General features: G+C 72.4%; 58 protein-coding genes. 18 read left to right on the top strand and 40 right to left on the bottom strand.

The window, feature by feature from the left end:
• Window positions 1–516: CdaR family transcriptional regulator (locus Q7L73_RS23745; RefSeq protein WP_304715684.1), on the top strand; the 516-nt coding region annotated here is incomplete at its 5' end.
• A 7-nt stretch (window positions 517–523) separates the two neighbouring features.
• On the opposite strand, the gene Q7L73_RS23740 is transcribed toward Q7L73_RS23745, so the two are convergent.
• Window positions 524–928: a PaaI family thioesterase gene (locus tag Q7L73_RS23740; RefSeq protein ID WP_304696370.1), complete on the bottom strand. Its 405-nt coding sequence runs from the start codon at window positions 926–928 to the stop codon at window positions 524–526.
• A gap of 29 nt (window positions 929–957) precedes the next feature.
• Here Q7L73_RS23740 and Q7L73_RS23735 point away from each other — a divergent pair, with 29 nt between their 5' ends.
• Together Q7L73_RS23735 and Q7L73_RS23730 are read left to right on the top strand one after the other, a co-directional pair.
• Complete coding sequence (locus Q7L73_RS23735; protein WP_304715683.1) at window positions 958–2,100, top strand: hypothetical protein; 1,143 nt, start codon at window positions 958–960, stop codon at window positions 2,098–2,100.
• Window positions 2,101–2,142: 42 nt separating this feature from the next.
• Window positions 2,143–2,568 carry an OsmC family protein gene (locus Q7L73_RS23730; RefSeq protein WP_304694925.1) on the top strand — a complete coding sequence of 142 codons (426 nt, stop codon included), beginning with the start codon at window positions 2,143–2,145 and terminating at the stop codon, window positions 2,566–2,568.
• A 20-nt stretch (window positions 2,569–2,588) separates the two neighbouring features.
• Here Q7L73_RS23730 and Q7L73_RS23725 read toward each other — a convergent pair whose 3' ends face one another.
• The 10 genes from Q7L73_RS23725 to ispG form a co-directional block, all read right to left on the bottom strand.
• Window positions 2,589–3,032 (bottom strand): SRPBCC domain-containing protein, encoded by a 444-nt coding sequence (locus Q7L73_RS23725; RefSeq protein ID WP_304694924.1) that lies wholly within the window; start codon window positions 3,030–3,032, stop codon window positions 2,589–2,591.
• Window positions 3,033–3,034: 2 nt separating this feature from the next.
• A complete protein-coding gene (locus Q7L73_RS23720; RefSeq protein ID WP_304694923.1) occupies window positions 3,035–3,571 on the bottom strand; it encodes an adenine phosphoribosyltransferase in 537 nt (178 codons plus the stop codon).
• A 65-nt stretch (window positions 3,572–3,636) separates the two neighbouring features.
• Window positions 3,637–4,494, bottom strand: a complete 858-nt coding sequence (locus tag Q7L73_RS23715; protein WP_304694922.1) for a MerR family transcriptional regulator — start codon at window positions 4,492–4,494, stop codon at window positions 3,637–3,639.
• 5 nt (window positions 4,495–4,499) lie between these two features.
• Window positions 4,500–4,970: an FHA domain-containing protein gene (locus Q7L73_RS23710; RefSeq protein ID WP_304694920.1), complete on the bottom strand. Its 471-nt coding sequence runs from the start codon at window positions 4,968–4,970 to the stop codon at window positions 4,500–4,502.
• Between the two features lie 24 nt (window positions 4,971–4,994).
• On the bottom strand, window positions 4,995–5,249 hold the full coding sequence (locus Q7L73_RS23705) for a hypothetical protein (RefSeq protein WP_304694918.1): 255 nt from the start codon (window positions 5,247–5,249) through the stop codon (window positions 4,995–4,997).
• A 77-nt stretch (window positions 5,250–5,326) separates the two neighbouring features.
• A complete protein-coding gene (locus Q7L73_RS23700) occupies window positions 5,327–5,974 on the bottom strand; it encodes a CDP-alcohol phosphatidyltransferase family protein (RefSeq protein WP_304694916.1) in 648 nt (215 codons plus the stop codon).
• A 17-nt stretch (window positions 5,975–5,991) separates the two neighbouring features.
• Window positions 5,992–7,674 (bottom strand): proline--tRNA ligase, encoded by a 1,683-nt coding sequence (locus Q7L73_RS23695; RefSeq protein ID WP_304694914.1) that lies wholly within the window; start codon window positions 7,672–7,674, stop codon window positions 5,992–5,994.
• 49 nt (window positions 7,675–7,723) lie between these two features.
• A complete protein-coding gene (locus tag Q7L73_RS23690) occupies window positions 7,724–8,686 on the bottom strand; it encodes a toprim domain-containing protein (protein WP_304694913.1) in 963 nt (320 codons plus the stop codon).
• Between the two features lie 93 nt (window positions 8,687–8,779).
• Entirely contained in the window at window positions 8,780–9,580 is an 801-nt protein-coding gene (locus tag Q7L73_RS23685; RefSeq protein ID WP_304694912.1) for an alpha/beta fold hydrolase, read from the bottom strand.
• Window positions 9,581–9,647: 67 nt separating this feature from the next.
• Window positions 9,648–10,949 (bottom strand): flavodoxin-dependent (E)-4-hydroxy-3-methylbut-2-enyl-diphosphate synthase, encoded by a 1,302-nt coding sequence (ispG, locus tag Q7L73_RS23680; protein ID WP_304694911.1) that lies wholly within the window; start codon window positions 10,947–10,949, stop codon window positions 9,648–9,650.
• A gap of 208 nt (window positions 10,950–11,157) precedes the next feature.
• On the opposite strand from ispG, the gene urtA reads away from it, so the two are divergent.
• The 10 genes from urtA to Q7L73_RS23630 are packed head-to-tail and all read left to right on the top strand — an operon-like array spanning window position 11,158 to window position 20,666.
• Window positions 11,158–12,417, top strand: coding sequence for an urea ABC transporter substrate-binding protein (gene urtA / locus Q7L73_RS23675; protein ID WP_370552458.1), 1,260 nt, complete (start codon window positions 11,158–11,160; stop codon window positions 12,415–12,417).
• Window positions 12,418–12,432: 15 nt separating this feature from the next.
• Window positions 12,433–13,326, top strand: coding sequence for an urea ABC transporter permease subunit UrtB (urtB, locus tag Q7L73_RS23670; RefSeq protein WP_304694907.1), 894 nt, complete (start codon window positions 12,433–12,435; stop codon window positions 13,324–13,326).
• Window positions 13,326–14,456, top strand: a complete 1,131-nt coding sequence (gene urtC, locus Q7L73_RS23665; protein ID WP_370552457.1) for an urea ABC transporter permease subunit UrtC — start codon at window positions 13,326–13,328, stop codon at window positions 14,454–14,456. Before urtB ends, urtC begins: the two co-directional genes overlap by 1 nt.
• Window positions 14,453–15,265: an urea ABC transporter ATP-binding protein UrtD gene (gene urtD / locus Q7L73_RS23660; RefSeq protein ID WP_304694903.1), complete on the top strand. Its 813-nt coding sequence runs from the start codon at window positions 14,453–14,455 to the stop codon at window positions 15,263–15,265. Before urtC ends, urtD begins: the two co-directional genes overlap by 4 nt.
• Window positions 15,262–16,008, top strand: coding sequence for an urea ABC transporter ATP-binding subunit UrtE (urtE, locus tag Q7L73_RS23655; protein WP_304694901.1), 747 nt, complete (start codon window positions 15,262–15,264; stop codon window positions 16,006–16,008). Before urtD ends, urtE begins: the two co-directional genes overlap by 4 nt.
• Complete coding sequence (locus Q7L73_RS23650; RefSeq protein WP_370552456.1) at window positions 16,005–16,616, top strand: urease subunit gamma; 612 nt, start codon at window positions 16,005–16,007, stop codon at window positions 16,614–16,616. Before urtE ends, Q7L73_RS23650 begins: the two co-directional genes overlap by 4 nt.
• Window positions 16,613–18,322 carry an urease subunit alpha gene (locus Q7L73_RS23645; protein WP_304694899.1) on the top strand — a complete coding sequence of 570 codons (1,710 nt, stop codon included), beginning with the start codon at window positions 16,613–16,615 and terminating at the stop codon, window positions 18,320–18,322. The genes Q7L73_RS23650 and Q7L73_RS23645 overlap by 4 nt, the downstream gene beginning before the upstream one ends.
• On the top strand, window positions 18,322–19,029 hold the full coding sequence (locus Q7L73_RS23640; RefSeq protein WP_304694897.1) for an urease accessory protein UreF: 708 nt from the start codon (window positions 18,322–18,324) through the stop codon (window positions 19,027–19,029). Before Q7L73_RS23645 ends, Q7L73_RS23640 begins: the two co-directional genes overlap by 1 nt.
• Window positions 19,019–19,741, top strand: coding sequence for an urease accessory protein UreG (gene ureG / locus Q7L73_RS23635; protein WP_304715681.1), 723 nt, complete (start codon window positions 19,019–19,021; stop codon window positions 19,739–19,741). The genes Q7L73_RS23640 and ureG overlap by 11 nt, the downstream gene beginning before the upstream one ends.
• Window positions 19,707–20,666, top strand: coding sequence for an urease accessory protein UreD (locus Q7L73_RS23630; protein ID WP_304694893.1), 960 nt, complete (start codon window positions 19,707–19,709; stop codon window positions 20,664–20,666). Before ureG ends, Q7L73_RS23630 begins: the two co-directional genes overlap by 35 nt.
• Here Q7L73_RS23630 and Q7L73_RS23625 read toward each other — a convergent pair.
• The 18 genes from Q7L73_RS23625 to Q7L73_RS23540 form a co-directional block, all read right to left on the bottom strand.
• Window positions 20,663–22,486 carry a long-chain fatty acid--CoA ligase gene (locus Q7L73_RS23625; RefSeq protein WP_304694891.1) on the bottom strand — a complete coding sequence of 608 codons (1,824 nt, stop codon included), beginning with the start codon at window positions 22,484–22,486 and terminating at the stop codon, window positions 20,663–20,665. The genes Q7L73_RS23630 and Q7L73_RS23625 overlap by 4 nt on opposite strands.
• 99 nt (window positions 22,487–22,585) lie before the next feature.
• Window positions 22,586–23,674, bottom strand: a complete 1,089-nt coding sequence (locus Q7L73_RS23620) for an RIP metalloprotease (RefSeq protein ID WP_304694889.1) — start codon at window positions 23,672–23,674, stop codon at window positions 22,586–22,588.
• Window positions 23,671–24,828, bottom strand: a complete 1,158-nt coding sequence (gene dxr, locus Q7L73_RS23615) for a 1-deoxy-D-xylulose-5-phosphate reductoisomerase (RefSeq protein WP_304694887.1) — start codon at window positions 24,826–24,828, stop codon at window positions 23,671–23,673. Before dxr ends, Q7L73_RS23620 begins: the two co-directional genes overlap by 4 nt.
• Window positions 24,829–24,873: 45 nt before the next feature.
• Window positions 24,874–25,083, bottom strand: a complete 210-nt coding sequence (locus Q7L73_RS23610) for a hypothetical protein (protein WP_304694885.1) — start codon at window positions 25,081–25,083, stop codon at window positions 24,874–24,876.
• Between the two features lie 111 nt (window positions 25,084–25,194).
• Window positions 25,195–26,163, bottom strand: coding sequence for a phosphatidate cytidylyltransferase (locus tag Q7L73_RS23605; RefSeq protein ID WP_304694883.1), 969 nt, complete (start codon window positions 26,161–26,163; stop codon window positions 25,195–25,197).
• Window positions 26,160–26,876 (bottom strand): polyprenyl diphosphate synthase, encoded by a 717-nt coding sequence (gene uppS / locus Q7L73_RS23600; RefSeq protein ID WP_304694881.1) that lies wholly within the window; start codon window positions 26,874–26,876, stop codon window positions 26,160–26,162. Before uppS ends, Q7L73_RS23605 begins: the two co-directional genes overlap by 4 nt.
• A gap of 6 nt (window positions 26,877–26,882) precedes the next feature.
• On the bottom strand, window positions 26,883–27,440 hold the full coding sequence (gene frr, locus Q7L73_RS23595) for a ribosome recycling factor (RefSeq protein ID WP_304694879.1): 558 nt from the start codon (window positions 27,438–27,440) through the stop codon (window positions 26,883–26,885).
• On the bottom strand, window positions 27,437–28,177 hold the full coding sequence (pyrH, locus tag Q7L73_RS23590; RefSeq protein ID WP_370552654.1) for a UMP kinase: 741 nt from the start codon (window positions 28,175–28,177) through the stop codon (window positions 27,437–27,439). Before pyrH ends, frr begins: the two co-directional genes overlap by 4 nt.
• Window positions 28,167–28,763, bottom strand: coding sequence for a translation elongation factor Ts (tsf, locus tag Q7L73_RS23585; protein WP_304694875.1), 597 nt, complete (start codon window positions 28,761–28,763; stop codon window positions 28,167–28,169). The genes pyrH and tsf overlap by 11 nt, the downstream gene beginning before the upstream one ends.
• Window positions 28,760–29,941 carry a 30S ribosomal protein S2 gene (gene rpsB / locus Q7L73_RS23580; protein WP_304715680.1) on the bottom strand — a complete coding sequence of 394 codons (1,182 nt, stop codon included), beginning with the start codon at window positions 29,939–29,941 and terminating at the stop codon, window positions 28,760–28,762. The genes tsf and rpsB overlap by 4 nt, the downstream gene beginning before the upstream one ends.
• Window positions 29,942–30,104: 163 nt before the next feature.
• Window positions 30,105–31,007: an RluA family pseudouridine synthase gene (locus Q7L73_RS23575; protein ID WP_304696281.1), complete on the bottom strand. Its 903-nt coding sequence runs from the start codon at window positions 31,005–31,007 to the stop codon at window positions 30,105–30,107.
• A complete protein-coding gene (gene lspA, locus Q7L73_RS23570) occupies window positions 30,976–31,452 on the bottom strand; it encodes a signal peptidase II (RefSeq protein WP_304696279.1) in 477 nt (158 codons plus the stop codon). Before lspA ends, Q7L73_RS23575 begins: the two co-directional genes overlap by 32 nt.
• Window positions 31,449–31,757, bottom strand: a complete 309-nt coding sequence (locus tag Q7L73_RS23565) for a YggT family protein (protein WP_304696277.1) — start codon at window positions 31,755–31,757, stop codon at window positions 31,449–31,451. Before Q7L73_RS23565 ends, lspA begins: the two co-directional genes overlap by 4 nt.
• On the bottom strand, window positions 31,754–32,515 hold the full coding sequence (locus Q7L73_RS23560; RefSeq protein ID WP_304696275.1) for a pyrroline-5-carboxylate reductase: 762 nt from the start codon (window positions 32,513–32,515) through the stop codon (window positions 31,754–31,756). Before Q7L73_RS23560 ends, Q7L73_RS23565 begins: the two co-directional genes overlap by 4 nt.
• Before the next feature lie 44 nt (window positions 32,516–32,559).
• Window positions 32,560–33,189 (bottom strand): cell division protein SepF, encoded by a 630-nt coding sequence (locus Q7L73_RS23555; RefSeq protein ID WP_304696274.1) that lies wholly within the window; start codon window positions 33,187–33,189, stop codon window positions 32,560–32,562.
• A 114-nt stretch (window positions 33,190–33,303) separates the two neighbouring features.
• Window positions 33,304–33,969, bottom strand: coding sequence for a YggS family pyridoxal phosphate enzyme (locus tag Q7L73_RS23550; protein WP_304696272.1), 666 nt, complete (start codon window positions 33,967–33,969; stop codon window positions 33,304–33,306).
• Window positions 33,957–34,700, bottom strand: coding sequence for a polyphenol oxidase family protein (locus Q7L73_RS23545; RefSeq protein ID WP_304696270.1), 744 nt, complete (start codon window positions 34,698–34,700; stop codon window positions 33,957–33,959). Before Q7L73_RS23545 ends, Q7L73_RS23550 begins: the two co-directional genes overlap by 13 nt.
• Window positions 34,701–34,778: 78 nt before the next feature.
• Window positions 34,779–36,053, bottom strand: coding sequence for a hypothetical protein (locus tag Q7L73_RS23540; protein ID WP_304715679.1), 1,275 nt, complete (start codon window positions 36,051–36,053; stop codon window positions 34,779–34,781).
• 25 nt (window positions 36,054–36,078) lie between these two features.
• Here Q7L73_RS23540 and Q7L73_RS23535 point away from each other — a divergent pair, with 25 nt between their 5' ends.
• On the top strand, window positions 36,079–37,551 hold the full coding sequence (locus Q7L73_RS23535; protein WP_304695649.1) for a PQQ-binding-like beta-propeller repeat protein: 1,473 nt from the start codon (window positions 36,079–36,081) through the stop codon (window positions 37,549–37,551).
• On the opposite strand, the gene Q7L73_RS23530 is transcribed toward Q7L73_RS23535, so the two are convergent.
• The 10 genes from Q7L73_RS23530 to murA form a co-directional block, all read right to left on the bottom strand.
• Window positions 37,548–38,069: a hypothetical protein gene (locus Q7L73_RS23530; protein WP_304695648.1), complete on the bottom strand. Its 522-nt coding sequence runs from the start codon at window positions 38,067–38,069 to the stop codon at window positions 37,548–37,550. The two genes, Q7L73_RS23535 and Q7L73_RS23530, sit on opposite strands and share 4 nt — an antisense overlap.
• 7 nt (window positions 38,070–38,076) lie before the next feature.
• Complete coding sequence (locus Q7L73_RS23525; RefSeq protein ID WP_304695646.1) at window positions 38,077–41,028, bottom strand: FAD-dependent oxidoreductase; 2,952 nt, start codon at window positions 41,026–41,028, stop codon at window positions 38,077–38,079.
• Window positions 41,029–41,144: 116 nt separating this feature from the next.
• Complete coding sequence (gene hisF, locus Q7L73_RS23520) at window positions 41,145–41,912, bottom strand: imidazole glycerol phosphate synthase subunit HisF (protein WP_304695644.1); 768 nt, start codon at window positions 41,910–41,912, stop codon at window positions 41,145–41,147.
• 14 nt (window positions 41,913–41,926) lie between these two features.
• Window positions 41,927–42,664 (bottom strand): 1-(5-phosphoribosyl)-5-[(5-phosphoribosylamino)methylideneamino]imidazole-4-carboxamide isomerase, encoded by a 738-nt coding sequence (gene hisA, locus Q7L73_RS23515; RefSeq protein ID WP_304695642.1) that lies wholly within the window; start codon window positions 42,662–42,664, stop codon window positions 41,927–41,929.
• A complete protein-coding gene (gene hisH / locus Q7L73_RS23510) occupies window positions 42,661–43,332 on the bottom strand; it encodes an imidazole glycerol phosphate synthase subunit HisH (protein ID WP_304695640.1) in 672 nt (223 codons plus the stop codon). The genes hisA and hisH overlap by 4 nt, the downstream gene beginning before the upstream one ends.
• Window positions 43,329–43,925, bottom strand: coding sequence for an imidazoleglycerol-phosphate dehydratase HisB (gene hisB, locus Q7L73_RS23505; protein WP_304695638.1), 597 nt, complete (start codon window positions 43,923–43,925; stop codon window positions 43,329–43,331). Before hisB ends, hisH begins: the two co-directional genes overlap by 4 nt.
• Window positions 43,922–45,202, bottom strand: coding sequence for a histidinol dehydrogenase (gene hisD / locus Q7L73_RS23500; protein ID WP_304695636.1), 1,281 nt, complete (start codon window positions 45,200–45,202; stop codon window positions 43,922–43,924). The genes hisB and hisD overlap by 4 nt, the downstream gene beginning before the upstream one ends.
• Window positions 45,192–45,830 (bottom strand): ATP phosphoribosyltransferase, encoded by a 639-nt coding sequence (gene hisG / locus Q7L73_RS23495; RefSeq protein ID WP_304695634.1) that lies wholly within the window; start codon window positions 45,828–45,830, stop codon window positions 45,192–45,194. The genes hisD and hisG overlap by 11 nt, the downstream gene beginning before the upstream one ends.
• Window positions 45,827–46,792 carry an ATP phosphoribosyltransferase regulatory subunit gene (gene hisZ / locus Q7L73_RS23490; protein ID WP_304695632.1) on the bottom strand — a complete coding sequence of 322 codons (966 nt, stop codon included), beginning with the start codon at window positions 46,790–46,792 and terminating at the stop codon, window positions 45,827–45,829. The genes hisG and hisZ overlap by 4 nt, the downstream gene beginning before the upstream one ends.
• 13 nt (window positions 46,793–46,805) lie before the next feature.
• Window positions 46,806–48,110: a UDP-N-acetylglucosamine 1-carboxyvinyltransferase gene (gene murA, locus Q7L73_RS23485; protein WP_304695630.1), complete on the bottom strand. Its 1,305-nt coding sequence runs from the start codon at window positions 48,108–48,110 to the stop codon at window positions 46,806–46,808.
• A 157-nt stretch (window positions 48,111–48,267) separates the two neighbouring features.
• On the opposite strand from murA, the gene Q7L73_RS23480 reads away from it, so the two are divergent.
• Complete coding sequence (locus Q7L73_RS23480) at window positions 48,268–48,909, top strand: HD domain-containing protein (protein ID WP_370552468.1); 642 nt, start codon at window positions 48,268–48,270, stop codon at window positions 48,907–48,909.
• Entirely contained in the window at window positions 48,909–50,171 is a 1,263-nt protein-coding gene (locus Q7L73_RS23475; RefSeq protein WP_304695626.1) for an MFS transporter, read from the top strand. Before Q7L73_RS23480 ends, Q7L73_RS23475 begins: the two co-directional genes overlap by 1 nt.
• A 50-nt stretch (window positions 50,172–50,221) precedes the next feature.
• Here Q7L73_RS23475 and Q7L73_RS23470 read toward each other — a convergent pair whose 3' ends face one another.
• Complete coding sequence (locus tag Q7L73_RS23470; protein ID WP_304695624.1) at window positions 50,222–50,554, bottom strand: hypothetical protein; 333 nt, start codon at window positions 50,552–50,554, stop codon at window positions 50,222–50,224.
• A gap of 88 nt (window positions 50,555–50,642) precedes the next feature.
• Here Q7L73_RS23470 and Q7L73_RS23465 point away from each other — a divergent pair, with 88 nt between their 5' ends.
• Both Q7L73_RS23465 and Q7L73_RS23460 read left to right on the top strand, forming a co-directional pair.
• The gene (locus tag Q7L73_RS23465) at window positions 50,643–51,740 is read left to right on the top strand and encodes an isocitrate/isopropylmalate family dehydrogenase (RefSeq protein WP_304695622.1); all 1,098 of its coding nucleotides are present in this window, start codon (window positions 50,643–50,645) and stop codon (window positions 51,738–51,740) included.
• Between the two features lie 336 nt (window positions 51,741–52,076).
• Window positions 52,077–52,421, top strand: a complete 345-nt coding sequence (locus tag Q7L73_RS23460) for a hypothetical protein (RefSeq protein ID WP_304695620.1) — start codon at window positions 52,077–52,079, stop codon at window positions 52,419–52,421.
• Window positions 52,422–52,745: the final 324 nt, after the last annotated feature.

Below are 52,745 nucleotides of genomic sequence, written 5' to 3'. Positions count from 1 at the left end.
ACGGGCGCCGCGGCCGAACGCGAGCGGGTCGCGACGCGCGTCGCGCAGGCGCTGCGGACGGCGGTCGCGCGGCGGCTCGGCGAGGCCGAGCTGGCGGTCGCGGTCGGCCGCGCGGCCGGCTGGGAGGAGGCCGGCCCCGAGCTGCGGCTGGCCGCCGACGGCGCCGCCAGCGCCGCGCCGCTCCCCGCCGCCCCCTGGCACGACGCGCGCGCGCTGGAGCTCCAGCGGCTGCTGTGGCACTGGCGCGACGACCGCGAGCTGGCGGCGCTCGTGACGCGCCGGCTCGGCCCGCTGATCGAGCACGACCGCAGACGCAGACACGCGCTGCTGCCGACGCTGGAGGCGCTCTGCGCCAACGCCGGCCGCAAGGCCGAGACCGCCCGCGCGCTGCACCTCAACCGCCAGGCGCTCTACCACCGGATCGAGCGGATCGAGCGCTTGCTCGGCGTCGACCTGTCCGACGCGACCGAGCTGCTGACGCTCCACCTCGCCGTCGAGGCGCGCCGCTACGTGTAGCGGCGCGCTACGAGCGCGGCGGGCGGACGGCGATCGTCATCCGCGTGACCGCGCACAGCTTGTCGTCGTCGTCGCGGATCTCGACGTCCCACAGCCAGGTGCTCGCGCCGCGGTGGAAGACTCTCGCGTGCGCGTTGACGTGGCCGTGCAGGATCGGGCGCAGGAAGCTGGTGCTGTTCGACAGGCCCATCGCCTGCATGCCGCGCTCGTGCACGCCCATGTAGGTGCCGATCGACGCGAGCGTCTCCGCGACCGCCGCGTAGAGGCCGCCGTGGACGAGGCCGAAGGGCTGCAGCAGGTCCGGTCTGACGGGTATGCGCGCGCGCATCTCGCCGTCGCCGTGGAGCAGCTCCGAGTAGCCGAAGAGGCTGTCGAGGCCGCGATCGGGAAGGGGCAGCGGTCTGAGACTCACGCGGCGGGACGATAGTAGGCTTGGGCGGAATGAGCGGCATCGAGGAGCTTCCCCCCGACCAGCGCGCCGTCCTCCAGCTGATCCTCAAGCAGGGCCGCGGCTACGCCGATCTCTCTGGTCTGCTGAGAATCGACGAGGCGGCCGTGCGCTACCGAGCCCACTCCGGTCTGGAGACGCTCGTCGGCCCCGGCGCCGGCAGCGCGCTCTCGCTCGAGCGGCGCGGTCAGATCAGCGACTGGCTGCTGGGGCAGCAGGACGACGCGCAGAGCGCGGTGACGCTGCAGCACCTCGAGGACTCGCGCGCCGCCCGCCGCTTCGCGCGCCAGCTGCGCGAGCTGCTCGCGCCCTACGCGGCGACGGAGCTGCCCGTGCTGCCCGGTGCCGACGGCAACGGCGCGACCGCGGCCTTCGCGCCGGTCGAGCCGGCCGCGGCGCCCGCCGACGCGCCGCCCGCCGACGCGGCGCCCGCCGAGCCCGACGCCGAGCCGCTCGCCGGCGACGAGCCGCCCGCCGACGACGCCCACGACGCGCCGCACGACGCCGACGCCGACCACGAGCCGGCCGCCGAGACGGGCGCGCTCGACTCCTTCGGCTGGAACGACGAGCGCGCGCCGCGCCGCTCCTCCAAGCTCGGCGGCGCGCTCCTGATCGCGGGGATCGCGGCGCTCGTCGTCGTCGCGCTGATCGTCGTGATCAACCGCGACGGCGGCGGCGACGACACCTCGACGATGTCGACCACGCCCTCGGCCCCGGCGGCCGCGACGAGAACGACCGCCGGCAGAGGAGCGAGCGCGCAGGACACCGTCGTCCTGCAGCAGGTCAACCTGACGCCGCCCGCCGGCGGCGACAGACCGCTCGGGATCGCCTTCCTCGCGATCAGAGACGGCAGACCGACCGTCGCCGTGCAGGTGCAGGACATGCCCGTCAACGGTCAGGACGACGTCTACGCGCTGTGGCTGCAGGCGACCGACGGCAGCGCCAAGTTCCTCGGCTACTTCCCCGGGCAGGTGCCGGCGACCGGCAAGACGAGCGTCAGCGCCCCGCTGCCGGCCAACACCGGCAGATTCGCCAAGGTCGTGCTCTCGCGCGAGTCGATCAGCGCCGGCAGAACGGCCTCGACGCCGAGAGAGATCGTGCTCGAGGGCACGATCAGAGTGAACAGAACGGGGTAGGGTTCGCCCCGCCGACCCCCTTTCGAATCCAAGGAGCAGGACATGCCCGCAAGAGGAACCGCAGAGTGGAAGGGCGACCTCAGAGCCGGTGCCGGCACCTTCACCGCCGGTGACGGCATCAGCGGCGACTACTCGTTCAAGTCGCGCTTCGAGGACGGTCCGGGCGCGAACCCCGAGCAGCTGATCGCGGCCGCCCACGCCTCCTGCTTCTCGATGGCGCTGTCGAACGCGCTCGCGACGGCCGGCACGCCGGTCGACTCGGTCCAGACGAGCGCGGTCGTGACGCTGCGCCCGGTCGACGGCGCGCCGACGATCACGAAGATCGAGCTGACCGTCGTCGGCGTCGTGCCGGGCCTCGACGAGGCCGGCTTCAAGGAAGCGGCCGAGGGCGCCAAGAGAGGCTGCCCGGTCAGCCGCGCGCTCGCCGGCGTGCCTGAGATCACGCTCGACGCGTCGCTCGCCTCCTAGCGCGAGCCCCGCAGCCGCCGCTACCGCGGCGGCGTGACCAGCTCGGCGAGCGCGTCCAGCGCCTCGCCGAGCTGCCGTCTGGCGGCGCGCTTGTAGAGCCACGGCGCCAGCCGCGACCAGCCGAGCGTGCGCTGCTGCAGCTCGACCGCGACGACGGTGCCGTCGTCGGCCGGCGCGAGCGTGAAGGTCGTCACCGCCTCCTCCAGCAGCCGCTCGAACGGCGAGCCCTCCAGCAGCTGCTCCCACTGCAGCAGCTCCTCCTCCTCGCGCGCGAGGATCGCGAAGTCCGCGCGCACGCCCTTGCCTCTCTGCGTCGCCAGCACCTGCGTGAAGCGGTCGAGGTCGACGTCCTCGACGCGCCGCACGCGCGGCCACCAGCGCTCCTGGTGATACGGGTCGTTGAGGATCCGCCAGACGTCGGCCGGCGGCGCCGGCAGCGTCCGCTGCATGCGCGTCGTCGGCATCGCTACGCGGCCTCGCTCGCGTAGTCGACGAGCGTCAGCACGTCGAACGGCGCCAGCCGCTCGCGCCCGCCGAGGAAGCTCAGCTCGGCGAGGAAGGCGCAGCCCGCGACGTGGCCGCCGAGCTGCTCGACGAGGTCGCAGAGCGCGCGGGCGGTGCCGCCGGTCGCGAGCAGGTCGTCGTGCACGAGCACGTTGGCGCCGTGCGCGAGCGCGTCGGCGTGCATCTCCAGCGCGTCGACGCCGTATTCGAGGATGTACTCGGCGCTGACCGTCCTCGCCGGCAGCTTGCCGGGCTTGCGCGCGGGCACGAAGCCGGCCCCGAGCGCCCGTGCGATCGCGCCGCCGAGGATGAAGCCGCGCGCCTCCGCGGCGACGACGAGGTCGACGTCGCGCGCGGCGCCGAAGGCGGCCAGGCGCGCGACGGCCGCGTCGAGCGCGAGCGGGTCGAGCAGCAGCGGCGTGATGTCGCGGAAGACGATCCCCGGCTTCGGATAGTCGGGGATGTCGCGGATGTGCGCGCGCAGATCAGCGGTCGTCATGGAGGAAGGAGCTTCCGGCGAGCTCTTCCGGCCGAATCCAAGGCCTCAGGCCGCAGGATCTGGCGTCATCCGCTGATTCTGCGCAGGTCGCGGATCAGCAGCAGGTGCTTGAGGTAGGTCGCGACCGCGGCGAGGTTCTCCAGCGTCTCGACCGCCTCTCTGCGCCGCTCCGGGTTGCGCGAGCGCAGCGCCGGGGCGAGGATCTGCTGCAGCAGCGCCGACTCGCGGTCGGCCGAGGTGCGGAAGACGCGCAGGTTGCGGCCGGCGACGCCGTATCTCGCCAGCTCGGTGACGGCGCGCACGATCTCGCGATCGGTCTCGTCGTAGAAGCGCTGGCCGGCGCGCTGCTCGGCGCGGATGACGCCGAACTCCTCCAGCTCGTAGACCAGTCTCGGCTCGGCGCCGGTCTCCTCGACGACCTCGTCGAGCGAGTAGGCGGCGCCGGGGCCTCTGACCTGCACGGCCGGCCGCCGCAGGCTGCCGACGTCCGCTCTGGCGCCGCCGGCGCTGCTGCCGCCGGGCTGCTGCGCGTCACGCTCGGCGCGGCCGCCGGCCAGCTCCTGGCGGATCACTCTCAGCGGCAGGAACTCGTCGCGCTGCAGCCGCAGGATCGTCCGCAGCCGCTGCAGGTCGTTCTGGCTGTAGACGCGGTAGCCGCCCTGCGTGCGGCGCGGCGTCAGCAGCTTCTGATCCTCCAGGTAGCGGATCTTGGAGATCGAGATGTCGGGGAACTCCTGCTTCAGCGCCTTGCAGACGGCGCCGATCGTCAGCGACTTCTGGCGCGCCGGTCTCGGCGCGGCCGTCGGCGGCGTCAGCGGCGGCGCGGCAGCGGGCTCCGTCGACGCCGCGGGCGCGACCGCCGCGGGCGACTCCGCGGGGGTCGCGTCGGGCGTGAGGGCGGAGTCGGGAATCTGAGAGGCCATGATGCTCACCGGGACAGATACGCCAGCTTGTACTTGCCCACCTGCAATTCGTCGCCGTCCTCCAGACGATGCGACTCGATCCGCTCGCGGTTGACGTAGGTGCCGTTGAGCGAGCCGCAGTCGTCGAGGTACCACTCGCGGCCGCGCCGCACCAGCAGCGCGTGATCGCGCGAGACGGTCACGTCGTCGAGGAAGATGTCGCTGTCGGGCCGGCGGCCGATCGTCAGCTTCTCGCCGTCGACGACGAACGACTCGCCGGTGCGGCCGCCGCCGGAGCGGATCACGAGCGCGGCGCCGCGCGCGACGACGTCCTCCAGCTCGATCGGCTCGATCTCGCCGGTCTCGCCGATCCGGTACGTCGCGGTCTGGTCAGAGCCGCCGGTCTGCTCGGAGGTCGCCAGGAAGGCGCCGCAGCGCTGGCAGTAGTTGGCTCCGACCGCGTTGGCGAAGCCGCATTCAGGGCAGTGGAGCGCCACGGGCCTCTCCTTCGCCGACCGTCGTCAGCTTTCCTCTTGGCCAGACGCGCGACCGGACAGGATGTCGGTCAGCTTCTCGACGTCGGCGCCGGAGATCACGTCCTCGCCCGAGTCGTGTCTCTTGCGCAGACGGTTGACCAGCTCGGCCCGGAGGATGTCGATCTTGCCATGCAGGATGCGACGCTTGTAGGAGACCTCGATCTCCTCCTCGGTCATCTGCTGGATGAGATCCTTCAGCTCCTGATCCGTCAGGGAGCCGAGGTCCGGGAAGGTGTCCATCACTGAGGTTGCTCCGATCCAAGGCACGCGGGTGCGAGACGGCGCAGTATAGACGGTGCGCGCCTATTGCCTCAAGCTCAGCTTGAGGGTCTGACAGCGGTCTTGCGCGCGCGCAGCTGCGCCATGCCGCTGCGGAGGTAGAGCGCGGTCGCCGTGAGGGCGAGGATCAACCCGAGGTAGAGGCACACCTCGCCGAGCGTCTGGAGGCCGCACATCGGGAAGAAGAGGCCGCCCATGACCGGCGCGACGGCCAGCCGGCCGGGCCAGTTGATCGCCAGGTCGACGCCGTGGCGCAGCCCCCACTGGGCGATGATCAGCATCGCGACCTCGCGCACGACGAGGACTGCGATCGCCCAGTGCGGCAGCAGCTCGAAGTGCCACGTCACGATCACGCCCGAGATCACCAGCAGGCGGTCGGTGACCGGGTCCATCAGCGCGCCGAGGCGCGAGTACTGGCGCGTGACGCGGGCGGCGATCCCGTCGGCGTAGTCGCCCCAGCCGATCACCGCGAACAGGAACGCCGGCCAGAAGCCGACCCCGTCGCCGCTCGACAGCGCGACGACGAGGAAGACCGGGATCAGCGCGATCCGGAAGAAGCCGATCGCGTTCGGGATCGTCCACGGGTTCAGCGGCGCGCCGGCGACCGTGGCAGGCTGCGGCGGGCCGGAGCGGTCGAGCCCCGACAGCCGCTTGAACGTCAGTCTCTGCCGCCTCGGCTCGGCCACGCCCGAACCCTCAGCCTCTAGGGGAGGGTTCTCCACAGCTCCGCCACCGCGACGGCCGCGCCGTCGAGCGGGAGGCTGCGTCTCTCGCGGCCGCGGCGCAGCTGGATCTCCAGCTCGCCGCCGGCGAGCGTGCGCTTGCCGACGGTCACGCGCAACGGCGCGCCGAGCAGCTCGGCGTCGGCGAACTTCTCGCCCGGACCGGCGTCGCGGTCGTCGTAGAGCACGTCGAGGCCCTGCTCGCGCAGCTCCTCGTAGAGGCGGTCGGCGAACGTGCGCTCCTCCGTCTCCCCTCTCGCGATCACGACCAGCTCGACGTCGAACGGCGCGATCGCGCGCGGCCAGGCGATGCCGGCCTCGTCGTGGTGCTGCTCGACGGCGGCGGCGACGATCCGCGCCGGGCCGATGCCGTAGCAGCCCATCACGATCGCCCGCTGTCTGCCGGACTCGTCCAGGTAGTGGGCGCCGAGCGCCTCCGAGTATCTGGTGCCGAGCTTGAAGATGTTGCCGATCTCGATCGCGCTCTCGATCCGCAGCGGCTGGCCGCCGACGCTGTCGCCGGGCTCGACGAAGCGGACGTCGGCGCGCTCGAACGGGAAGTCGCGGCCCGGCTCGACGCCGCGCAGGTGGAAGTCGGCGCGGTTGGCGCCGGTCACGTAGCCGCCGTCGCCGACCGCCTCGTCGAGCAGGATCGGGGCGTTGGCGCCGACCGGGCCGATGAAGCCGGCGGGGCCGATCTTCGTCGCGAACTCGTCCGCGGTCGCCGGGCGCACGTTCGCTCTCAGCACGTTGCGCAGCTTGACCTCGTTGACGCGGTGGTCGCCGCGCACGAGCACGAGCACGAGCCCGCGGCCCTCGGCGATCACCGGGAAGGCCTTCAGGACCGCGCCGGGCGCGACGCCGAGGCGGCGCGAGACATCCTCGACGGTCGTGCAGCCGGGGGTGTGCTCCTCGACCGGCTGCGGCAGCGGCGCCGGCAGCTCGACCGCCTGCGCGTCCGCGCTGGCGACCTCGAGGTTGGCGGCGTAGCCGGGCGCGAGCGCGACCTCGTCCTCGCCGGCGGCGCACGGCGCCATGTACTCGTGCGCGTCGGTGCCGCCCATCATGCCGACGTCCGACTGGACGCGGTACCACTCGACGCCGGAGCGGTCGAAGATGCGGTCGTAGGCGACGATGTGCTTCGCGTAGGACTCGTCCAGCCCGGCCTCGTCGCGGTCGAACGAGTAGGCGTCCTTCATGCGGAACTCGCGCGTGCGCAGCACGCCGGCGCGCGGGCGCGGCTCGTCCCGCTCCTTGACCTGGATCTGGTAGAGGATCTGCGGCAGGTCGCGGTAGGAGCGCACGACCTGCGCCACGTGCGTCGTGACGATCTCCTCGTGCGTCATCGCGAGCACCATCTCGGTGCCCTTGCGGTCCTCCAGCTTGAAGATCTCGTCGATCTCGATGCGGCCGGTGCGGCGCCACGGCTCGGCCGGGTTCAGCAGCGGCATCAGCAGCTCCTGGCCGCCGATCGCGTCCATCTCCTCGCGGATGATCTGCTCGACCTTGCGGTGGATCTTCCAACCCGCCGGCAGGTAGGTCCAGAGCCCGGCGCCGAGCTGACGGATCAGCCCCGCGCGGACCATCAGCTTGTGCGAGATCGCCTCGGCGTCGGCCGGGGCCTGCTTCTCGGTCGGGAGGAGGTAGGAGCTGAGACGGGTCATGGGCGGGGAAGCCTACCGGCCGCCCCGCCCGCGCGAACCGTGGCGCGCGCTAGTTGAAGTACTTCTTGTACTTCAGCAGCACGTCGTAGACGGGCCGCGGCTGGCGCGTCATGTCGAGCACGCCCGAGTCCCAGCGGTTGCCCTCCCAGGCGCCGAACCAGTGGTACAGGTAGACGCGGTCGATCCGGCTGCGGTACTTGATCGCCGTCTTCAGCACGACGTCCATCGCTCTCTTCTGGCGCACGAGGTCGGGGCGGAAGGTCTGACGCGAGTTCTGCGGCTGGAAGCGGTAGAGGCCGCCGGTCTCGGTCAGCCAGACCTTGCCGGGGACGAGCTTCAGCAGCTTGCGCAGGCTGGAGTTGGCGTCCTTCACGAAGCGGTTGGCGTCCGTGTAGTTGTGGAAGCCCCAGACGCGCGGCGTCGGGATCTTGCGCTTTCTGAACTCGGTCAGCAGCGATCTCGTGTACGTGACCATGTTCGGCAGGTCCTGGATGTCCGCGCCGAGGATCGTGCAGCCGCGGCAGTTTCTGCGCACGACGTCGTAGTAGACGGCGACCGCGTCCGGTCTGTAGACGGTCGGCTGGGTGAGGTTGTTGACCTCGTTCCAGGGCTGGATGATGCGGACCTGCGGCCACGCCTTGCGGAACGCCTTGAAGGCCTTCGCGTACTGCGCCGAGCTGACCGGCCTGCAGCCCTTCTTGCCGTTCAGGTTCGGGCACAGCATCCCCGCCGGCGGGTTGAAGGCGACGACGATCTCCTGGTCGGCCGCCTCGGCCGCGTCGATCCACGCCTGCAGGCCGGCCTTGTCCTTCTTGTGCAGCGCCACGTCGTAGGCGACGATCACACGCGCGCGCTCGGAGCCGAGCTTCTGGAAGTGCGGCTCCGTGAACAGCTCGGGGTTCTGGTCGCCCATGCCCACGACCAACGCGCTGGAGGTCGCCGGCGCGAGCATCAGCGCAAGCGCGGTGAACAGGCCGGCCACGACGGCGGCCAGCGTACGACGGGGCTTCACGTCGGTGTGTCCTTTCAGGGGGAACGCCACCCCAGGGCGCCGTCTGGTCTGCGGCGCGAGAGGCGGGCTACGGGGGTCGGTGGACTGTAGCTGCTAACCCAGCGGAGCCTGCGACGTTGCGGTCGCGGTGCGCAGGAGCGCCGCGACCCCCTCCGGGTCGTCCCACATCGGCAGGTGGCCGCAGCCGGGCAGCGGCACGTGGCGCGCGTGCGGCAGCGCCGCCTTCGCGCGCGCGGACTGCGTGCGGTAGAGCAGCAGCCGGTCGCGCGTCCCCCAGCCGACGGTGACCGGCACGCCGTCCAGCTCCTCCCCGTGCGCGAAGCGGTAGGCGCCGAGCAGCGGCAGCGTCGCGTCCCAGCCGCTCGCGCCCGCCAGCTTGTCGACGTCGAGCCGCGCGGCGGCCGCGTCGAGCTTGGCCGGATGGCCGTACATCTGCGCGAGCAGCAGCTGGCGGCCGAGCGGGCTGGAGACGCCCTGCTTCAGCAGCCCGCCGGCACGCGTCGAGAGCGTCCGGACAGCCTTCAGCGAGATCTGCCCGTAGGTCGACTCGGGGCCGTTCCAGAAGCCGATCGGCGACAGCGCGGTCGCGCTCGCGACCGAGCCGCGGCGGGCCAGCTCCAGCGCGATCCCGCCGCCCATCGAGTTGCCGGCGACGTGCGGGCGCTCGAGCCCGAGGTCGGCGAAGAACTGCTCGAAGAGGCCGACGTATGTCTCCATCGTCGCCTCGCTGCCGGGCGGCAGCGGCGGCGCGTCGCCGAAGCCGGGGGTGTCGACGGCGAACGTCTCGCGGTCGGTCAGCCGCTGCACGACGGGATCCCAGGCGCCGCGGCGGGCGCCGATCCCGTGGATCAGGACGAGCGGCGGCCCGTCGCCGCGGCGGTCATGGACGAGCATGCGCGCGACCCTACCGCGCCCGCCTCGCCCGCGCGCCAGTTTGGCTGGCTAGCCAGCCGGGCCGGCGTCAGGAGCGCGTGAAGCGGCGGCCCGCGGTGGGCGACGCCTCTTCGTCCAGGCGCGCCTTCGCGGCGACGACGTCGAGCAGTCTGCCCGACATCTCGTCGAGGTCGTTGCCCTCGACGGCGTCGCTGGCGGCCTTCTCCAGCGCGGCGAGGCGCTCCGGGGTCATCTCGCCGGCGTTCTCGTCCTCGATCGCCTGCAGCCAGGCCGCGCCCTCGGCGGCCTCGCGCGCGTCGACGTCGACCTGCTTGCCGCCCGAGACGTACTTGTCGATCTCGGCGAAGAGCGTGTCGACGAGCTGCTCCTGCGGCACCTTCCGCAGCGCTCTGCCGCGCGAGAAGATCAGGCCCTCGTTCTTGGCGCCGGTGATGCCGAAGTCGGCGTGCGAGGCCTCGCCGATGCCGTTGACGGCGCAGCCGAGCACGGCGACCTCGATCGGGTCCTCGTACTGCTCCAGCCGCTTCTCGATGTCGGCGACGACGGTGTCCATGTCGAACTGCAGGCGGCCGCAGGTCGGGCAGGCGATCAGCACCGGGCCGCGCTCGCGCAGTTGCAGCGCCTTGAGGATCTCCCAGGCGACCTTGACCTCCTCCTCGGCGTGGAAGGTCGAGAGCGAGATGCGGATCGTGTCGCCGATGCCGTCGGCGAGCAGCGTGCCGAGGCCGACCGACGACTTCAGCGAGCCCGACCACTTCGTGCCGGCCTCGGTGATGCCGAGGTGCAGCGGGTACGGGATCCGCTGCGACAGCAGGCGGTTGGAGGCGATCGTGTTCGGCACGTTGGTCGACTTGATCGAGACCTTGAAGTCCTCGAACTCCAGCGACTCCATCAGCCCGACGAACTCGGTCGCGGCGGTCACGAGCGCCTCGACGCTGTTCTCGCGCTCGAGCGCGTGCAGGTGTCTGGGCAGCGAGCCGGAGTTGACGCCGATGCGGATCGGCACGCCGGCCGCTCTCGCCTTCGCGGCCACCAGCGCGACCTTGTCTGGCCCGCCGATGTTGCCCGGGTTGAGGCGGATGCAGTGAGCGCCCGCGTCGATCGCCTTCAGCGCGAGCGTGTAGTTGAAGTGGATGTCGGCGATGATCGGGATCGGCGACTCTCTGACGATCGTCTTGAGCGCCTCGACGTCGTCGTCGCGCGGGACGGCGCAGCGGACGATGTCCGCGCCAGCCTCCGCCACACGGTGGATCTGGGCCATCGTCGCCTGCAGATCCGCCGTCTCGGTCTTGGTCATCGTCTGCACGGCGACCGGTGCGCCGCCGCCGATCGGAACACCGCCGACGTGGATCTGCCGCTTCGAAGCCATGCGGACCAGTGTAGGAGACGGCCGGCGGCAAGGCCGTCGCCGGGATGTGAAGCGCTGACCTCAGCCAGCTGGCGCTCATCTGAACGCCGATGTCTGTACATCGGGAGGGAGATGGAAACGGTGGCGTCCCCGAGTATCCGGTCCCTCGGCGCGCCGGATCTGGGACCGGTTCGCTGAGAGGTACGTCAGCAACCATCAGAGGGGCTTCATGACAAGACTGGGCGTGACCAGGCTCTTGGCGATCCTCGCTGCCGCAATCCTCGCGGCAGCAGCGATCGCCGGCTGCGGCAGCAGCAGCTCCGAATCGGATGCGGCCGACACCGGCGCCAGCACGAGTGCGAGCGCCGACAGCGGCGGCGACGCGATCAAGGTCGGCATCCTCCACTCGCTCTCGGGCACGATGGCGATCTCGGAGGTGACCGTCAGAGACTCCGAGCTGCTCGCGATCGACGAGATCAACAGATCGGGCGGCGTGCTCGGCAAGCAGATCGAGCCCGTCATAGAGGACGGCGCCTCCGACTGGCCGACGTTCGCCGAGAAGGCGCAGAAGCTGATCTCCGAGGACAGAGTCGCCGCCACCTTCGGCGGCTGGACCTCGGCGAGCCGCAAGGCGATGCTGCCGGTCTTCGAGAGCAACAGAGCGCTGCTCTTCTACCCCGTGCAGTACGAGGGCCTCGAGCAGTCGCCGTACATCTTCTACTCGGGCGCGACCACCAACCAGCAGATCATCCCCGGCCTCGAGTACCTGAAGGAGCAGGGCGCGAGATCGCTCTTCCTGGTCGGCTCCGACTACGTCTTCCCGCGCACGGCGAACAAGGAGATCAAGGCCTGGGCCAGAGCCAACGACGTCGAGATCCTCGGCGAGGAGTACACGCCGCTCGGCCACACCGAGTACGGGACGCTGATCTCCAAGCTGCAGGAGGCGAGACCGGACGCCGTCTTCAACACGCTCAACGGCGACTCCAACGTCGCCTTCTTCAAGCAGCTCAAGGGCGCGGGCGTCTCCGCGAGAGACATGCCCGTGATGTCGGTCTCGGTCGCGGAGGAGGAGGTCGCCGGCATCGGGCCGGAGAACATCGCCGGCCACCCGGTCGCGTGGAACTACTACCAGACGACCGACACGCCGGAGAACAGAAGATTCGTCAGAGCGTTCAAGGACAGATACGGCGCCGACCGCGTCACCTCCGACCCGATGGAGGCCGGCTACGTGCAGGTCCACATCTGGGCGAAGGCGGTCGAGAAGGCCGGCTCGACCGACCCCGAGAAGGTCAAGGAGGCGGCCAGAGGCCTGACGTTCGACGCGCCTGAGGGCAGAGTCAGAGTCGACGACGTCAACCAGCACCTCTACAAGACCGCCCGCATCGGCGTGATCGAGCCCGACGGCCAGATCAGAGAGGTGTGGAGCTCGGGCAGACCGATCGCGCCCGACCCGTACCTCAGAACCTACGACTGGGCCTCCGGGCTCTAGGACGGAGGACTCGCCGTGGAGGTGTTCCTGTCACAGCTGTTCATCGGGCTGAGCGTGGCGTCGATGCTGTTGCTCGTCGCGCTCGGGCTGACGTTCACGTTCGGTCAGATGAACGTCATCAACATGGCCCACGGCGAGTTCGTGATGGCCGGCGCGTACACGACCTACGTGCTGCAGACGTCGGTCTTCGGGACGGGGGCGGTGACGCTGGCCTTCGGGCTGTCGCTGCCGCTCGCGTTCCTCGTCGGCGGCGTGCTCGGGCTGATCCTCGAGTTCACCCTGATCAGACGGCTGCACGGGCGGCCGCTCGACACGCTGCTCGTCACCTGGGGCGTCTCGCTGATGCTCCAGCAGCTCGCGCGCGACATCTTCGGCGCGCCCAACGTGCAGGTGAAGGCGCCCTCCTTCCTGGAGGGCGGCATCACCGTCGCGGGCGTCTCGATGCCGTACACGCGGCTCTTCATCATCGGCCTCGTCGTCGTCGCGCTGCTCGCGATCTGGTTCTACCTGAGCAAGCTGCCGGCCGGCCGGCGGATGCGCGCGGTCGTGCAGAACCGCGACCTCGCCGCGGCCTCCGGCGTGCGCACGCCGCACGTCGACCGCCTCACCTTCTTCATCGGCTCGGGTCTCGCCGGCGTCGCCGGGGTGGCGGTCACGCTGCTCGGCTCGATCGGCCCGACGCTCGGCACCAACTACATCATCGACGCGTTCCTCGTCGTGATCGTCGGCGGCCTCGGCCAGCTGCGCGGTGCGATCGTCGCGGCGATCGCGCTCGGGCTCGCGAACGCCTACCTGGAGTACTGGACCGACGCCTCGCTGGCGAAGGCGGCCGTCTTCGCGCTGATCGTCGTCTTCCTGCAGTTCCGCCCGCAGGGGCTCGTCGTCACCCGCCGCCGGGGGCTGGCGTGATGGCGACCATGGCGAAGCTCTTCCCCGCCGGCTCCGGCCGCGGCGCCTTCCTCGTCCGCTTCACGCTGGCCGCGGCGGCGCTGCTGCTGGTCGCCCCCGCGCTGCTGAACGACTTCCGCCTCAACCTGCTGGCGAGATACCTGTGCCTCGCGATCATCGCCGTCGGCATCGGGCTCGCCTGGGGCCAGGGCGGGATGCTCGTGCTCGGCCAGGGGCTGTTCTTCGGCCTCGGCGGCTACGCGATGGGGATGCACATGAAGCTGGAGGAGGCCGCCGCGCTCCCCTCCGGCCCGCAGCTGCCGGACTTCATGACCTGGAGCGGCGTCGAGTCGCTGCCGTGGCTGTGGGTGCCGTTCAGAAGCGCGGCGTTCGCGATCGCGGCGTGCGTGCTGGTGCCGATGATCGTCGCCGCGGTGCTCGGCACGCTGATCTTCCGCCAGCGCGTCCGCGGCGCCTACTTCGCGATCCTCTCGCAGGCGATGGCGGCCGCGTTCGTGATCGTGCTGATCGGCCAGCAGGGGCTGACCGGCGGCACCAACGGCCTGACGAACTTCAGATCGTTCTTCGGGCTGCAGCTGTCCAACCCCGACGACAAGCGGCTCTTGTACCTGTTCGTCGCGGTCGTCTTCCTGGCGGTCTTCCTGATCGCGCGTCAGCTCGTGCGCTCGCGCTACGGCAAGGTGCTGGTCGCCTGCCGCGACGCCGAGGACCGCGTCCGCTTCCTCGGCTACGACCCGACGCGCGTGAAGGTGCTCGCGTACGCCGGCGCGGCCGGGATGGCGGGGCTCGCGGGCGCGCTGTACGTGCCGGTCGTCGGGATCATGTCGCCGGCGCTGCTGGGGATCGTGCCCTCGATCGAGATGGTGATCTGGGTCGCGCTCGGCGGGCGGACCGTGCTGGCATGGGCGGCGGCCGGCGCGATCATCGTCGGCTGGGCGAGAACCGACCTGTCGGAGCGCTTCCCGTCCGGCTGGCTGTACGCGCAGGGCGCGCTCTTCATCATCGTGATCGCGTTCGCGCCGAAGGGCCTGGCGGGTGTCTCCGAGGAGCTGCAGAGACGCGTGCGGTCGCTGCTGAGCCGTCGCCGCTCTGAGACGCCGGCGCCGGAGAGAGTGAAGGTGGCGGCATGAGCGCTCCCACCGCCGGCGCGTCGCCCGCCGCGGGCGGCGCGCTGCTGGAGATCCGCGGGCTGAAGGTCGTCTTCGACGGCTTCCACGCGGTCGACGGCGTCGACCTGACCGTCGAGCAGAACGAGGTGCGCTTCCTGATCGGCCCCAACGGCGCCGGCAAGACCACGCTCGTCGACGCGATCACCGGGCTCGTCAAGCCTGCGGCCGGCTCGATCCGCTTCGAGGGCGGCGAGCTGGTCAAACGGCGCGAGCACCAGATTGTGCGCGCCGGCGTCGGCCGCACCTTCCAGACGCCGACCGTCTTCGAGCAGCTGACGGTGCTGGAGAACGTCGACGTCGCCGCCTCCTTCCGGCTCGGCCTCCCCCAGCTGCTGCGGCGGCCGCGTGGCGCCACGCCGGCGGTGACGGCGGCGCTGGAGGCGGTCGGGCTCGACGCGCTCGGCGACGCGCAGGCCGGCACGCTCTCGCACGGCCAGCGGCAATGGCTGGAGGTCGCGATGGTGCTGTGCCAGGGGCCGCGGCTGCTGCTGCTCGACGAGCCGGTCGCCGGCATGACCGGCGAGGAGCGGCTGCGGACCGGCGAGCTGATCACGCGGATCGCCGGCGAGGGCACGACCGTGCTCGTGATCGAGCACGACATGGACTTCGTGCGCCGCTTCGCGACGCGCGTGACGGTGATGCACGAGGGGCGGATCCTGACCGAGGGGACGGTGAGCGAGGTGCAGCAGGACGAGACGGTGCGCGAGGTCTACCTCGGCCGCCCGCGCGATGCGCGCGGGGCGGGAGCGGCGGCGGAGGTGGCCTCATGACGGCGACCGCAGCAGCGCCCGCCGCCCCCGGCGTGCGCGACGACGACCTGCTGCGCGTCGAGGCGGTCGACGGCGGCCACGGCTCGACCGCGGTCCTCTTCGGCGTCTCGCTCGGCGTCCCCCGCAACGGCCTCTGCTGCCTGATGGGCCGCAACGGCGTCGGCAAGTCGACCGTGCTGCAGACGATCGTCGGCCTGCTGAAGGCCAGACGCGGGCGGATCGTCTTCGACGGCGACGACGTCACGAAGCTGAAGCCGTACGACCGCGCGCGGGCCGGGATCGCGTTCGTGCCGCAGGGGCGCGACTGCTTCCCGCAGCTGACGGTGCGCGAGAACCTGCGCGTCGTCCAGGAGGCGCGGCGCGACCTGCCGAAGTCGGGGATCGACGACGCGCTCGACCTCTTCCCGCGGCTGAAGCCGCTGCTCGACCGGCCGGCCGGCTTCCTCAGCGGCGGCCAGATGCAGCAGCTCGCGATCGCGCGGGCGCTCGTGACCCAGCCGCGGCTGCTGCTGCTCGACGAGCCGACGGAGGGGATCCAGCCGAACATCATCCTCGAGATCGAGGACGCGATCGAGCAGCTGAAGCGGACCGCGGGGCTGTCGATCCTGCTGGTCGAGCAGTACGTCGACTTCGCGCTGCGGCTGGCCGAGCGCTACGCGGTGATGGACGGCGGCCGCGTGATCGACGCGGGCGACACCGCCGGGCTCGCCGACGGCCACGTGCGCAGGCTGCTGGCGGTATGAAGCTGCCGCCGTCAGACGTCGAGAAGCTGCTGCTGTCGGTCGCCGGGATGGTCGCGCGCGACCGCCGCGCGCGCGGCGTCAAGCTCAACCAGCCGGAGGCGGTCGCGCTGCTCTCCTGCTGGGTGATCGAGCGCGCCCGCGACGGCGACGCGACCGTCGAGCAGCTGATGAGCGACGGCCGCGCCGTGCTCGCGCCGGAGGAGCTGATCGACGGCGTCGCCGAGCTGCTCGACGAGGTCCAGGTCGAGGCGACCTTCCCCGACGGGCGCAAGCTCGTGACGCTGCATCAGCCGGTCGCGGCGCCGCCGTCCGCGGTCGTGCCGGGAGCGGTCGTCGTCGGGACGGAGCCGGTGCAGCTCGCAGCGGGGCGCGAACGGCGCACGCTGATGGCGGTCAACGACGGCGACCGCCCGATCCAGGTCGGCTCGCACTTCCACTTCGCCGACGCCAACGCCGCGCTGCGCTTCGACCGCGCGGCGGCGCAGGGCTTCCGCCTCGACGTGCCGGCCGGCACGTCGGTGCGGTTCGAGCCGGGCGTCGCGCGCACGGTCGCGCTGGTCGCGTTCGGCGGCGCCGGGCACGTCGCGGGACTGCAGGTGCGGGCGTGACCGCGGTCGAGCGCGAGCGCTACGCGCAGCTGTACGGGCCGACCGTCGGCGACCGCGTGCGGCTGGCCGACACCGACCTCTGGATCTCGCCCGAGCACGACTGGTGCCGCGGCGGCGACGAGGCCGTCTTCGGCGGCGGCAAGACGATCCGCGAGTCGATGGCGCAGGGCACGACGACGCGTGCCGACGGCGCGCCGGACACCGTCATCACGAACGTGCTCGTGCTCGACCACTGGGGCGTCGTGAAGGCCGACGTCGGCATCCGCGGCGGGCGGATCGCGGCGCTCGGCAAGGCCGGCAACCCCGACGTGATGGACGACGTCCACCCCGCCCTGCGGATCGGCCCGTCGACCGACGTGATCGCCGGCGAGGGCCGCATCCTCACCGCCGGCGGGGTCGACTGCCACGTCCACTTCATCGCGCCGTCGATCGCGCACGAGGCGCTCGCGGCCGGGATCACGACGCTGATCGGCGGCGGCACCGGGCCGAGCGAGGGGACGCGCGCGACGACCTGCACGCCCTCCGCCCCGGCGTTCGCGCTGATGCACCGCGCGCTGGACGAGGTCGCCGTCAACGTGCTGCTGCTGGGCAAGGGCAACACCGTCTCGGCGGCGGCGCTGGAGGAGCAGGTGCTGGCCGGCGCCGGCGGGATGAAGCTGCACGAGGACTGGGGCTCGACGCCGGCCGCGATCGACGCCTGCCTGCGCGCGGCGGACCGCTTCGGGATCCAGGTCGCGATCCACACCGACACGCTCAACGAGGCCGGCTTCCTCGAGTCGACGCTGGCGGCGATCGACGGCCGCACGATCCACAGCTTCCACACCGAGGGCGCCGGCGGCGGCCACGCGCCCGACATCATCGCGATCGCGGCCGAGCCACACGTCCTCCCCTCCTCGACCAACCCGACCCGCCCGCACACGCTCAACACGGTCGCCGAGCACCAGGACATGCTGATCGTCTGCCACCACCTCAACCCGCGCGTGCCGGAGGATCTCGCCTTCGCCGAGTCGCGCATCCGCGCGACGACGATCGCCGCCGAGGACATGCTGCACGACCTCGGCGCGATCTCGATCATCGGCTCCGATGCGCAGGCGATGGGCCGCGTCGGCGAGACGATCGTGCGGACGTGGCAGACCGCGCACGCGGCGAAGGCGCGCTGGGGGTCTGCGGGGTTCGGCGGCGTCGCGGACAACGCGCGCGCCCGCCGCTACGTCGCGAAGTACACGATCTGCCCGGCGGTCGCGCACGGGATCGACCACGAGCTGGGCTCGATCGAGCCGGGCAAGCTGGCCGACCTGGTGCTGTGGGACCCGGCCTACTTCGCGATCCGCCCGCGGCTGGTGATCAAGGGGGGCGCGATCGCCTCGGCCCCGATCGGCGACGCGAACGCCTCGATCCCGACGCCGCAGCCGGTCTTCGCACGGCCGATGTTCGGCGCGTCCGGCGCGGCCGCGGCCGGCTCGTCGCTGACGTTCGTCGCGCCGGCGGCGCTGGAGGACGGGCTGGAGGCGCGCCTCGGCCTGCAGCGGCGGCTGTCGCCGGTCGCGGACACGCGCGGCGTCGGCAAGGCGCAGATGCCGGAGAACGACGCGCTGCCGCCGATCGCGGTCGATCCGGAGACGTTCGTCGTGACCGTCGACGGCGAGCCGGTGACGCCGGCACCGGCGACCGAGCTGCCGCTCACCCAGCGCTACGCGATGTTCTGATGAGCGCCTCCGTGGTGAGCCTGCTGCTGGCCGACGCGCGCACGCCGAGCGGCGGGTACGCGCATTCCGGCTCGCTGGAGCCCGCGGTGGCGGCCGGGCTGCGCACCGCCGAGGTGCGCGCATTCATCTCGGCGCGGCTGGCGTCCGTGGCGTACGTCGATGCGGCCTTCGCAGCGGCGGCGTGCTCCGATCCCCGTGAAGTTGCTGGTCTGTGGGACCAGCGACTTCACGGGGATCTGGCGGCGCTGGACGCCGAGCTGGCGGCGCGGACGCCGTGCGAGCCGCAGCGGCTGGCGCTGCGCGCGCTCGGGCGGGGGCTGCTGCGGATCGGGCGGCGGCTGTGGCCCGCCGACGAGCGGCTCGCCGCCTACGCCGGCGCGAGCGCCTGGACGCCGCGGCCGGTCGCGTTCGGGCTGCTGGCCTCGGCCGGCGGGCTGACGCCGGCCGAGGCGGCGCGGCTGTCGCTGTACGAGGACGCGGCCGGGGTGGCCGCGGCGGCGGTCAAGCTGCTGCCGCTCGACGCCGCCGAGACGACCGCCTGGCTCGCCTCGCTGGCCGGCGAGATCGAGGCGCTCGCCGTCGCCGCCGCCGAGGCCGCCGCGCGCGCCGCCGGCTCGCCCGCCGACCTGCCGGCGACCGCGACCCCGGCGCTCGACCTGCTCGCACTCACGCACCACGAATCGGAAGGGAAGCTCTTTGTCAGCTGAGAGACGCGCGCTGCGGATCGGCGTCGCCGGCCCGGTCGGGACCGGCAAGTCGTCGCTGATCGCGGCGCTGTGCGCGACGCTGGGTGCCGAGCTGCGGCTCGGCGTCGTCACGAACGACATCTACACGACCGAGGACGCCGAGTTCCTGCGCGCCCAGGGCGTGCTCGCGCCGGAGCGGATCGTCGCGGTGCAGACCGGCTGCTGCCCGCACACCGCGATCCGCGACGACGTCTCCGCCAACCTGCAGGCGGTCGAGGACCTGGAGGCAGCGCAGGGGCCGCTGGCGATCGTCTTCGTCGAGTCCGGCGGCGACAACCTCACGACCGCGTTCAGCCCCGCGCTCGCCGACACGCAGATCTTCGTGCTCGACTGCGCCGGCGGCGACGACGTGCCGCGCAAGGGCGGCCCCGGCGTCGCCCGCTCCGACCTGCTCGTGATCAACAAGGTCGACCTCGCGCCGCTGGTCGGCGCGAGCGTCGAGCGGATGGTCAGCGACGCCGGCGCCCGCCGCGACGGCCGCCCGACGCTCGCGATCGACCTGCGCGGCTCCGGCGGGATCGTCGACGTGGCGGCCTGGGTGCTGCGGAAGGAGAGCGCCTGGCGCGCCGGCGCGCTCGTCAGCGAGGACCCCGGCCCGCCCGCCCCGCACCACACTCCCGGCGGCGCCCACCACCCTCATGCGCACGGCGTGGACCACGCCCACGCGCACTGAGCGACCCCGAGCGGCGGCGGGCGACCCAGCGCCCGCCGCCGCCCGCGTCGTCGCCCAGTCCACCCCGCCCCCGCGCGAGGCCACCGCCCCTCGCGACGCCGCGTTCCCGCTCGAGGCCGCCGCCCGCGTCGTCGCCGTCCGCGCGGGCGCGGCGACGGTGCTGCGCGAGCTGCGAGCGGCGAGCCCGTGGGCGCCGCGGCCGCTGCCGCCGGACGCCGCCGGCGGCGCGCGCGTCGCGCTCGTGCAGACGGCCGCGACGCTGCTCAGCGGCGACGACTGCGCGCTCGACCTCGTCGTCAGCGACGGCGCCGTGCTGGAGCTGGTCGAGACCGGCGCGACGATCGCCCACGACGTGCGCGGCGGCGCGCCGGCGCGGATGCGGCTGCGGATCGCGCTCGGCGCCGGCGCCCGGCTGACCTGGCTCGGCCGCCCGCTCGTGCTCGCCCACGGCTGCGACCTCGTCCGCGAGACGACGATCGCCCTCGCCCCCGCCGCCCGCCTGCTGCTGCGCGAGACGGTCGCGCTCGGCCGCAGCGGCGAACAGCCGGGCCGCCTCGACGCGACCCTCCGCGCATTCGCGGCAACTGCGCCCGCATCTGCCCCGACCGCGCCCGCATTCGCGTCAGCCGCGCCCGCATCTGCCGCAACCGCGCCTACATTCGCGACAGCCGCGCCCGCATCTGCGACGACCGCGCCGCTCCTCCACGAGCGCCTCACCACCGCCGACCCCGCCCTCCTGCGCTCGCCGCTCGTCGCCGGCGGGGCCGCCACGCTCGACGCCGTCATCCTGCTCGGCGCACGCGGCGACGACCTGCCCGGCGCGAGCCAACTCGCCGCAGAGGGCACCGTCTGGCGCGCGCTCCACCCCCGCGGCACCGACCCCGACGGGCCGGCGCTCGCGGTCGCGCGCGCCTGGCGCGGCTAGTGCCCGACGTACATCCCGTCGATCGCGCCCGCGTACTTGTCGCCGATCGGCCGGCGCTTCAGCTTCATCGTCGGCGTCAGCTCGTCGCCGCCGGGCAGCCAGTCGCCCTCAACGAGCGTGAAGCGCTTTATCTGCTCGACCCGCGACAGGCGCGCGTTGGCGACGTCGACCGCCTCCTGCACCGCCGCGACGACGCGCTCCTCGCCGGCCAGCGCCGCCAGCGACGGCTCCTCCCCGCCGACGCCCTGCTGCTTCGCCCACGCCGGCGCGAAATCGGCGTCGAGCACGATCAGCGCGGTGTTGAACGGCTTGCCGTCGCCGATCACGCACGCCTGGCCGATCAGCGGCGAGGCCGACTTCAGCGTCGCCTCGATGTTCGCCGGCGACATGTTCTTGCCGGCGGCGTTGATGATCAGCTCCTTCTTGCGGTCGACGATCCGCACGTAGCCGTCGGCGTCGATCTCGGCGACGTCGCCGGTGTGGAGCCAGCCGTCGGCGTCGATCGTCTCGGCCGTCTTCTCCGGTCTGCCGCGGTAGCCGCGCATCACGCAGGCGCCGCGCACGAGCAGCTCGCCGTCCTCCGCCAGTCTCGCCTCGACGCCCGGCGACGGCGGCCCGACGGTGCCGATCCGCACCGCGCCCGGCCGGTTGACGGTGCCGGCGCCGCAGGTCTCCGACATCCCCCACAGCTCCGCCAGCTCGATCCCGAGCGCGTGGAAGAACGCGATCACGTCCGGCGGGGTCGGCGCCGCGCCGACGTTGACGGTGACGACCTCGTCGAGGCCGAGCATCGTGCGCAGATTGGAGAAGATCGCGTCGTCGGCCGCTCTGACCGCCTGCTCCAGCTCCGCCGGCACCTCGGCGCCCTGCTGCAGCAGCTCGACCCGCTGCCGCGCGGCCGCCAGCGCGCCCTCGACTCTCGCGCGCGCCTCCTCCGGCTGCGCCGCCAGCATCGCCTCCAGGCCGGCCTTCAGCTTCTCCCACACGCGCGGCACGGCGAAGAACCAGTTCGGTCTCACCTGCGGCAGCGTCTGCACGATCGCTCTCGGGTCGGGCGAGGTCGTGATCGTGGCGGCGTAGACGACCGGGATGTAATGGTGCGCGGCGCGCTCGGCGATGTGCGCCGCCGGCAGCCACGAGATCACGCGCGAGCCCGGATCGAGGTTGATGATCTCCTGCACCGCGCGGACGGCACCGAGGATGTTGCGGTGGGCCAGCTCGACGCCCTTCGGCGGGCCGGTCGTGCCGGAGGTGTAGATCAGCGTGGCGACGTCGTCGGGCGTGACGGCGGCGAGCGCGGCGTCGACGTCGAACTCGGGGTTGGAGCCCTCGACCTCCTCCAGCGTCAGCAGCCCGTAGTTGGACTCGCCCTCTTCCGGGTCGATCACGATCACGTGCTTGAGCACCGGCAGGTGCTGGCGCGCCTCCAGCAGGCGCGAGAGGAAGGCGTGCTCGACGATCGCCACGCGCGCCTGCGCGTCGCCGACGACGTACTCGATCTGCTCCGGCGAGCTGGTCAGGTAGATCGAGAAGGGCGCCGCGCCGAGCGTGACGACGGCGAGGTCGGCGAGGTGGAACTCGGGCCGGTTGGTCAGCATCAGCGCGACGGTGTCGCCGTGGCCGACGCCGAGCCGGGCGAGTCCGCCGGCGAGCGCGTCGACCCGCGCGCGCAGCTGCGCCCAGGTCAGCTCCAGCGAGCCGTCGAGCGTGCGCACGGCGGTCAGGTCCGGGTGGGCGGCGGCGGTCCGCCGCAGCGCCTCGCCGAGGTTGGCCGCGTCCACCGCCTGCGGCGTCGAGGCCGCGATCGTGCTGCCTTCCATCTCTTGCTCCTCCTCCGCTGACATCGACGGCCGCCGGGGCCATGCAGACGCTACAGGAGCCTTACCCCTCCGCGGGCGGGATCAATGATCAGCGATGAATCAGCGCGGGATGTCGCCGAGCGTGCCGTCGGAGATGCGGCCGATGTCGTTCGTCAGGCCGATGAAGAAGAGCATGATCACGAGCACGAAGCCGACCGCGCCGGCCTTCTCCATCACCGAGAACGGGACCGCGCGGCCGCCGCGCAGCTTCTCGACGATCGCCCAGAAGATGTGGCCGCCGTCGAGCGGCAGGAACGGGAAGAGGTTGATGATCGCCAGCGACAGCGAGATCAGCGCGAGGATCCCGAGCGCGCGCTCGGTCGAGAAGTCGAAGCCCTGCTTGAGCGTCTCGCCGGTGCCGACGACGCCGCTGAGCTGCTCGCGCTCTCTCGCCTGGAACAGCTTCGCGAAGGTTCTGACCGTCGCCGTCGTGACGTCCCACATGCCGGTGAGGCTGAGGCTGGCGGCCTCGCCAGCCGGCACGTCGCGCTGGCCGTACTCGTAGCTGAAGCCGAGCCGCGCGCGGTCGATCCCTCTTCTGCCGTCGTAGCGCGGCGTGATCGCGAACGTCAGCAGTCTGCCGTCGCGCTCGACGACGACGCTGGCGGGCGTCGCCGCGGAGCAGCCGTTGACCTGCGCGCCGGCGCATCTGTGCGTCGCGACCTGTCTGGCGATCGCCGCCGGGTCGCCTCTGACGCCGTCGACGGAGATGACGCGGTCGTTCGGCTGCAGGTACTGCGCGGCCGGCTGGCCGAGGTCCTGCGAGGAGACGACCGGCGTGTTCGTGACGGTGCCGTTGGCGAGCAGCAGCGCCCACAGGATCAGGAAGGCGATCACGACGTTGACGAGCGGGCCGGCCGCGATCACGACGATCCGCTTCCACACCGGCATCCGGTAGTAGGCGCGCGAGGCGATCTCCTCCGGTATCTCCTCGTTCGGGTTCATGCCGGTGATGCGCACGTAGCCGCCGGCGGGTATCCAGCCGACCGCGTACTCGGTCTCGCCCTTCTGGACCTTCGCGAGCGGCTTGCCGAAGAACAGCGAGAACTTCTCGACGCGCATCCCGACGAGCTTCGCGGCCGTGAAGTGGCCCAGCTCGTGGAGGACGATCAGCGCGCAGAAGCCGACGAACGCGAGTGCGTAGTTCATGCGGTCGCGCGCTCCTGCACCAGCGCGCTCGCGGCGTCGCGGGCGGCGCGATCGGCGCGGTAGAGCGTCTCGAAGGCGTGGATCGTGCCGGTCTCGACGACGTTCAGCGCGTGCTCGATCACCTCGGCGATCTCGAGGAAGCGCAGGCGCCCGTTGAGGAAGGCGTGGACGGCGACCTCGTTGGCGGCGTTCAGCACGCACGGCGCGGTGCCGCCGGCGACGCCGACCTCGCGTGCGAGCCGCAGGCAGGCGAAGGTGTCGGTGTCGACGTGCTCGAAGCTGAGCGAGCCGACGTCGGCGAGGTCGAGCGCTCTCAGCGGCACGTCGGCGCGGTCCGGGTAGTGGAGGCCGTAGGAGATCGGCACGCGCATGTCCGGGTAGCCGAGGTGCGCGAGCGTCGCGCCGTCGCACAGCTGGATCATCGAGTGGACGATCGACTGCGGGTGGACGACGACGTCGAGCCGGTCGTACGGCGTGCCGAAGAGGTGGTGAGCCTCGATCAGCTCCAGCCCCTTGTTCATCAGCGTGGCGGAGTCGATCGTGATCTTGCCGCCCATCGCCCAGGTCGGGTGCGCGAGCGCCTGCTGCACGGTCACGTCGCGCAGCTCGGCCGCGGTTCTGCCGCGGAACGGGCCGCCGGAGGCCGTCAGCACGAGCTTGTCGACGGCGGCCGGATCCTCGCCCGCGAGCAGCTGGTGCAGCGCGGAGTGCTCGGAGTCGACCGGGATGATCTGCGCCCCGGTCGCCTCGGCGAGCTGGTTGACCAGCTCGCCGCCGACGACGAGCGACTCCTTGTTGGCGAGCGCGAGGTCGATCCCCTCGCCGAGCGCGGCGACGGTCGGGCCGAGGCCGGCGGAGCCGACGAGCGCGTTGAGCACGAGGTCGGCCTCCGCCTCGACGACCAGCCGCACGAGCCCCTCGGGCCCGCCGAGCACCTGGCCGTCGGTCCACGCCTCGCCGGCGCGGGCGGCGGCGTGCTCGTCGGCGAGCGCGATCCGGTCGACGCCGAAGGCGTCCGCCTGCTCGACCAGCGTCTCCCAGGAGGACTGTGCGGAGAGCCCGACGAGTTCGAGATCCTCAGAGCGCGCGACGATGTCGAGCGCCTGCGTTCCGATCGACCCGGTCGAGCCGAGGATGAGCAGGCGGCGTGGCATTCGCTGGATTGTAGGCAGCCTTGGTTTCGGACAGCTAAGCGGTGCTCAGCGGATCGTCAGCTGCTTCGTGCTGGTCAGCGTCGCGCCGGCGCTGCGCGCGTCCGCGACCGCTTCGGTCAGCGACGGCGAGCCGTCGAACGTGGTGACGCGATCTTCAGCCGTCGCGACCCCTGGCGCCACAAGCGCCAGCAGCGCCAGCCCGATTCCGCCCAGCAGGGATCGGCGGCCCTGTGGCCGCTGTCCGTCCCTCTTCACGAGAAAGCCCCTGCCCTTCCGTCCGTCCCTGGTTCTGCACGTCGAGACGGGCCCTGAGCGGGGAAGTTGCGGAAAAACGGTGGCGCGCCCGGCGTCACGGCCGGCGCGCGGCTACATCAGCGCGTACCAGATGTAGTAGCCGATGACGGCCGCGAACAGCGCGGCGTCGATGCGGTCGAGCGCGCCGCCGTGGGCGCCGAAGGCGCGGCCGGTGTCCTTCGTGCCGACGTCGCGCTTGACGAACGACTCGAACAGGTCGCCGATCGGCGCGGCGATCGCGACGCCCGCGCCGAGGATCAGCGCCTGGGTCGTCGACAGCCAGTCCTGGTAGAGGCCGGCGAGCACGACCGCCGCGACGGCGCACACCATGCCGATCAGCAGCCCCTCGACCGTCTTGTTCGGCGAGATCTTCGGCGCCAGCTTGCGGCGGCCGAACATGCGCCCGCCGAAGTAGGCGCCGGTGTCGCCGATGAAGGTGCCGACGAGCACGTTGATCACGATCGAGTTGCCGTGCGGCAGCTCGCGCAGCAGGACGGCGTGCGCGAGCGCGAAGCCGATCCAGTAGATGCCGAGGATCGTCGTCGACATCGCCAGCGTCGCGTGCTCGCGCTCGGGGCCGAGCGCGGTCAGCACGAACAGCACCGGCACGATCGAGACGGCCGCCAGCAGGATGTGGAACTGCGTCCCGTAGAGCGCCGCCGCGAGCATCCCGGCGAGCGCGATGAAGCCGGCGACCGCGATCGGCTGGACCGGTCTCAGCAGCGTGTACAGCTCGTGCATCGCGAGCACGCCGACGGCGAGCAGCGCGAGCGCCCATATCGGGCCGCCGAAGGCGTTGACGGCGATCACCAGGATCGCGGCCGGGATCGCGACCGCGACGCGGCCGCCGAGGTCCGAGCCGGAGCGCGGCTGCTTCGGCGCCGCTCTCGCTCTCCTGCCGCGGCCTCTCCTGCCGCCTCTGGAGCCTCTCCCCCTGCCGCCGCCGGAGCCGCGGCGGGCGCGCGAGCGCGCGAGGCCGTCGTCGTCCTCGGGGCCCGGCTCGGCGAGCGCGTCGAAGAAGCCGCTGTCGCCGCTGCTCACGTCGCGCTCCGTCCGCCGTAGCGGCGTCTGCGCGTCTCGTACTCGGCCAGCGTCGCCTCGAAGACCGAGCGGTCGAAGTCGGGCCACAGCTCGTCGCGCACGATGAACTCGGAGTAGGCCGTCTGCCAGACGAGGTAGTTCGACAGCCGCAGCTCGCCGCTCGTGCGGATCACGAGGTCGGGATCCTCGAGGTCGGGCGCGTAGAGGTGGGCGCGGAACTCCTGCTCTGTCGTCCCCGTGAAGCTGCGCGCGGCGTCGACGATCTCGGCCCGGCCGCCGTAGTTGAAGGGGATGAAGAAGGTGATTCTGTCGTTGCCGGCGGTGAGCTGCTCGGCCCACTCCATCTGCTCGACGATGTCGGCCGGGACCGGGTCGGCGCGGCGGCCGACGAAGCGCATCCGCACGCCCTCCTCGTGCAGCTCCGGCGTCTCGCGCTCGATGTACTCGCGGAACAGCTCCATCAGCCCCGCCACCTCGGCGTCGGAGCGGGACCAGTTCTCGGTCGAGAAGGCGTAGATCGAGAGCTGCTCGATCCCCAGCTCGACGGCGTCGCGCAGCCGCGCCTTGACGTTCTCCGCCCCGGCGCGGTGCCCCTCGGTCACGTCGAGGCCGTGCTGCTGCGCCCAACGGCCGTTGCCGTCGGTGATGATCGCGACCCGGCGGGCCCTGCCGCCGGAGTCGCCCCCGTCCCCTGCCACGTCGGCGAGTGCCACGAGGTCCTAGACCTCGAGGATCTCTTCTTCCTTGTGCTTCAGGAAGGCGTCGAGCTCAGCGACCTTCTCGTCGGTCAGCTTCTGCAGCTCGCTCTCGGCGCGATGCTCGTCGTCGGCGCCGACCTCGCCCGCGTCGCGCAGCTCACGCAGGTCCTGCATCGTGTCGCGACGGGCGTTGCGGATGCTGATGCGGCCGTCCTCGGCGATGTTGCGGACGACCTTGACGAGCGATCTGCGCCGCTCCTCGGTCAGCTCCGGGATCGACAGGCGGATCAGGTTGCCGTCGTTGTTCGGCGTGAGGCCGACGTCGGACTCCATGATCGCCTTCTCGATCGCCTTGATCGAGCCCTTGTCGAACGGCTGCACCGACAGCAGGCGCGCCTCCGGGGCGGAGATCGTCGCCAGCTGCTTCAGCGGCGTCTGCGCGCCGTAGTACTCGACCATGATGCGGTCGAGCAGCGCCGGCGTGGCGCGTCCCGTGCGGACCGACCCGAACTCGTGGCGGGTGGCCTCGACCGACTTCCCCATGCGCTCGCGCGCGTCCTTCAGCAGATCTTCGATCATGTCCTCACCAGGGTCCCGACTCGATCTCCGGAAACTATCCGATCGATGTTGCGCTCGTCGCCCATGTTGAAGACGACGATCGGGAGTCTGTTCTCCATGCAGAGCGTCAGCGCGGTCGAGTCCATCACGCGCAGGCGCCGTTCGATCGCCTCCATGTGGGTGATCTCCGGGATGAAGACGGCGTCCGGGTCCTTCGCCGGGTCGGCGCTGTAGACGCCCTCGACACCGTTCTTCGCCATCAGGATCACCTCGGCGTGCATCTCGATCGCGCGCAGCGCGGCGGCCGTGTCCGTCGTGAAGAACGGGTTGCCGGTGCCGGCCGCGAAGATGACGATCCTGCCCTTCTCGAGGTGGCGCATCGCGCGGCGGCGGATGTACGGCTCGGCGACCTCGGAGATCGCTATCGCCGACTGCACGCGCGTCTGCACGTCCTGCTTCTCGAGCGCGTCCTGCAGCGCGAGCGCGTTGAGGACGGTCGCGAGCATGCCCATGTAGTCGCCGGTCGCGCGGTCCATGCCGGAGGCCTGCGCGGCCAGCCCACGGAAGATGTTGCCGCCGCCGACGACGACGGCGACCTCGACCCCGCGGCTCTGGATCGACGCCAGCTGCCGCGCGATCGCGGTGATCTTCTCCGGGTCGGTGCCGTAGTCGAGCGAGCCCATGAGGGACTCGCCCGACACCTTCACGAGGACGCGTCTGAACGCCGCGCCCTCTGCGTGAGGGGGCTCAGTCGCCAACGGCGAACCGGGAGAAGCGGCGGATGACGACGTTCTCGCCGGTCTTGGAGCCGAGCGCCGCGCGGATCTCCTCGATCGTGCGGCCGTCGTACTTGTCGCCGTTGACGTGCACCTGACGCAGGAGGACGACCTCCTTGAGCCACGAGTCGATCTTGCCCTGGACGATTCTCGGGCGGATCGCCTCCGGCTTGTCGGCGTACTGCTCCTCGGCGATGCGGCGCTCGCGCTCGATGTCCTCGGCCGGAACGCCGTCGTCGTCGACCGACACGGGGCCGGCGGCGGCGATGTGCAGCGCGAGATCCTTCGCGAAGCCGATGAAGTCGTCGTTGCGAGCGACGAAGTCGGTCTCGCAGTCGACCTCGACGAGCACGCCGATCTTGCCGTTGGCGTGGATGTAGGACTGGACGGTGCCCTCGCTGGTGCCGCGGTCGCCGCGCTTCTCGGCCTTCGCGATGCCCTTGATGCGGAGCGCCTCGATCGCCTTCTCGAGGTCGCCGTCGGCCTCGACGAGGGCCTTCTTGCAGTCCATCATGCCGGCGCCGGTGCGTTCACGCAGCGCCTTCACGTCCTGGGCGGAAATGCTCATGCGGTGGGCTCCCCCTCGGAGCCGGAGTCGGTGTTCGTGGTGGTCGCGGCAGGGGCCTCGGCCGGAGCGGCCTCGGCGGGAGCGGCCTCGGCGGGAGCGGACTCAGCGGGGGCAGCGGGCTCGGCCGGGGCGGCGGGCTCGGCGGGCGCGGCAGCCTCGGCGGGCGCAGCGGCCTCGGCGGGGGCGGCGGCCTCGGCCGGAGCGGCCTCAGCCGGCGCGGCGGCCTCGGCGGCAGCGGCGGCCTGCGCCTGCTTCGCGGCCTCGGCGGCCTGCGCCTCCTGCGCGGCCTGCGCCTGCTGGGCGGCCTGGGCGGCCTGCGCGGCGGCGGCCTCCTGGGCCTCTCTTCTGGCGGCGGCCTCGGCCTCGCGGCGGGCGGCGTCCTCGGCCTCGCGCTTGGCGCGCTCCTCGGCGTCGCGGCGGGCGCGCTCCTCGGCGTCGCGGCGGGCCTTCTCCTCGGCCTCGCGGCGGGCGCGCTCCTCTTCGGCGCGGAAGACCTCGCGGCCCTCGCCGATGACGGTGCCGAGCGCTCTCGTGATCGTCAGGCACGACTTGATCGCGTCGTCGTTGCCGGGGACGACGTAGTCGACCTCGTCCGGGTCGCAGTTGGTGTCGACCAGGCCGATGATCGGGATGCGGAGGCGTCTGGCCTCCTTGACGGCGATCGCCTCGACCTTGAGGTCGACGACGAACATCGCGTCGGGCACGCGGCCCATGTTCTTGACGCCGCCGAGGTTGGCGCGCAGTCTCTCCAGGTCCGCTCTGGCGGCGAGCCGCTCGCGTGTCGGGAGCAGGTCGAGCTGACCCTCTCTCTCGTAGCGCTCGAGGTCGTGCAGCCGCTTGATGCGGTTGGTTATCGTGCCGAAGTTGGTCAGCAGGCCGCCGAGCCAGCGGTGGTTGACGTACGGCATGCCGGCCGCCTCCGCGACCTCCTTGATGCCGTCGCGCGCCTGCTTCTTGGTGCCGACGAAGAGGACCGTGCCGCCGCGATGGGCGATGGCGGAGGCGAACTCCTGGGCCTCGGTCAGCAGCTCCTGCGTCTTGAGCAGGTCGATGATGTAGATCCCGGCGCGCTCGCCGTGGATGAAGCGGCGCATCTTCGGGTTCCAGCGACGCGTCTGGTGACCGAAGTGGACGCCGTTCTCGAGCAGCTCTTTGAGGTCGACCTGACCGGCAGGCATGGTGTGGCTCCTTGGTGGAAGTGCGGGACTGCGTCCGGTCGCCGATCGCGCGGAACTCGATGCGGGCGCACCGAGCAGGGCCGCGGACCGTGAAGCGTCCGGGTTCGTTTGACTGCGTACAGCTCCTAAGTCTACGCGACGAGGACGAGAACGCCCTCGTGCCTCACGTCAGCTGCGACTCCAGCCGCGCGAGCACCGCGGCGAGGTCCGGCGGCAGCGGCGCGGAGACGTCGACCTGCTCGCCGCTGAGCGGGTGCTCGAAGGCGAGCCGGGTCGCGTGCAGGAACTGCCGCTGGAGGCCGAATCTGCCCGCTCTGCCGTACTCCGGGTCGCCCACGACCGGGTAGCCGATCGCCTGCAGGTGGACGCGGATCTGGTGCGTGCGGCCGGTCTCCAGCACGACCCGCAGCAGCGCCGAGTCGGGCAGCGCGCGCTCCAGCGTGAAGTGGGTGCGGGCGTCGCGCGGGTCGTCGGTCTCGGTCGACATGCGCGTGCGCACGCGACGGTCGCGCCCGATCGGCGCGTCGATCGTGCCCGAGCGCGCCGGCGGCGTCCCCTCGACCAGCGCGTAGTACTCGCGCCGCACCTCGCGCGCCTCGATCATCGCCTTCAGCAGCCGGTGCGACTGCTCCGACTTGGCGACGACGAGCAGGCCGGAGGTGTCGCGGTCGAGGCGGTGGACGATGCCGGCGCGGGCCGGGTCCTCGCCGCCCGCGGCGCGACCGGAGAGCGCCTGCGACAGCGTCCCGGTGCGGTGGCCCGGGGCTGGATGGACGACGACGCCGGCCGGCTTGTCGACGATCAGCAGGTGCTCGTCCTCGTAGGCGATCTCGTACGGCGCGTCGCCGGCCGGCTCGAGCTCGACCTGCGGCTCGGGCGCGACCTCGACCCGCTCGCCGACCTGCAGCTTGTGGCGCTTGGGCTGGGCGGCGCCGTCGACGGTCACGAGACCGGCGTCGATCAGGCGCTGCGCCTTCGCGCGGGATCCGAGCGGGGTTGCGAGGAAGCTGTCGAGCCGCTCCCCCGCGTCGCCCTCAGCGGCTTCCAGCCGCAGCGGTTCGGCCATGTCCGAACTCCAGTACGACGACGAGCACGATCACGCCGCAGGTGATCGCGATGTCGGCGACGTTGAACGACGGCCAGTGCGGGAACTCGATGAAGTCCGTCACATAGCCCTGACGTATGCGATCGACGAGGTTGCCGATCGCGCCGCCCAGCAGCATCCCGGTCGGCAGCCACAGCAGCGGCCGCGTCGGGTTGCGGGCGAAGAAGCCGACCAGCAGCGCCAGCGCGGCGAAGGTCACGACCAGCACGATCGCGCCGCCGCCGCCGAGGAAGCCGAAGGCGACGCCGTCGTTGTGGACGTGGCCGATGTCGAGGAACGGCAGCACCTCGTTCTTCTCGCCGACCGCGACGTCGGCGCGCACGAGGCCCTTCGTCAGCTGGTCGAGCACGAGCACGACCAGCGCGACGGCGCCGGCCCGCAGCCACATCGTCCCTGAGCCGCTCACGGCTGGATCGCGCCGACGACGATCCGCCAGACGATGATCAGCGCGAAGGTCGCGACCATCGGGCTGAGGTCGAGCGGGCCGAAGTTCGGCAGGAAGCGGCGGAAGAGGTTGAGGTACGGCTCGACGACCTGTCTGAGGAACTCGAAGATCGCACTGCTCCAGCGCGAGTACGGCACGCGCACGCCGACCGAGAAGACGATCGACACGACTATGTACGCGAAGATCAGGATCAGGTAGACGGTGAAGAGCGCATCGACGTAGTCGGCGATCGTCCCTCGCGTCGAGGCGAGGACGAGGCCGCTCATCTGCGCCCCCCGTGGACGACCGCGTCGGCGGCCGCCTGGAAGCCGGTGCGCAGGTTGTGCGCGTCGAGCGCGGCCAGGCCGCGGGCGGTCGAGCCGCCGGGCGAGGTGACCGAGCGCCGCACCGCGAGCGTGTCGCCGTCTCTGGCGGCGAGCAGCTCGATCGTGCCGGCGACCGTCTCGCTGACGAGCACCGACGCGGTCGGCGCCGGGATCCCCAGCCGCACGATCGAGTCGACCCACGCCTCGACGACGAGCGCGACGTACGCCGGCCCGACGCCCATCGCCGCGGTCGCCGCGTCGATCAGCCTGTCGTCGAGTCTGACGACGGTCGCGCTGCGCTCCAGCAGCGTCACGACCCGCTCGGCGAGATCGTGGTCGACGTCGGCGTCGTGGGCGACGCAGATCACGCCGCGGCCGACCTCGACGGCGACGTTCGGCATCAGCCGGAAGACCGGGCGGCCGGGATAGGCCGCCTGCAGCGCGCTCAGCGGCACGCCGCCGAGGATCGAGACGATCGGCGCGTCGCCGACGGCGGCGATCTCGGCCGCGACCTGGTCGAGCTGGTCGGGCTTGTGGCAGAGGAACAGCAGCTCGGCTCGCTGCGCCAGCTCGATGTTGGAGGCGAGCGCCTCGCCGCCGAGCTCGGCCGCGAGGTCCTCGGCGCGACGCTGGATCGCGTCCGTGCAGAGGACCGGGTCACCCCAGCCGCGCGCGAGCGCGCTGGCCATGTTGCCCGATCCGATCAGTCCCACCTGCATAGAAGCGGAAGCGTAGCGGAGCGACTCGCTCCGCCCGCTTCCCCTCACGACTGGTTGAAGAAGCCCTTCTCGATCAGCCGGGCGCGCTCCTCCGCGGAGACCTCGACGTTGCGCGGCGTCAGCAGGAAGACCTTGTCGGCGATCCGCTGCATGCCGCCGTCGAGCGCGTAGGTGAGGCCCGAGGAGAAGTCGATCAGCCGCTTGGAGAGATCGGTGTCCGACCCCTGCAGGTTGAGGATGACCGGGATCGAGTCCTTGAACTTGTCCGCCACGTCCTGGGCGTCGTTGAACGACTTGGGTACGACGAGATGCACGCGGACCTCCCCGCTGCGACCGTTGCGAACGCCCGCACCGCCACCGCCTCCACCGCCGCCCGTGCCGCCGACCGGTCGCAGGACGCTCGTGCGCCGCTGCAACGGCTCGTCGTCGGCGAAGATGTCGTCGATCTCGTCCCGGCGCCGGCGGCTGCTGCTGAGCCGGCGCACGTTCGGGCGCTCTCGGTACTGGTCCTCGAGGTCGGCCTCGGGCTCGGTGTACTGCTGCTGCCGCTCACGCTCGCGGTCACGACCGCCGCGCTCAGGCGCGCGGTCGTACTCGGGTTCGTCGTCGTAGTCGTGCTCGACGGCGAGGCCGAAGTAGACGAGCGCGCGGTGCCAGGTGTCGCGAAATGCCATGACGGTGAAGTGGTTCGCGCAGGGCGGATGAATCCCTGCAACGCACTCCCCATTATGCGCTTCACCGGTTGTTCACGCGCCCAGGGCGCATCCGCGCTCCGGGCGGAGGCCGGCTCAGACGTACAGCGTCGAGCCGAGCCGGACGATCGTCGCGCCCTCCTCGACGGCGACCTCGTAGTCCTGCGAGGTGCCCATCGACAGCTCGCGCAGGCCGTGACGCTCGGCCAGCTCGCGCAGCGCGGCGAAGTGGCGGCGGTTGCCCTCGGCTCTGCGCGCGAGCGGCGGCATCGTCATCAGCCCGACGACCGGGACCGGGCAGCGCGCGACGAAGGCGGCCAGCTCGTCTGGCGCGACGCCGCTCTTCGACGCCTCGCCGGCGACGTTGACCTCGATCAGCACCTCGACGTCGCTGCCGCTCGCGTGCCTGGCCAGCTGCTCCAGCACGGAGTCGGAGGAGACCGAGTGGATCAGCCGCGTGAACGGCAGGATCTGCTTGACCTTGCGGCTCTGCAGATGGCCGATGAAGTCCCATGTGAAGCGGTTCGGGTAGGCGGCCGCCTTCGCCTCCAGGTCCTGCGCGCGGTTCTCCCCCAGCAGCGTCAGGCCGGCCTCGGCGAGGATCGCGACCGACTCCAGCGGCACGTACTTGACCGCCGCCAGCAGCTGCACGTCGCCGGGCGCGCGGCCCGCCAGCGCGGCGGCGACGTCGATCCGCTCGCGCGCCTCGTCGACGTTCGCTCGCACTTTGTGCACGTCGAGGTCGTAGATCAGCTGCGCCATGCCACACCCGCCTGTCGTCCGGTCACGCCGTCGCGCCGGTAGGAGAAGAACAGCGACGGGTCGGAGCAGATCGTGCAGAGGCCGGCGTCGTGGACCTCGCCGACGCCCGCCGCCTTCAGCTTCTTGCGCGCGATCGCCTTCAGGTCGATCCGGTCGCCGTCGAGCACGCCGTCGCCGTAGCGGGCGAACGCCGCGCGCACGTCGTCGCCGACCTGGTAGCAGCAGCGGCCGGCGCCGGGGCCGATCGCGGCCGCGACGTGGCCGTCGGCGCCCAGCTCGCGCAGCGCTCTGACGCCCTCCTCCAGCACGCCGCCCGCAAGCCCCCGCCAGCCGGCGTGGACCATCGCGACGGCACCGCAGGCGATCAGCGCGACCGGCAGGCAGTCGGCCGTCAGCACGAGCGGCGCGACGTCCGCCAGCGCGGTCGCCTGGCCGTCCGCCGGCGTCGGCTCGGCGTCCGGGTCGGGCTGCAGGCAGACCCGTCTGACGACCGTCTCGTGGACCTGCAGGCCCTGCGCGATCTGCGCCCGGGGGATCCGCAGCGCCTGCGCCAGCAGCTCGCGGTTGCGCTCGACGGCGGCCGGCTCGTCGGCGGTCAGCCGGCCGAGGTTGAGCGAGGCGTAGGGGCCCTGCGAGACGCCGCCGCGGCGGGTCGTGAAGAGCGCGCTGCCGCCCGGCAGCTCGATCGCGACGTGGTCGCCCTGCCAGGCGAAGGGAGCGGGAAGGTCCACGTCGCGGATGGTAGCCACGCCGCCCGCCGCATCTGTAGCCGCCCGGCGCCGCGCCCCCGCGTCAGCCGCCCACCCGCGTCAGCCGCCGGCCGCCGCCAGCGCGACCGTCAGCTCGGCCTCGCGCCCGGCGACCTCGCCGTCGCGCTTGGCGGCGAGCGCGGCGGCGAGGCCGCGGCCGACCGCCGCCCCCTGCGGGACGCCGGCGCGGCGCAGGTCGCCGCCGTCGATCTCCAGCCGCACGTGCCTCAGCTCGTCGCGCCAGCGCGCGACCGCGGCCGCGGCCTCCGCGCCGCCGAGCGCGCCGGCGAGCGCCGCCAGCTCCGGCCCGGCGCCGTCGAGCGCCGCCGCGATCGCCGACGCTCTCCCCTCCGCGGCCCGCAGCCGCTGCGCCACGCGCCCGCTGCGCTGCGCGGCGGCGACGACCGCGTCGCGCTCGCGCGCCGCGAAGCCGAGCGCGTCGAGCCACGCGCCGAGCCGCCTGCCGACGCCGCGCGTCGCGACCGCGAGCAGCAGGAGATCGTCGCGGCCGTCGTCTCGCGACGAGCCGCCGCCAGCGCCCGGTGCGCCGCCCGCCTCCCCCGCGGCGCCGCCCGCCATCAGCGCCCGCGCCGAAGCCGCCAGCTCAGCGTCGAACCCGAGCCCCGGCACGAGCGCGTCGCCGTCGCCCCAGCCGCAGACCCACGCGAGCGCATCCGCGGCGGCCGGCTCGCGCAGCAGCAGCCGCAGCTCTCTGCCGATCCGCGTCGCGGTCACCGTCGCCAGCGCGCCGCCGGCGACCGCCTCGCCGGCCAGCCGCGCCGTCTCGCGCTCGACGCCGAAGCCGAGCCGCGTCGCGTAGCGGACGAGCCGCAGCAGCCGTGTCGGGTCGTCCAGGAACGACTGCGCGTGCAGCACGCGCAGCTCGCCCTCCGCGAGGTCGTCGAGCGCATGCGCGACCGCGTCGAGCCGCCCGGCGAGCGTCAAGGCGATCGCGTTGATCGTGAAGTCGCGCCGCGCGAGGTCCTGCGCGAGCGTCCCCGGCCGCACCTCCGGCAGCGCCCCCGGCCGCGCGTAGGTCTCGGCCCGCGCTCGCACGAGGTCGTAGGACCTGGCGCCGGCCGTCACCGTCGCGGTGCCGAAGCGATCGTGCACGAGCAGCTCGCCGCCGAGCCCCTCGGCCAGCCGCGCCGCCAGCTCCGCCGCGTCCCCTTCGACGACCAGGTCGAGGTCGAGCGGCAGCCCGCCGAGCAGCAGGTCGCGGACCGCGCCGCCGACCACGTGCAGGCGCGAATCGCCCGCCAGCACGTCGAACAGGGGCGCGGCGGCGGGGAGCGCGCGCAGCCGCGCGGGCAGCTCGTCGGGGGAGATCGTCACGGGCCTGTACTACCATGCGCGGCCGATGCCGAGCCCGAAGCCACGCCGTCGGCGCGGTCTGCTCGTCGCCCTCGTGGCCGCCGCCGTCCTGCTGATCGCGGGCGGCGCGGCGGCTTTCCTGCTGCTGCGGGAGCCTGGCGACGTCTCCAATCCGGATGTCGCCTTCACCGCGACGACGGAGCCGACCGACACCACCACGACGGCCCCGCCCAAGCCGAGAGCGAGAGCGAGACCGGTCGACACCTTCTCGTGGCCGACCTACGGCCTGACCGACTCGCGCACGCGCGACTGGTCCTCTGCCCCCGGCTATCTGAGACCGCCGTTCAAGCGCGGCTGGACCTACCGCGACGACGTCCTGATCGAGTTCCCGCCGGTGATCAGAGGCGCGACGCTGTACGTCTTCAACGACGACGCCTGGCTGCGCGCGATCGACAAGGTCAGCGGCGCGATCAAGTGGCGCCAGCACGTCGGCAAGCTGGCCGCCTCCTCGCCGGCGATCGGCGACGGCAACGTCTACGTGACCGTGCTCGCGCGCCAGGACGACGACGGCGCCGGCCGCGTCGCGGCCTTCCGCGAGCTGGACGGCAAGCCGCTGTGGTCGAAGGACCTGCCGAGCCGCGTCGAGTCCTCGCCGCTGCTGCGCAACGGGCTGCTGTTCTTCGGCAGCGAGAACGGCACCGTCTACGCGCTCAACGCCAGAAACGGCAACACGCGCTGGACCTACCAGGCTGCCGGCGCGGTCAAGGGCGCGCCCGCCTACGCCGACGGCAACCTCTACTTCGGCGACTACGGCGGGAAGGTGCAGGCGGTGCGGGCACGCGACGGCAAGCGCGTCTGGCAGGTCGGCACCAACGGGACGAAGTTCGGCTTCGGCTCGGGTCAGTTCTACTCGACGCCGGCGGTCGCCTTCGGCCGCGTCTATCTCGGCAACACCGACAGCCGCGTCTACTCCTTCTCGGCCAAGGACGGCGCGCTCGCGTGGGCGACCGGGACCGGCGGCTATGTCTACGCCGCGCCGGCGGTCGCGAACGTCAGCGGGCTCGGGCCGACCGTCTTCGCCGGCTCCTACGACGGCAACTTCTACGCCTTCGACGCGCAGTCGGGCTCGGTCCGCTGGAAGTACGCCAGCGGCAACCGCATCTCCGGCTCGCCGACGCTGGTCGGCGGGGTCGTCTACTTCGCCAACCTCGGCGCCTACGACACGCACGGGCTGAACGCGCGCACCGGCAAGCAGGTCTTCTTCTTCAGAGAGGGCGCCTACACGCCGGTCGTCGCCGACCGCCGCGCTGTCTACCTGGTCGGCTACAACAACATCTTCGAGATGCTGCCGACGCGCAGACCGAGAGCGTGGAGACGGGCGCAGGCGGCGGCCGTCGAGGCGGTCCGCGTCGAGCGCGGGCAGCTGGCGAGACTGCTGGCGGCCAAGAGCAGACCCGCCACAAGAGCCAGAGCCAGAAGAGCCGCTCGCAGAGCCAGAGCCAGAAGACGCTCCGGCTAGAGCACGACCAGCCCGCGGATCCAGCGCGAGGCGAAGCGCAGCCCGAACAGCGTCAGCAGCGGATAGGTGCCGTCGGCCAGCGACCAGCCGAGCACGTAGGCGCCGTTGTCGCCGATCCCGAAGAAGCTGCCGTGCTCCCAGGTGCCGAACAGCAGCTGCTCGGCGTACTTGACGATCAGGCTGAAGGTCGCGAACAGGACGCACTGCACCAGCAGCGACTCGCGCTCGCGCACGCCGAGGTAGAGCCACGTGAGGATGAAGCCGATCCACAGCAGCGTGTGCAGCGCGTTGTTGACCCACGGCAGGAAGCTCATCGCGCCGGCCTTGTAGAGCAGCCAGTTGGCGAGGAAGACCGACGGCCCCCAGACGAGCCCGATCGCGACGAACGTCCGCCGCTCGCGCGGCTCGATCGTCTTCGTCCCGAGCGCGCGCACCATCACGAACAGCGCGCCGTAGAAGACCAGCAGCGCGGCGACGCGCGGAACCGTCACGGTGACGTGGTCGGGCGGCAGCGGCACGGCGCGCTCACCGCCTCCCGGCGGCGATCAGCGGCGCCGCGTAGTGCGCCAGCCCCATCACCGTCAGCTGCGGGTTGACGGAGATCGAGCTCGGGAAGACGCTCGCGTCGCAGACGTGCAGGTTGTCGAAGCCGTGGACGCGCAGCTGCGGATCGACGACGCCGCGGCGCGGGTCGGCCGAGATCGCGTTGCCGCCCTGCGGGTGTCCGGTCCCGAGCGTGACGTAGTCGGGATCCATCACCAGCTCGGCGATCCGCGGCAGCTCGGCGGCGCTGCGCATCTCGTCCCAGCCCCAGGTGTTCAGCATCACCCGCTCGGCGCCGGCCGCGAACAGCAGCTCGCCGAGCAGCGTCAGCCCGCGCCCGAGCGTTCTGAGGTCCTCCGGCCGCGGCCGGTAGGAGATGTCGGAGCCGCCGGTCAGCGCCCGTCTGACGCGCGCGTTGCCGGCCGTCCCGGCGATCACGCCGACCGCCATCAGGTGGTCGTAGCGGCGCATGTTGTCGAAGTGGCGCTCGAACCAGCCGGGCATGTTCAGCGCCTGCGCGACCGGCGGGTTGAACCAGGTCTCGAAGACGAAGCCGTGCTGCTGCTGCGGGATCCCGTAGTGGGAGATCTGCAGGCCGTCGTAGGCGCGCACCGGCTCGGCGAACTCGGCCGTCAGCGGCGCGCCCATGTTGAAGCACAGCCCGCGCCCGACCGGCAGCCGCGGCCCGGGGCCGAACAGCCCGCCGATCCCGCTGCGCAGCAGCAGGTACGACGACGCGATCGCCCCCGCGGAGACGACCACGTCCTGCGCCCGGATCGTCACCATCCGGCCGCCCTTGCCGCCGCTGCCGCCGAGCCGCGCGCGCACGTCGGCGACGCGCGCCGGTCTGCCGCCGCTCGTGCGCAGCCGCTCGACCTCGCACTCGGCGACGATCCGCACGCGGCCGGGGAAGTCGGCCTGCGCGCGCGGCAGCGTGCGGTCGAGCATCGACAGCTTGCGGCCGTACGCGCAGCCGATGTTGCAGTAGCCGGAGCCGACGCAGTCGCGCACGTTCGCGCGCACGACCTCGCGCTCGAGCACCGCCGCGCCGCCGATCGCCGCCGCGCCTCTGAGGTAGAGCGAGCCGGAGCGGTTGAGCACCGCCTCGGTCTGCGTGTGGACGTCGAGGAAGGCCTCGACCTCGTCCCACGAGGCCGCCAGCCGCGTCAGGTCGAGCGCGGCGCCGCCGTCGTTCCAGCGTCTCAGCACCGGCTCGGGGGTGCGGAAGCAGACGGCGTTGTTGACGGTCGTCGAGCCGCCGACGCAGCTGCCCTGCAGCACGGTGAAGCGGAAGTCGGTCGTCTGCTGCATGATCCCGTCGCCGTACAGCTGGCCGATCATCTCGACCTCGTCCTCGCTGAACTGGTGCGGCTGCACGTACGGGCCCTTCTCCAGCAGCAGCACGTCGCGGCCGGCTCTGGCCAGCTCGTAGGCGAGGATCGCACCGCCGGCGCCGGAGCCGATCACGCAGACGTCGGCCTCGATCGTCTCGCCCTCGACGCTCTCCGGCGTGTCGACGCTGAGTCTCAGCGGCGCCGCCTTCGGCACCGGCCGGCCGCGCTGCGAGAAGGGCGTGTAGCCGATCGACGGCCACGCTCCCGGGTCGTTGTAGTAGCCGGCGAAGGAGAGCTGCTGGCCGACGCGGATCGTCACCTGCGTCAGGTTCTTGGCGAAGCGCGGCCACGGCGGCGGTCTGAGGAAGCGGCGCTGGAGGAAGTCGCGCCGGGCCTGCGGCTCGATCTGCGACAGCGGCGGCCAGCCGGCCAGCAGCGGCCGCAGCTCCAGCACCGCGAGCGCCAGTCTGTAGACCCAGACGCGGCGGGCGCGGATCGAGCCGACGTAGCGCTCGACGTTGGCGGCGATCTGGCGCGGCGGCACGGCCTCCGGCTCGTCGGCCTCGGCGGCGATCAGCACGTCGGCGAGCGCGAGCAGCGCACGCTGCTGGAGCGGGCCGAGGAAGGCGATCCGCTCGCGCGCTCTCCAGGCCGCGGAGGTCGCCGCCCACAGGCCGAGGCCGGCGGCGAGCTGTATCGCCAGCAGGATCCACAGCACGCCGCTGACGGTCGGCTCCCAGCCCCACAGCGGGAAGCGGTCGCCGGCGTCGAGCCGGAAGGCGAGGTAGGCGCCGTCGACGAGCGCGCTCAGCAGCAGCGCGCTGAGGGCAGGACCGGCGAGCGGCAGGTTGCGCCGCACATCGCCCGCGACCGTCCCGCACAGCAGCGCGATCCCGGCGCACAGCACGGTCGAGTTCGTCACGAACGGCAGCTGCGTGAACGCATCGCGCGTCCCGTGCAGCACGAACCCGGCGACGTACGCGAGCCCGAGCACCCCGAACAGCGCCGTCAGCCCGATCGCGACGCCGCGCAGGCGCCGCTCCGCCGCCGTCAGCTCCGCCTCGCCCGAGATCGCTTCGCCCGCCGCTGGCTCGCCCGCGGACGCCTCGCCCACGGACGCCTCGCCCGCGGACGCCTCCCCCGCGGACGCGGCCGGCGCCGAACCCCCCGGCGCGAGCGGATCCGCCAGCTCCGCCTTCAACGTCCACGCCCGCCCGCTGAGCCCGCCGACCCGCGCCGCCGCACGATGTGCACGCACGTACATCAACGCCGTCAGGCCCGTGATCACGCCGTCGAGCACGATCGCGCCCCACAGCACCGTCGCGATCGACGGGGTCGCGAAGCCGAGGTCGGCCGTCCCGCCCGTCGCGCCGAACAGCAGCGCCAGCACCATCGCCCCGACGCTCACCAGGTGCGCGGCGACGAACAGCACCACCACGTGCCCCCGCCGCCGCGGCGAGCCGGCCGCGTACAGCGCCGCGAGCGCCAGCAGCGTCACCTTCGGCACCGAGTTGGCGACGAACGGCGCGCGCCCGTAGAACGACTGCGCCGGCCCGGCCATCGGGCCGAGGAAGTAGATCAGCGCCGCCAGCAGCAGCACGAGGCCGAGCAGGCGCAGCAGCAGTCGCAGCTGCCGCTCCTCGTCGGTCAGGTCCCAGTCGCGATTCGCCCCGATCGCGCGACGCTAACGTCGCACCGGGAACCGGTCAAGCGCGCTCAGGCGCCAATCGGCCGGATCGAGACGCCGGCCCCGGCGAGATGCTGCTTGATCTGCTCGACCGTGAATCTGCCGTAGTGGAGGATCGAGGCGCACAGCACCGCGTCGGCCCCGGCCGCGAGCGCCTCGCTGAGGTGGTCGAGCGTGCCGGCACCGCCGGAGGCGATCACCGGGATCGAGACCGCCTCCGCGACCGCATGCGTCAGCGGCAGGTCGTAGCCGTCGTTGCTGCCGTCCCTGTCCATCGAGGTCAGCAGGATCTCCCCCGCCCCGCGCTCGGCGCCCTCGCGCGCCCACGCGACCGCGTCGCGCCCGGTCGGCGTGCGACCGCCCGCGACGAAGACCTCCCAGCCATCGCCGTCAGCCCGCTGCTTGGCGTCGATCGCGAGCACGACGCACTGCGCGCCGAACTGCTCGGCCATTTCGCCGATCAGCTCCGGCCGCTTGACCGCGGCCGAGTTGACCGCGACCTTGTCGGCGCCGGCGTCGAGGACCGCCTGCGCATCCTCGACCGAGCGGATTCCGCCGCCGATCGTGAACGGGATGAAGACGTTGTCGGCCGTCCGGCGCGCCAGCTCGACGACCGTCTCGCGCTGCGAGGAGGTCGCCGTGATGTCGAGGAAGACCAGCTCGTCGGCGCCGGCGGCGTCGTAGCGCTCAGCCAGCTCGATCGGGTCGCCGGCATCTCTCAGGTCGACGAAGTTCGTGCCCTTGACGACACGGCCGTTGTCGACGTCGAGGCACGGGATGACGCGCTTGGCGTGCACGGAGAGCAGCCCGCCTACGCCTTCGCCGCCGGCTTCAGCGCCTCCAGCGCCTCGCCGACGGTGAACTTGTTCTCGTACAGCGCCTTGCCGACGATCACGCCGTTGAGGTTGACCTGCCGCAGCGACGCGAGCGCCGCGAGGTGGTCGAGCGAGCCGATCCCGCCGGAGTAGATGAAGCTGCCCTTGACGGCGTCGGCGATCCCGCGCACCTCGTCGAGGTCGGGCCCGGTCAGCATCCCGTCGCGCTCGATGTTCGAGTAGACGAACTTCTTCACGCCGCGCCGCTGCAGATGGTCGATGACGGAGACGGCCTCCATCTCGGTCTGCTCGGTCCAGCCGGCGCTGGCGACCTTGCCGCCGCGCACGTCGACGGAGACGACGACGCGCCCGCCGTGGGCGGCGACGACGTCGTCGAGGAAGTCGACGTCCTTGAAGGCGGCCGTGCCGAGGATCACGCGCTCAGCGCCGGCGCTCAGCGCCGCGTCGACCGAGGCGCGCGAGCGCAGCCCGCCGCCGAACTCGACCGGCACGCCCAGCTCGGAGGCGATCCGCTGCAGGTGGTGGAGGTTGGCCGGTCTGCCGTCACGGGCGCCGTCGAGGTCGACGACGTGCAGCCATCTGGCGCCGCCCTCGACCCAGGCGCGCGCGGCGCTGAGCGGGTCGGCGTCGTAGACGGTCTCGTCGGCGAAGTCGCCCTGTCTGAGACGCACGGCGCTGCCGCCGCGGATGTCGATGGCGGGATAGAGGATCATGCGGTCGCTCGCGAGGGTTCGTGGTCGGGAAGGGCGCCGTCCGAGCCGCCGCACGCGGCGCTGAAGCTGGCAAGCAGCCTGAGACCGAACTGCGAGGACTTCTCGGGGTGGAACTGCACGCCGAAGACGTTGTCGCGCGCGACCGCGCTGACGAAGCGCTCGCCGTAGACGGCGGTGCCGAGCGCGTCGGAGGGATCGGTCGGGCGCACCACGAACGAGTGCACGTGGTAGAAGGCGACCGCCTCGGGCAGGGCGGCGTTGAGCCGCGTCGCGCGCTCGAAGCGGACGACGTTCCAGCCGATGTGCGGGACCCGCTCGCCCTTCGCGTCCAGCGGCGTGACCTCGCCGGCGAGCAGGCCGAGCCCGGTCGCCGGCTCGACCTCGACCGAGCGCTCGAACAGCAGCTGCATGCCGAGGCAGATGCCGAGCACCGGCACGCCGGCGGCGGCGCGCTCGCGCACGACCTCGTCCAGCCCCAGCTCGCGCAGGTTGCGCATCGCCCGCGGGAAGGCGCCGACGCCCGGCACGACGACGCCGTCGGCGGCGCGGATCCGCTCGTGGTCGCGCGTCACGACCGGCGTCGCGCCGACGTGCGCGAACGCCTTCTCGACCGAGCGGCGGTTGCCCATCCCGTAGTCGAGGATCGCGATCTGCGGGGCGGCGCTCATGCCGTGAGCGTCCCCTTCGTGCTGGGGACGCCCTTCTCCGTCGGGTCGATCGCGACGGCGGCGCGCAGCGCCCGCGCGAACGCCTTGAAGAGCGCCTCGACGATGTGGTGGATGTTCGTGCCGGCCTCCACCTTCAGGTGGAGCGCCATTCTGGCGTTGCCGGCGACGGCGCGGAAGAACTCCTCCGCCAGCTCGTTCTCGAAGTTGCCGATCGCGCCGGGCGGCAGCGACGCCTCCCAGGCGACGTAGGCGCGGCCCGAGATGTCGATGTGGGCGGAGGCGCGCGCCTCGTCCATCGGCACGGTCGCCGAGCCGTAGCGGTAGATCCCTCTGCGGTCGCCGAGCGCGCGGTCGATCGCCTGCCCGATGCAGATGCCGACGTCCTCGACGGTGTGGTGGGAGCCGGTCTGCAGGTCGCCGCTGGCGGCGACCGTCAGGTCGAGCCGGCCGTGGCGGGCGAGCAGGTCGAGCATGTGGTCGAAGAAGCCGACCCCGGTCTCGCGCTGCCCGGCGCCGTCGCCGTCGAGCCCGAGCGTCAGGTGGATGTCTGTCTCGCCGGTCTTGCGGTCGATCGTCGCGGTGCGGTCGCTCATGAGTCGAGATTCTCCCGCATGCGCGCCGCCATCGACTCGGCGTGCATCGTGAAGCCCTCCGCGTCGGCGATCGCGATCCCCGCGAGCGCGAGCTGAGAGGCAGCCTGGTCAGGGATCCGCACCTCCGCCATGCGGCGGACGAAGTGGCGCGCGCTGAGGCCCGAGGCGAAGCGCGCCGCGCCGTCGGTCGGCAGCGTGTGGTTGGAGCCGGCGACGTAGTCGCCGAAGGCGGTCGCGCCGCCGCGGCCGACGAACAGGCAGCCGGCGTTGCGGACGCCCGGCGCGAGCGCCTCGGCGCCGGGGCCGATCAGCTCCAGGTGCTCCGGTGCATAGGCGTTGGCGACCGCGAGCGCCTGCTCCAGGTCAGCCGTCTGCACGAGCGCGCCGATACCCGGCTCCGGGGTCAGCGAGAGCCCGTCGGAGAGCGCGTCGAGGTCCGACTCGTCGGGCGAGACGGCGACGACGAGCGAGTCGTGGCCGTGCTCCGCCTGCGCGCGCAGGTCGAGCGCGGCGAGCCGCACGTCGGCGCCGACGTCGAGCACGACGAGCAGGTCGCTGGGGCCGGCGAAGCCGTCGATCCCGACGAGGCCCGCGCCCTGCACCTGGCGCTTGGCCTCCTGCACCCACAGCGATCCCGGCCCGACGATCACGTCGACCGGCGCGACCGTCTCGGTCCCGTAGGAGAGCGCGGCGATCGCCTGCGCGCCGCCCATCCGGTACACCTCGGTCGCGCCCGCGAGCGCGGCCGCCGCGAGGATCGCCGGGTGGACGTCGCCGTCGGGGCCGGGCGGCGCGCACAGCACGACCTCCTCTACGCCGGCGGTGACAGCGGTCACGACGCCCATCAGGACGGTGCTCGGGTACGGCGCGCGGCCGCCCGGGACGTAGACGGCGGCACGACGGACGGGGATCTCGCGCAGGCGCACGGTCTGGCCGTGGCCGAGCGTCACCTCGCGCTCCTCGTCGAGCCCGACCGCGGCGACGACGCCGATGTTCTGCGCGGCGACCTCCAGCGCGGCCCGCACCTGCGGGTCCAGCGCGGCGAGCGCCGCCTGCAGCTCCGCGTCGCTGACGCGCAGCGGCTTCGGCTCCACCCCGCCGGTGTCGTGCGTGCGCGTCAGCTCGACGACGGCCGCGTCGCCGCGTCTGCGCACGTCGGCGAGGATCGCGGCGACCGGCTCGGCGACCGAGGCGCCGCCGGGCGCGAGCGCGCGCAGCTCGCGCGCGAGCTGGTCGACGTGGCTCAGGCCGGCGAGCGTGAACCGCTCAAGCCGCACGCAGCCGCTCCACGATCGCGTCGATCGCACCGGCCTTCAGCTTGTGCGCGACCGGGTTGGCGATCAGGCGCGCCGTCGTCGTCGCGATCTCCTCGCGCACGACGAGGCCGTTCTCGCGCAGCGTCGTGCCGGTCGCGGTCAGGTCGACGATCGCGTCGACCATGCCGGTCAGCGGCGCCAGCTCGACCGAGCCCTTGACCTCGACGATCTCGGCCTGGCGGCCGGTGCGGGCGAAGTGCTGGAGCGCGATCTTGCGGTACTTGGTCGCGACCCGCATCACGCCGAGGCGGCGCAGCGCGCGAGCGCCGGCGTCGTCGCCGGCGACCGAGGCGAGAACCATCGTGCAGCGGCCGAAGCCGAGGTCGAGCAGCTCGTAGACCTCGCGCTCGGGCTGCTCCATCAGCACGTCCTTGCCGGTTATGCCGATGTCGGCGGCGCCGGCCTCGACGTAGGTCGGCACGTCCGAGGGCCGCATCGTGACGATGCCGACGTCCTCGAACAGCAGCTTGCGGTCGTTGGCGCGGACCTCGCTGGTGTCGATCCCGAGCCCGTCGAGCAGGTCGAGCGACTCCTTCATCAGCGCACCGCGGGGAACCGCGATGACCAGCCTCTCGTGCAGCGCGCTCATTCGCTCCGCTCCCCCGCCAGCGCCACGTGGACGCGGTCGATCGTCAGCGCCCAGCCGACGGCGGGCAGCGAGCGGCCGAAGCGGCCGAGCAGGTCGTCGTAGCGACCGCCGCCGCCGAGCGGGTTGCCGAGCTTCGGGTCGTAGACCTCGAAGATCGCGCCCGTGTAGTAGTCGAGGTCGCGCACGAGCCCGAGGTCGAAGATGATCCGCTCCGCGACGCGCGGCTCGAGCCGGTCGTGGATCAGCCGCAGCCCCTCGGCCGCGTCCTGCGCGACGCCGTCGAGCTGGTCGAGCAGCTCGGGGCCGCCGCGCAGCTGCGGGATCCGCTTCAGCTGCTCGACCGCCTCCGGGTCGGGCAGCAGCAGCTGGTCGATCTCGCGCCCGAGGCCGACGAAGTCACGCGAGACCAGCTCGTGCAGGATCCGCGCGCGGGCGTCGCCGTCGATCCCGTGGCTGTCGAGCAGCGTCTGGTAGAGCCCGACGTCGCCGAGGCCGATCTTGTACTCGCGCAGGCCGATCGCGTCGAGCGTGTCGCACAGCAGCGTCAGCGCCTCCGCGCTGCCGGCCGGCGCCGGCGCGCCGATCAGCTCGATCCCGGCCTGCAGGAACTCGCGCGACTGCCCGCGCTGCGGCTTGACGCCGCGGTAGGCGTGGGCGAAGTAGCAGAGCCGCAGCGGCAGCTCGGCGGTCGCGAAGCGGGTCGCGACCAGGCGCGCGATCGGCACCGTCATGTCCGAGCGCAGCGTCAGCACGTGGCCGGCCTCGTCGAACAGGCGGTAGGCGGGCAGCGCGCCGCCGACACCGCCGATCGCGAGCGTGTCCTCGTACTCGAGCGCCGGCGTGGCGACCTCGCCGTAGCCGGCGCGCTCGAAGATGCCGTGCGCCGCGGCCAGGATCGACCGCAGCTCGCGCATCTCGTCGGGCAGCACGTCGCGCGTGCCGCTGGGAATCGGATGGATCATGGGAGATCCCTCCTCAGTGGGCGTGAATGCGCTCGCTGTCCTCGACGCGCTCGATGCGCGCGCCCAGCGCCCGCAGGCGCTCGTCGATCCGCTCGTAGCCGCGGTCGATCTGACGGATGTTGCCGATCTCGGTCGTCCCCTCGGCGGCGAGCGCCGCGATCAGCATCGCCATGCCAGCACGGATGTCGGGCGACTCGACGCGCTCGCCGCGGAGGCGGCGAGGACCGACGACAAGCGCGCGATGCGGATCGCAGATCGTGATCGCAGCGCCCATCAGCTGGAGCTTGTCGGTGAAGAAGAGCCGGTTCTCGAACATCTTCTCGTGGATGATGACCGAACCCTCCGACTGCGTCGCGAGTGCGAGCGCGATCGAGGTCAGGTCCGCCGGGAAGGCCGGCCACGGGCCGTCCTCGACCTTCGGCTGGTAGCCGCCAGCGTCGTTGGTGATCACGAGCTTCTGGTTGCCGGGCACGAACAGGTCGTTGCCGCGCAGCTCCGTCTCCAGCCCGATGCGGGCGAAGACGAGCCGGACCATCCGCAGATCCTCGGGATAGGTGTCCTTGATCAGCAGCTCGCCGCCGGTGACGGCGGCCAGCGCCATGAAGGAGCCGATCTCGATGTGGTCGGGGCCGATCCGGTGCTCGCAGCCGTGCAGCCTGTCGACGCCGTGGACGGTCATCACGTTGGAGCCGATCCCGTCGATCTGCGCGCCCATCTTCACGAGCATGCGCGCGAGGTCCTGCACGTGCGGCTCGGAGGCGGCGTTGCGGATGACGGTCGAGCCGGGCGTCAGCGCGGCGGCCATCAGCGCGTTCTCGGTCGCCATCACCGACGGCTCGTCCATCAGGAAATCGCAGGCGGTGAGGCCGCGCGGCGCCGTCAGGAGGATGTCGCGGTCGTGCTCGATCGTCGCGCCGAGCGCCTTGAAGGCGTCGAGATGCGGGTCGAGCCGGCGACGGCCGATCACATCGCCGCCGGGTGGCGGCATGTTCGCGCGGCCGTAGCGCGCGAGCAGCGGACCGGCAAGCAGGAACGAGGCTCGGATCCGCTCGGACAGCCTGCGGTCGAGGTCGGTTCTGGAGACCCCTTCCGCGCGGATCGCGACCTCGTTCTCGCCGATCCACTCGGCCTTCGCGCCGAGATCGGCGAGCAGCTCGATCTGCGACTGCACGTCGCTGATGCGAGGAACGTTGCTGAGGACGACCTCGTCGTCGGTCAGCAGGGTCGCGGCAACGATCGGCAGAGCGCCGTTCTTGTTGCCTGCGGGCACGAACGTGCCGGAAAGCGGCACGCCGCCTTGTATGACGAACTTCTCCATAAGAGGGGGATGGCGCCGGCTCCGCAAATCGGTCACGGAGATGGGGTCGGTACCGGTGCGCTGAGCTAGGGTAACAGCCATGCCAGGGGGGATTTCGCGCGACGAGGCTTGGACCCTCCTTTGCGAGTGGACAGAATCGGATTCGCTGCGCCGTCACATGCTCGCCGTCGAGGGCTCGATGCGGGCGTATGCGCGCCACTTTGGCGAAGATGAAGAAATCTGGGGCGTCACCGGCCTGCTCCACGATCTCGACTACGAGAGATTTTCGTCGCTCAAGGACGGCCATCCGCGGATCGCGATGGCGGAGTTGCGGCAACGCGGCGTCGCGGATGAGATCATTCGGGCGATCGGATCGCACGCCGACGAGATGGGGCTGTCGCGTGACTCGACGATGGAGCGGGCGCTCTACGCCGTCGACGAGCTGAGCGGCTTCGTCGTCGCGTGCGCCTACGTCCGGCCCGAGGGGCTCGCAGGCATGACGCCGAAGTCGGTCAAGAAGAAGATGAAGACGGCGAGCTTCGCGGCGGCGGTCGACCGCGACCAGCTGCGCCGCGGCGCGGAGGAGCTGGGCGTCGAGTTCGACGCCCACGTCGCCTTCACGATCGCCGCGCTGCAGCCGCACGCCGACGTCCTGCTCGCGAGAGACGCCGCCCCGGACGCCGCTCCCGCCACCGGCGCCGCCCCGGACGCCGCTCCCGCAACCGGCGCCGCCGCAGACGCCGCTCCCGCCGCCGGTGCCGCGCCGGACGCCCCCTCCGTCGCCGCCGACGACCCGCCCGCGCCCGACCCGCAGCGCTGATGCTCGGCGCCTACCGCGTTCTGCTGCGTCCCCCGGGGACCGCGCGGCTGATCGTCTCGCTGCTGATCGGGCGGATCCCGATCGGGATCTTCTCGCTCGCGATCGTGCTGCTGGTGAGAGCGGAGACGGGGTCGTTCGCGCAGGCCGGCGCGGCCTCCGCGGCGTGGGCGATCGGCGCCGGCGTGCTGGCGCCGGTGCAGGGGCGGCTGGTCGACCGCTTCGGCCAGCCGGCCGTGCTGATCCCGTCGACGCTCGCGAACGCGCTCGCGGTGATCGGCGTCGTCGTCTGTGCGCGCAGCCACTCGCCGACGTGGGCGCTCTGCTTCTTCGCGTTCGTCGGCGGCGCCGGGCTGCCGCCGCTGGGCGCGTGCATGCGCTCGGTCTGGGCGCAGGTGTTCGAGCACGACACCGACGCGCGCACGACCGCCTACACGTTCGAGGGGATCGTGGCCGAGGCGTTCTTCATCGTCGGGCCGGTGATCACGACGGTGCTGATCGCGGTCTCCTCGACGAGCGTCGCGCTGATCGCGGCGGTCGTGCTGTCGCTGACGGGGACGATCTGGTTCGCGACCGCGCCGCTGGCGCGGTCGTGGAAGAGCAGCGAGCCGCACGAGCGCACGCGCGCGGGCGCGATGGGCTCGCCGGGGATGCGGACGCTGATGCTGGCGCTCGTGCCGACGGGGATCTCGTTCGGGGCGCTGGAGGTGGCGATGCCGGCGTTCGCCGCCGAGCACGGCGCCGAGGCCGAGTTCGCGGGCGTGCTGCTGTCGATCATGGCGGCCGGCAGCGTGGTCGGCGGCGTCTGGTACGGCGCGCGCCAGTGGACCACGCCGGTGGTCGAGCGCTTCATCGTGCTGCACGTTCTGCTGGCGGTCGGGACGCTGCCGCTGCTGCTGGCGACGTCGATCCCGGTGATGGCGGTGATGGCCGCGATCGCCGGCCTCGCGCTCGCCCCCTCCGCCGCCGCGGGCTACCTGCTGATCGACCACGTCGCCCCGCCGGGCACGACGACCGAGGCGACGACCTGGATGATGACCTCCAACGTCGCCGGCGCCGCCGCCGGCGCGGCGCTCGCGGGCGTGATCGTCGAGGCCTCCAGCGCCCGCTGGGGCATCGCGCTCGCCTGCGCGGGCCCCGTGATCGGCGCGATCGTCTCGGTCACGCTGCGCAGAACCCTCCTCCCCGCCCCCGGCTCGGTCGCGGCCACCGAGGCCGAAGCCTCCGCCGCCAGGCCCGCCGCCGCAGAAGCGGTCGAGCGCTAGCCGCGCCCGCGCCGCGCCGGAGCCCGGCCGCTTTCCCGCGCGCTGCCGCCCTACTGCCAGCGCCCGCCGGCGGTGGCCCAGGCGCGCAGGTGATCGGTCGTGCAGAAGGCGTCGGCGATGCGGTGCTCGCCGCGATGGCGGACGAGCAGCACGCGCGTGTCGTCGAGCGCGGCGTCGCAGTGGGCGCAGCGCGACAGCGCCGGCTCGTCGCGCGGCTGCTCGGCAAGTCTGCCGGCCTCCCAGTGCGGCCCCTGGATCGCCCACGGCACGACGTGCTCCAGGCGGCAGAAGACGGCGACCCGCTCGCCGGCCTGCTCGGCGGCGCGATAGCCGTCGCTCGGCTCGACTTCGACACCGCACCAGCTGCATCTCAGCGCGCTCACAGCCGAGACCCTAGCGCCCATAGCACCTCTCGACAGCACCCACCGTCGACAGGTTTCCGGAGCGACCCCGTGGGCTATCGTCCGCCGCATGTCAGAGCCGCTGAAGATCACGATCCTCGAAGGTGACGAGACCGGCCAGGAGCTGCTCGACCAGGCCGTCCGCGTGCTCGACCCGGAGGTGACGGGTCTGGCGCTCGAGCTCGAACGCTTCGACCTCTCGCTGGAGAACCGCCGGGCGACCGACAATGCCGTCGTCCACGAGGCCGCCGTCGCGATGCGCGCGTCCGGCTTCGGCATCAAGGCCGCGACGATCACGCCGGAGGGCGCCGACGACGTCGGCTCGCCGAACCGGATCCTCCGCGAGGAGGTCGACGGCAAGGTCATCATCCGCACCGGCCGCCGCATCCCCGGCGTGACGCCGATCGCCGGCGTCCATTACCCGATCTCGATCGTCCGCATGGCGATCGAGGACGCCTACGGCGCCAAGCAGTGGCGCGAGGGCGACGCCGGCGCCGCCGACGAGGTCGCCTACCGCACCGAGCACGTGACCCGCTCGACCTGCCGCGCGGTCTCCGAGTACGCCTTCCGCGCGGCGCGCGGGATACAGGCGCGCGTCTACGGCGGCCCGAAGTGGACGGTCTCGCCGATCTACGAGGGGATGCTGAAGGAGGAGATGGACGCGGCCGCGGCCCGCCACTCCGACGTCCCCTACGAGCCGGTCCTGATCGACGCGACGTACGCCGGCCTGGTGAGCGGCGCGGCCGACCAGCCGCTGGTCGTCCCGGCCCTGAACCGCGACGGCGACTGCCTCTCCGACCTCGTGCTGCCGATGTTCGGCTCGATCGCGGGTGCGGAGTCGGTGCTGCTCGGCTTCGACGAGAACTACGAGACCCAGGTCGCGATGGCCGAGGCGCCGCACGGCACCGCCCCGGCGCTGAGAGGCAAGGACGTCGCCAACCCGATGGCGATGCTGCTGGCCGCCGGCGCGGTTCTGCGCCACGCGGCCGAGAGCGGTCACGCGGGCGCCGAGCGCGCCTCGCGGGCGGTCTACGAGTCGGTCCTCGAGGCGATCGCCACGGGCGTCAAGACCCCGGACCTCGGCGGCCACGCCGGCACGACCGAGTTCACCGACGCGGTCATCAGCCGCATCCGCACCAAGATCGAGGTCTGGTCCACCCTCGGCTAGCCCGAGGCCGCCCCGCCCCCACCGCGGCGCGCCGCGCGCCCAGCACCACCGCGCCCAAGCAGCACCGCGCCCCAGCAGCACCGCCACACCAGAGCGCCGCGTCCCAGACGCGGCGCTTTCTCGTTCGGCCGCGCGCACGGGACGCCGAAGCCCGCGCGCACATCGGTTCGGCTCGACGCCTGCGCCGACGCGAACAGACGCTCGCGCCTCGTGCAATTTTCCTTGCAGTCGCTTGCACAGGATTTGCCCGTAAATACGGGACATTTCGCGTTTCTCGTCGCACCAGAGCGACCCTTCCGCGATTCCATCCGCTAGCAGCACTACCTTTGCGAACACATGTTCTCTTCACGTGCACCCAAGCTGATCGGCGCGGCATTGATGGATCTCGCCGAGGCGATGCTCCGTCCCGTCGACGCTGACGGTCTCGAGCACGCGCAGGACACGGCCCTCGCGGCCGCCGGCGACGACTGGCTCACCGAGCAGCTGTTCGCCGGCGAGTTCGCCTCGCGTCCGGGCCTCGCACCTGCGCCGGCCCGCACCCTGCGCGCCGCCAGACGCACCGAGCCGACGCTGCCCCGCCTCGATCGCGCTCGTCGTCCGGGCATGATCGAGCGCACCGAGCAACCCTGCACCTCCCCGCTCCCCGCCCGCACGCCTCTGCACGGCCTGCGCGCGAGCTGAGCCCCGCGCAACCCTCGACCGCGCATCGCTCGCTGGGGCGGGGGCCGGGCTGCCGGGCTCAGCGCGTCTCCCGCGCACGTAGCGCGACGCCGAGCCCCGTGAAGTCGTGGTCGTTCTACGACCCAAACTTCACGCGCATCGACGGGACCGCTGCACAGCCGAACCGGCGAGCGGGGCCCTGGCCGAGCCGGGCCCGAGACGATGGGGGGTTAAACGTGTGCAGCCCCGGCCACAATGTGGTCGGGGCTGCACAACACATAAGAACCGGCGGCGTCCTACTCTCCCAGGCCCTTGCGGGCCAAGTACCATCGGCGCTGAGAGGCT

The organism is Conexibacter sp. CPCC 205762, from assembly GCF_030646155.1.
Taxonomy (GTDB): domain Bacteria; phylum Actinomycetota; class Thermoleophilia; order Solirubrobacterales; family Solirubrobacteraceae; genus Conexibacter.
This window is presented reverse-complemented; position numbering and strand designations above follow the sequence as displayed.

What these genes read in the sequence shown, in the direction of transcription:
- frr (WP_304694879.1), bottom strand. Translation starts at nt 27,440, where the DNA reads ATGATCGAAGATCTGCTGAAGGACGCGCGCGAGCGCATGGGGAAGTCG.
- dxr (WP_304694887.1), bottom strand. Translation starts at nt 24,828, where the DNA reads ATGCCACGCCGCCTGCTCATCCTCGGCTCGACCGGGTCGATCGGAACG.
- Q7L73_RS23535 (WP_304695649.1), top strand. Translation starts at nt 36,079, where the DNA reads ATGCCGAGCCCGAAGCCACGCCGTCGGCGCGGTCTGCTCGTCGCCCTC.
- hisH (WP_304695640.1), bottom strand. Translation starts at nt 43,332, where the DNA reads ATGAGCGCCGCCCCGCAGATCGCGATCCTCGACTACGGGATGGGCAAC.
- Q7L73_RS23730 (WP_304694925.1), top strand. Translation starts at nt 2,143, where the DNA reads ATGCCCGCAAGAGGAACCGCAGAGTGGAAGGGCGACCTCAGAGCCGGT.
- hisZ (WP_304695632.1), bottom strand. Translation starts at nt 46,792, where the DNA reads ATGATCCATCCGATTCCCAGCGGCACGCGCGACGTGCTGCCCGACGAG.
- Q7L73_RS23625 (WP_304694891.1), bottom strand. Translation starts at nt 22,486, where the DNA reads ATGGAAGGCAGCACGATCGCGGCCTCGACGCCGCAGGCGGTGGACGCG.
- Q7L73_RS23630 (WP_304694893.1), top strand. Translation starts at nt 19,707, where the DNA reads ATGCGCACGGCGTGGACCACGCCCACGCGCACTGAGCGACCCCGAGCG.
- Q7L73_RS23565 (WP_304696277.1), bottom strand. Translation starts at nt 31,757, where the DNA reads ATGAGCGGCCTCGTCCTCGCCTCGACGCGAGGGACGATCGCCGACTAC.
- hisG (WP_304695634.1), bottom strand. Translation starts at nt 45,830, where the DNA reads ATGAGCGCGCTGCACGAGAGGCTGGTCATCGCGGTTCCCCGCGGTGCG.
- hisB (WP_304695638.1), bottom strand. Translation starts at nt 43,925, where the DNA reads ATGAGCGACCGCACCGCGACGATCGACCGCAAGACCGGCGAGACAGAC.
- Q7L73_RS23720 (WP_304694923.1), bottom strand. Translation starts at nt 3,571, where the DNA reads ATGACGACCGCTGATCTGCGCGCGCACATCCGCGACATCCCCGACTAT.
- tsf (WP_304694875.1), bottom strand. Translation starts at nt 28,763, where the DNA reads ATGAGCATTTCCGCCCAGGACGTGAAGGCGCTGCGTGAACGCACCGGC.
- murA (WP_304695630.1), bottom strand. Translation starts at nt 48,110, where the DNA reads ATGGAGAAGTTCGTCATACAAGGCGGCGTGCCGCTTTCCGGCACGTTC.
- urtE (WP_304694901.1), top strand. Translation starts at nt 15,262, where the DNA reads ATGACGGCGACCGCAGCAGCGCCCGCCGCCCCCGGCGTGCGCGACGAC.
- Q7L73_RS23695 (WP_304694914.1), bottom strand. Translation starts at nt 7,674, where the DNA reads ATGACCCGTCTCAGCTCCTACCTCCTCCCGACCGAGAAGCAGGCCCCG.
- Q7L73_RS23550 (WP_304696272.1), bottom strand. Translation starts at nt 33,969, where the DNA reads ATGGCGCAGCTGATCTACGACCTCGACGTGCACAAAGTGCGAGCGAAC.
- Q7L73_RS23620 (WP_304694889.1), bottom strand. Translation starts at nt 23,674, where the DNA reads ATGAACTACGCACTCGCGTTCGTCGGCTTCTGCGCGCTGATCGTCCTC.
- Q7L73_RS23725 (WP_304694924.1), bottom strand. Translation starts at nt 3,032, where the DNA reads ATGCCGACGACGCGCATGCAGCGGACGCTGCCGGCGCCGCCGGCCGAC.
- Q7L73_RS23465 (WP_304695622.1), top strand. Translation starts at nt 50,643, where the DNA reads ATGTCAGAGCCGCTGAAGATCACGATCCTCGAAGGTGACGAGACCGGC.
- Q7L73_RS23575 (WP_304696281.1), bottom strand. Translation starts at nt 31,007, where the DNA reads ATGGCCGAACCGCTGCGGCTGGAAGCCGCTGAGGGCGACGCGGGGGAG.
- Q7L73_RS23705 (WP_304694918.1), bottom strand. Translation starts at nt 5,249, where the DNA reads ATGGACACCTTCCCGGACCTCGGCTCCCTGACGGATCAGGAGCTGAAG.
- Q7L73_RS23460 (WP_304695620.1), top strand. Translation starts at nt 52,077, where the DNA reads ATGTTCTCTTCACGTGCACCCAAGCTGATCGGCGCGGCATTGATGGAT.
- Q7L73_RS23475 (WP_304695626.1), top strand. Translation starts at nt 48,909, where the DNA reads ATGCTCGGCGCCTACCGCGTTCTGCTGCGTCCCCCGGGGACCGCGCGG.
- Q7L73_RS23735 (WP_304715683.1), top strand. Translation starts at nt 958, where the DNA reads ATGAGCGGCATCGAGGAGCTTCCCCCCGACCAGCGCGCCGTCCTCCAG.
- Q7L73_RS23650 (WP_370552456.1), top strand. Translation starts at nt 16,005, where the DNA reads ATGAAGCTGCCGCCGTCAGACGTCGAGAAGCTGCTGCTGTCGGTCGCC.
- Q7L73_RS23685 (WP_304694912.1), bottom strand. Translation starts at nt 9,580, where the DNA reads ATGCTCGTCCATGACCGCCGCGGCGACGGGCCGCCGCTCGTCCTGATC.
- urtD (WP_304694903.1), top strand. Translation starts at nt 14,453, where the DNA reads ATGAGCGCTCCCACCGCCGGCGCGTCGCCCGCCGCGGGCGGCGCGCTG.
- Q7L73_RS23640 (WP_304694897.1), top strand. Translation starts at nt 18,322, where the DNA reads ATGAGCGCCTCCGTGGTGAGCCTGCTGCTGGCCGACGCGCGCACGCCG.
- Q7L73_RS23480 (WP_370552468.1), top strand. Translation starts at nt 48,268, where the DNA reads ATGCTCGCCGTCGAGGGCTCGATGCGGGCGTATGCGCGCCACTTTGGC.
- Q7L73_RS23555 (WP_304696274.1), bottom strand. Translation starts at nt 33,189, where the DNA reads ATGGCATTTCGCGACACCTGGCACCGCGCGCTCGTCTACTTCGGCCTC.
- Q7L73_RS23560 (WP_304696275.1), bottom strand. Translation starts at nt 32,515, where the DNA reads ATGCAGGTGGGACTGATCGGATCGGGCAACATGGCCAGCGCGCTCGCG.
- Q7L73_RS23715 (WP_304694922.1), bottom strand. Translation starts at nt 4,494, where the DNA reads ATGGCCTCTCAGATTCCCGACTCCGCCCTCACGCCCGACGCGACCCCC.
- hisA (WP_304695642.1), bottom strand. Translation starts at nt 42,664, where the DNA reads ATGATCCTCTATCCCGCCATCGACATCCGCGGCGGCAGCGCCGTGCGT.
- urtC (WP_370552457.1), top strand. Translation starts at nt 13,326, where the DNA reads ATGGCGACCATGGCGAAGCTCTTCCCCGCCGGCTCCGGCCGCGGCGCC.
- rpsB (WP_304715680.1), bottom strand. Translation starts at nt 29,941, where the DNA reads ATGCCTGCCGGTCAGGTCGACCTCAAAGAGCTGCTCGAGAACGGCGTC.
- ispG (WP_304694911.1), bottom strand. Translation starts at nt 10,949, where the DNA reads ATGGCTTCGAAGCGGCAGATCCACGTCGGCGGTGTTCCGATCGGCGGC.
- urtA (WP_370552458.1), top strand. Translation starts at nt 11,158, where the DNA reads ATGACAAGACTGGGCGTGACCAGGCTCTTGGCGATCCTCGCTGCCGCA.